Here is a 52,961-nt window from a genome sequence, read left to right as displayed (position 1 = left end):
GAAAAAGTTATCTCATCTCCGGCTGATCTTAATTCCGACAATTACGTTAATTCGCAGGACCTCGGAATGCTCATGAGCGCCTGGGGCAATACCACTAAACCCAAAGCTGATCTTAACCAGGATGGCATAGTTAATTCCGTTGATTTTGGAATTCTGTTGAGTAAGTGGGGGTAGAAATTGGAAATGACCCGCTTTCGCTAAGGCTTAAGCAGAGCAAGCAAATTTCCAACAACAAAAATAAATAATTATAACTAAAATACTGATTTAAAATGATATAACTCCCTGTGGTCTCTGCCGCAGGGAGATTCACAAAGATTGGCATTTTAAAGTAGGGGATAAGAATAAGTCAGTTTGATAATTAGTCTATTACTGGATTATCATTCCGGGTTATATGAATTTAGGGTATAATAAAATTAAATCATTGGATAATTAAATTTTAAATGTATGGCTAAAAAATTCAAGATAACAATCTTAAAAATAATCCTAGTAACAGCATTATTAGTATTCAGTGATGTCGGTACAGTATCAGCGGCAAAAGTCGATATTCCATGGAAACGATTAGTGACGCTTCAGGTGTGGGACACAACATTAGGAACAAGACTCGGACCTCCTCTGGGCGATCAATCCGGTTGGACTGAAGCGGAATTAAAAGCCAGGATTGGTTTTTTATTGGACGAGTTTGAGTACATGCATATTGATGCGTTTGCGGCTACCGTGAGGGCTGCGTATTTTGAGGCGGCTCGCGATCCTAACGGATACTACCTTTACAATAAATATGACACCAAGTCAGAAGTCGATACAAGGGCAAGCTGGGATATGTTTGGATATTTGATCAGCGAATCGCATAAGAGAGGCATAAAGGTAATTTGGTGGCACGATCCGATTTATTATGGTACGGCAAATATATATTTATGGGGGGATAAATACAATGAATGTACTAATCTAAATTTGAGCAATAGTGTCTGCGCTACTCGTCGTTCCAGGCTTGAGGTGGATGAACCGGTAGTGAAAGCATATAATTACGATTTGGTTAAATATGTTCTTGAAAATTATGATATTGACGGAATAGATTTGCATGAGCCGTTTTATGTAAACCCCTCGTATAATCCTGTTCTGATAAAACGCGTAAAAGATAAATATAACTGGGATATAACAGGTGCTATTTACACTGAATTTAGGAATTCGTTAGAGGTTAATGGAAAATGCCCCCCAAATTCAACGGCATCATTAGTGAATAATCCCTATTGTCCAAATCTTGGAAAATTATACGACGTAGAAGGCGACGTCTGGGAAGAATTATTCGCAGGATACCGGCAAATATTCAATATGACAAATAAGAAAAATCCGAATGTACTTTTGGGCGGGGGCGGACACCATGAGTTTAGCGTGGTGCACGGGATAAACATAGCCGATGTAATGAAAACTGGAAATTTGGATTATTATTCGTCGGAGGATTTGAGGATACCCAATATGGATTACTGGAAGAAGGTAATGACGAGCACTAAAGCATTTTTTGGCGAAGATCTTTCCTGGGCAATGGGATTGATTTTAAATTACAGCAAAACCGTCCCAACCGTCGGTTCGAATGATAATTTTGGCGTCCAAGGGCAATTATCCTGCCAATACGGATCTGCATACGAACATTTGTATCCGTTCAACAGAAGAAATCTTGCGTTTGGTACTACTAATAGTGATACCATGTATAAATGGGCGCATGCGAATCCTCCGTCTTCGTTTTGCGGTGCATCCGCCACTTCCGTTTCCGCCCCCACCTTCTCTCCTCCTTCCGGCTCCTATGCTTCCCCTCAATCTGTCTCCATCTCCACTTCCACCTCTGGCGCCACTACCCATTACACCACTGACAACTCTATTCCCACCGAATCTTCCCCAACCTATACCTCTCCCATCTCCGTTTCTTCCACTACCACTATCAAAGCCGGAGCCTGGAAAACCGGACTTACCCCCAGCGCTATTTCTACCGCTGTCTATACCATCACCGATCCTGACACCACCTCTCCCGTCATCTCAGCTGTCTCTTCTTCCGGGCTCACTTCTTCCAATGCTACCATCACTTGGACTACCGATGAATCCTCAGATTCCCAAGTGGAATACGGCACCACCACTAGCTATGGTTCATCCACTCCCATTAACACTAGCTTAACCACTTCTCATTCCCAGCTTCTGGTCAGTCTCGCTTCTTCCACCCTTTATCATTACAGGGTAAAGAGCAAAGATTCATCCGGTAATCTAGCCACTTCTCCCGACAACACCTTCACCACTTTAGCTTATGTACCTTCCGCCAATCTTCTCACCAATCCCGGTTTCGAACTCGGCACTTCTTCCTGGATTTTTTACACCGATGGAACCGGTTCCTACACCACCATCTCTCCCGGCTACGAGCTGACCAAAGCTGCTAAGATTACTCTGAACACAGTAGGCTCCAACATGCAGTTCTATCAATCGGGTATCTCCTTAGAACCCAACACTTCTTATCGCTTAACTTTTTCCGCCTATTCTTCCACCGGCCATGATGTGTCCATAAATCTCCTGAAAAATGTTTCTCCTTACACTAATTACGGTTTATCCCTTACCCCCAACCTTATCACTTCCTGGCAAGCCTTTACCCAGGATTTTACCACCGCAGGCTTTACTAATAACATCACCGACGGACGTCTCAGGTTCTATTTCCCGGGTCTGGCCTCAGCCGGAGACATCTATTATCTCGATGATTTGAAATTGGAGAAAGTTATCTCATCGATTGCCGATCTTAATTCCGATAATATCGTCAATTCCGTCGATCTTGGCATGCTCATGAGCTTCTGGAATTACACAACCAAACCCAAATCTGATCTTAACCAGGATGGTATAGTCAACTCCGTTGACTTTGGAATTCTGTTGAGTAAGTGGACAAGGTAATGTGCGCTTGAAGGGAATGTAAAAATAGCCTATTTTTATTAAAAATGTTATAATAGATATTATTTAATCCATAATAAAAAACACATCATGAAAGCGATAATTCAAGTTCTAAACCAAAAGATGAGCAATTTAAGGTTTTTTGTTTATTTATTGGTTGCATTTGCTCTTATACTCACTTCTACGGTTGTCGTATTGCTAAATTCGTTAAATTATTATGAACCAGCCGATACTTTTTATTCGAAAGCTCCGGGACAGCCGAAATCATTTTTGTATGTTTCGCCAAAAGAAGGCAGGTATAGCGTGGGAGATGAATTCACGGTTGATGTCTTGGTGAACACTGCGGGCAGCGACGTCGTGGCAACGGCGGCTTACTTAAGTTTTAATAAAAGCGCGATGCAGGCTGTATCGATCGATACTTCCGATTCCGCTTTTATCATGGATGCGGAAAAAGAAGTTAATAATGAACAGGGCAAGATCAAAATAACTATAGGTAAGCCGACTCCAGGAGTCAGGGATAATGCCGCAAAGGTGGCCACTATCCATTTCAAGGCGCTTGAAAAGACCAATCCTATTCTAGAAAATATTTCTTTCGATTTTACAAAGGGATCTTCTCTTTATTCCACTATCATTATCGATGATAAAAAAGGAACAAACATTTTAAGTACAACTCAGGGGTCAAAAATATTCATTAATTAAAATATTTATATGGCAAAAAAAACAAAAAATAAATTAATCATATTTTGTTTAATCACGCTTTTGATATTTCCGGCGGTTCCTTATATGAGTGAGGCAAGCCTGGTTGGCAATACAAATAATGCGACTTTGAGCCTTAGTTCCAATACGGGTACGTATAAGGTAGGCAGCACTTATTCGGTAGATATTTTAGTAAATACTCATGGCCAAAACGTAGTAGCTGTGGCTGCATATCTGAATTATAACCCCAGTTTATTTCAGGTAGTTTCAGTTGATACTTCCGGCTCGATCCTTACCTCAGAGGCAAGAAATGTTGTAGATAATGTGAATGGTAAAATAGAAATTGTTCGAGGTATTCCTACTCCGGGGATCAATACGACCAATGGAAAGGTTGCAACTTTGAACATGCAAGGTTTATCTGACTCCGCCCCATCGACGGATAATTTTAGTTTCGATTTTACTGCTGGTTCCACTAATGAGTCCAATATAATTTTAAACGATGGGCTAGGCACGGATATTATTTCCGGTGTTGATAATGGCAGGTATGCTTTGGATGGCACTCCTCCTATGAATGTTTCAAGCTTTACGGCAACTGCAGGCAATAGCCAGGTTTCTTTAAACTGGACCAACCCCGGAGCTGATTTTTCCGGTGTAACGATTTTAAGAAAGACGGGATCATATCCGGCTTCACCTACAGACGGTACTGTGGTTTACGATAATATTGGAACTAGTTATAATAATACAGGGTTAACCAATGGGGTCACATATTATTATAAAGCTTTTTCTCACGACGCTCTGTTGAATTATGCAAGTGGCTCCCAAGCTTCTGCTACGCCATCTGACTCAATTTCTCCCGCTCCCATTACTACTTTGTCGGCAGTTCCGATCAATGCCAGGTCGATGACTCTTAATTGGACTGCAGTAGGAGATAATGGCAATTCCGGAACAGCTGCCAGCTATGATGCAAGATATTCGACATCCGCAATAACTGCTGCTAATTTTTCTTTAGCCACTCAAGCAACCGGTGAGCCTTCGCCAAAAGCAAATGGTGGCGCAGAATCGATGACCCTAACCGGACTTACGGGGGCCACGACTTATTATTTTGCAATTAAGGCTATTGACGCAAGCGGTAATACCGGCGCTATTTCCAACTTGCCAAGCGCTAAAACTTATAAATCTGCCGATTTAAATAATGATAATTTGGTAAACTCTGTCGATTTCGGAATGCTAATGTCATTTTGGAATTATACAACCCGACCCATAGCCGATATTAATCAAGATGGTTATGTTAATTCTGTCGATTTCGGTATGATGATGAGTCAGTGGGGGTAGTAAACAATAATTAATTAATAATTTTAAAAATCTATGCGTAAAATGAAATTTATAATCGCTTCTGTGGCTTTTCTGGCTTTACTTTCCATTCCATTTTTCGGGAAAGCGAGTTTGGTGGGCAGCACGTCTCAAGCCACCCTAAGTGTGTCTCCGGCTACCGGATCTTATAATCCCAATGACACTTTTACGGTTAGTGTCTATATGAATACCAATGGACAAAATGCCGTAGTGTCCGCTGCGTATCTAAATTATGATCGAAATAGCTTTCAGGCAGTAAGTATAGATACAACAGGTTCCGTTTTCACTATGGCGATGGAAAAGACAATAGATGCTAACACTGGGATAATAAAGATAACGAGCGGAATGCCTACTCCGGGAGTTAAAACTGCCAGCGGCCTGGTGGCAAAGATTAATTTTAAAGCTCTTTATGGCACAACGCCTTCCGCTGACAATCTTACTTTCAGATTCACCGCCGGCGACAGCACTCAATCGACAGTTATCAAGGATGATGGCTTGGGTACAGACATTTTAAGTGGTGTTTATGGTGGTAAATATACGGTGAGCGGCCAGGCGAATCCTTCCCCAGTCCCCATCCCAACTCCTACTCCGACCCCGAACTCTGACACCACCCCTCCTGCTAAAGTTACGAATCTCGTTTCTACTTCCACTGAGACCCAGATCCTTCTTACCTGGACTAATCCGACCGATGGGGATTACCAAAAGACCAAGATTTTAAGAAAAACCGTTTCCTATCCTTCTTCGCTCTCAGATGGAACCGTGATCTTTGACGATAATAAAAATTCCTTTACTGACTCGAACCTCCTTACCGGCACAGCTTATTATTATAGTGTTTTCACGTATGATGCCAGCGGCAATTATTCCCAAGCATCCCAAACTACAATTGTCACCAAAGGAGAAAAAGCTGTTACTCCCTCTTCCTATCCCGATCTCACTCTTCTTAAAACCCCGGATTCTTTCAAGGTTTATGTAGTCATCGATCAAAAAAAGAAATGGATCTCCACCCCGGAAGTCTTTGAAACCCTGGGCTATGAGTGGACCAATATTACTATTGTAGATCAATCTGCTCTGGATTCTATCCCGGACTTCGAAGACAACCTTATTCGCGCCATAGGGGACTACAAGGTCTATCTTGTGGTAAATGGCATTAAACGCCACATTCCCAACCCGGAAATATTCCTGGACTATGGCTTTTCCTGGGACGATGTTAAAAATGTTTCTCAGACGGTTATCGATAAATACGGCAGGGGGTATCTGATCCGGGAATCCAGGCAGGGAACCATCTATTATCTCTCATCAGGCGGTATCAGGAAACACATTCCCACTCCCGAGATATTCTCCTCCTACAACGACAAATGGGAAGATGTCCAGGTCATTTCCAATAAAGAAATGGAATCATATCCCGAATCCAATCTCGTAAAGCTTCAGGGAACCAACAATGTCTATCTCGTCCAGTCCGACACCAAGCGTCTTATCCCTTCTGCCGCCATATTCAACAAAAACAAATATGACTGGAACAGGGTTATGGAGATCAACCGGGCTGAATTCGACTGGTTGAAGACGGGGGAGGATGTGAGATAGAAAAATCTTTCTTTTTGAAATACAAATTACGCAATAGAATTCGCCGTTTCATTATGGCGAATTTTATATTTGCCCAATGTAATGTTAAAAAGTATAATAATATTGTAATAATGTAGCATCTATCGATGAAAAAACTAAGGATCGCACAAGTAGTCTCGCTCCAGGAAAGCGTTCCGCCAAGGGGCAAGAACGGACTGGAATTCATGGTTCACTACCTCACCGAAGAATTGGTGAAGCGCGGGCATGAGGTGACGCTTTTTGCGACAAAGGATTCAAAAACGTCCGCAAGGCTGGTTCCCGTGGTCTCATATCCGGCTTCAAGGAAATATATCTATGGATGGAATTCAACGAATTATTCGATCGCCGGAATGGTGAAAGCATGCGAGATGAAAGAGGAATTCGATATTATCCATTCCCATATCGGCAATACCGCTTATTATTTTGCGGATCTGGCGGATGTTCCGATGGTGGAAACCATTCACAGTCCGATGCCGGGATGTAAAAAAACAAAGAAGAAGCGAGCGGCAGTTGATGTGTATTGGCAAGATGCGGCACGGCGTTTCGATAAAGTACATCATGTTTTTGTAAGCCATAGCCAGAAAAATAATTCCAAACTGAAGAAAAATGCCAGCGTGGTGCATAACGGGATCGATCTCGAAAGGTTCAGTTTTAAAAATGATCCCAGGGATTATTTCATATATTTGGGATATATAACCGAAGATAAGGGAGCGCATCTTGCGGCAAGGGCAGCAAGAAAAGCGAATGTAAAGCTGAAACTCGCGGGGAGCTGCAGCGGGTGCAAGGACTATTTCAAGGAAAAAGTTAAACCCTGCCTCAAAAAAGGGAAGATCGAATATGTGGGAGCCGTCAATCCGCAAGAAAGGAACAGGCTTCTTGGCGGGGCAAAGGGGATTCTGGTACCGCTTCAGTGGGAAGAGCCGTTCGGGCTGGTGATGATCGAGGCGATGGCATGCGGAACTCCGGTGATAGGCCTGGACCGTGCGGCTGTTCCCGAGATCGTAAAGAACGGCAAGACGGGATTTGTGGTCAAGGACGAAAAGGGAATGGCGCAAGCAATAAAAAATATTGAGAAGATTAGCAGAGCCGAGTGCCGGCGCCATGTCGAAAAATATTTCACGGTCCAAAAAATGGCGGATGAATATGAAAAGGTCTATGAAAAGGTTATAAATAATTTTACTAAATAAACATGCAAAACAAAAACAAAACATTGTTCCAGAACCTGCCGAAGACCATCCTTGCGCTGAGCCTTATTGTCGGGATTGGCGCCATTTTGGGGATCATGATGTATCTGATTGAATACAGGCCCTACATTAATCTGGAGCCGGAAAGCGGTTCTGGGTTGGATCAGAGCTTGGATGCAGGTGATGAGGTTGCAATTGCTTCCCCGGAGATCTCAGTAACAAAAGATTGGAAAATATATGAAAGCAAAAAATATGGATTTTCGGTTAAATATCCGCCAGATTGGAAGGTTTCTGAGAATACCCGCAATAGAATAGCTCTATTTAATTTAGACTATACTGATAATGAAGGAAATTACTCGAATATATCCATAGGGTCGATGCCATCTTTTGATCCGGACAGAAATAGAGAAATCACTTTTGAGGAAATGACCGAAGACCTCAAGAGATCATTTGTTGAAGGTGTGGTAGGATCGGATAACATTGAAGAAAGAAATATAGTTATCGGGAATATTACCGCATATAATCTTTCTAGCACAAAGGACGGAAAATATACGAACGGCAGTTTTGTACTAAGGGAAAATGACGTTTTCGCTGTTTTATGCGCAACGGAGAATATTGAAGATAACCCCTGCACGTCGGTTCTTAATGATATGATCTCCACTTTGAGATTCATGGAAAAAAGCAAACCTGCGTTTATCGGTGTTAACATCAAAGAAGTTTCGATCCTGACCGAAGATGACAGGGTAAAGGTGGGACTGCCGAAGGAACTGGATTACGGCGTTTTGATATTGAGCGATGATTTGGTCAATGATCTGGATTGGGTGCCTCAGTCTATCGGAGATGGTATCGTTGACGGTTCTCCGGCGGAAAGCGCGGGCCTTCAGGCCGGAGATGTCATATTGGAAGTCAACGGGGAGCAGGTTATGGAATTGGAAGGCATAATGGAAAAGTATTCGCCCGGGGATAAGATCGTTTTGAAAGTATTGAAGAACGGAGAGCAGATCGAAACGGAAGTTACATTGGCGGAATTTCCGGAATCGCTTAATCAATAGATAAAAATTATGGGTAAGCTATATTTTCTTTTCGGCATCCACAACCACCAGCCGGTGGGAAACGACCCTTATGTTTTCAGGGAGGCTTTTGACAAATGCTACAAGCCGTTTTTGGACGTTCTTGAAGAATTTCCGAAAGTAAAACTGACCATGCACTTCAGCGGTCCGCTTTTCGATTGGCTGATGGCAAACGAAAAGGAATTCATCGGAAGACTGAAACGGATGGCGGATAAAGATCAGATCGAGATGATAGGCGGGGGATATTATGAGCCCATACTGCAGACCATATCCGATAAGGATAAATTCTCCCAGATCGCTCTTATGAACGATTTCATAAAAGATAAATTTGGCAAAAAGCCTGAAGGTATGTGGCTTGCCGAAAGGATATGGGAACCCTATCTTGCCAGGATCATAAATGAATCGGGGCTCCGGTATACTTTTCTGGATGACACGCATTTCCGCAAGGCTGGCCTTGATGAGAAAGAATTCTTGGGACATTACGCTACTGAGGACTCTTCAAGGCCGATCGCCGTGTTTCCGATAAGCAAAACTCTCCGCTACAAGATACCTTTTTCCCGGCCGACGGAAGCGATCGCGATCCTGAAGAAATTTTCCGGAAAAAAAGAAGACATATTGATCACGCTTTTCGATGACGGTGAAAAGTTCGGCTTGTGGCCGACAACATACTATTGGGTGTATGAAAAGAATTGGCTAAGGGACTTTTTCAGGCTGCTGGTGAAGAACGAAAAATATATCGAAACAATAACGGCAAGCGAAGCGCTCAAGAAATTCCCTTCGAACGGCCTGGTTTATATTCCGAATTCCGCTTATGTGGAAATGGACGAGTGGGTCATGGAACCGCGGGACTTTTTCCGCTATAAGGAGCTGAAGGATTATCTGAAAGACAGGCCGGATTATGACGAGATTAGGTATTTTATAAATTCGGGATTCTTCAGGAATTTTTTTCTGAAATATCCCAGGTTGAACTATATGCATAAAAGGATGCTCGGCCTGAGCGATAAATTAAACGAGAATGCATCGCCGGAAAAAGACAAGGACATTTTCCAAAGTCTATGGAAAAGCCAGTGCAATTGCGGGTATTGGCATGGGGTATTCGGGGGATTCTATTTCGGGAATATCAGGTCCTCGATATATGAGAATCTGATCGAAGCAGAAAAGAAATATGACGAGAGATATGAGAAAAAATCCCTGATTATTAAAAGAGCGGATATAGATCTTGATGGAACAAGCGAGACGATGGTGAAGAATGGAAAAATGATCGCATGCTTTTCGGACAAGGGCGCAACGATGACCGAATTGAGCCTAAAAGAAAAAAATTTCAACATCATCAACACCATAACAAGAAGGGAAGAAACCTATCACAAAAAGATCAGAGGACGGGCGAGAAGGGATATTGTTTATGACAAGTGCGAACGTCTGTGTTTTTCTGACCATCTTGTTGCGAAGAAGATCGTTTTGAATGATTATCTGAAGCAGCGCAAGCTCAAAACGCTTTCGAATGATGCCTATATATCATCGCCGGATGAAAAAGAAGATCCTGCCGTCCTGAATTATGCATTTGAAAGCAAGGATCTTGATTTTTCCAAAAAAATAATGATCGGAAGCGGATCGGATGTGGAAGCGAGATATGATTTTGGAGTATCGAGTCTTCTGAGGAAATATAATTTTGCGGTTGAATTCAATTTTTTCATCCAGTCGGCAAAGGATGCAATGGTACGCTTTGAAGATAAAAGTTTTAATGTCGATGAAAAGATTTCAGTAAAAAGCATAAACAGTTTGAAGATCGAGGATAGGTTCAAAGGAATAACTACGGCGATAGAATTTGACCGCGCAGATGTCTTTATTGTTCCGGTCTACTCAATTACCAATTCTATAGACAGCGAAAGCCAGAGCATCGGGAAAATGTTCCAGGAAATATCGGTACTTGTGATCAAGAGGAGCAAGGATAAGGGGTTCAAGATAAGGCTGTCGGTTGATTATATATAAAAAAAGCGGATAAAAAAATGACCTTTCATTTGATCGGTCATTTATTGTCTATGTTTTTATCCAGCATTGCGGGTCTTTGGCAAAATAGTTGCCGGTCGTGCCATAAGTGACGGCACGGCATCCCCTGCAATGCTGCAGAAGTTTGCATTTATTGCATCCTTCTATTTCTGTCATGTTCCTGTATCTGCTCATCTTCTTTCCAAAGAATGCATTGAAGAATGAGTCATCTCTTGCGTTTCCAAGCGGACTTTCGAATCTCCTGCAGGCAAAAAATGTGCCTTCGGGAAGCAGTGTCAGATGGCTTGTTCCCAGGTGACATCCTCCGTGGATGCATTTTCTGTCAGTGTTGCTTTTGATATTCAGCAGGCCTTTTTCCCAGAGATAGGGGGTCCATAGGTGGTCCTTCAGGGTGAAAGACGTGCCGCTTTTCGAAAATCTTTGGAAGGTTTTCCAGACTTTGTCCAAGAATCTTCTGTATTCCTCCGGGCCGATGTTTTGCTTGGTATCCGATCTTGTCGGACAGTAACGCGCGAACGCATATGTGTTCACTTCGTTCTTTACGACAATCTCGATCAGTTCGGGGATCTCCCTGTAGTTTATTTTCGACACGGTGGACATTATTACAGTCCTGATGCCGTGCCTGTTCAATATCTTTAGGGCATCCATCGTTGCTTTCCAGCTTCCCGGCTTTCTCAGAGCGTCGTGAGTCTTCTCGAGTCCGTCCAGGGACATCTGGTAGTATGTGCATCCCAATTCATGCAGCTTTGTGCAGACTTCATCATTTACATGAAAGGGATTTCCGAGGATCGAGAAGGGTATATTCTTTTCATGAGCGATCTTTAGGAATTTCCATATATCAGGATAGAGAAGCGGATCTCCTCCGGTAAGCGACAGATTTGGAGTTCTGTTTATCCTTCTGCAAAAAAGAATAAAATCGTCCAAAATCGAAACGCACTGAACGAGTCCGAATTCTTCTTCTTCGGTTTTTTCTTTTCCGTTATGGACATAGCAGTGTTTGCACCTTTGATCGCACTTATTGGTCAGATGCCACTGCAATGAAAAGCTTTTACACTTTGCCATTCTTTCACCTCAAACTTGTTTGAGGGAGGGCTAAGGCGTTTTATTATCCGCCGCCGCATCCTCCTCCTCCGCATCCTCCGCTGCAGCCTCCGGAACATCCGCCGGTGCAACCTCCTGTGGTGTTTGTGTCTGTGCCATGAATCACATTGCTGTCGCCTCCATGACTGTCTCCACTGTGGCTTTTGGTGCTGTGTCCGCCTCCGCCATCTCCGGCTACTGCAGCTGTTGCCGCAGTGTTATCGGATGACGAAGATTTATCCTTGTTGTCATCGTCTTTTCCGGATCCCAAAGAAGCGCCATCAAACTTTGAAGCTTCTACGGATTGATGGAATGTCTCATATTTTCCGGGCTCGAAAGTCGGACTGGTCTCTGAAAGCTGTGCAGACAGCGAACCCTGATCCGCGCTGCTTGCCAGAGATGCTGCATCGTTTCCGGAGATCTCGTTTCCTCTGCTGTCGATGAAATTGGCATTGCTTCCTCCTGCGGGTTCTGTGATATAGTCGAATATCATCATCCACCACAGGATCTGGAAAGGATCGGAAAAGCCGTTATGGCTATAGTCCGGACTTGCTCCGCTCGATTTATAGAACGAAGGGGACAAAATGCTGTCCTGGTTGAAAAATCTGCGGTTATAGAATTTGCTTACCCTCATATCCTTTTTTGAAGGTACGATGACTGTCTTTTCCGGTTTCGACACCAAGGGGTCTATTGCAAAGACGCGCTTGAAATCACTTGCCATTTTATCCGTAAATTCCGCAAAAGTTTTTTCGCATTTTCCGAGATATCCTTCAGTCAACAGTTCGTTGACGTCATTTTTGAACGTCTCGGCTTTCACCGTCTTCGGTATCTGCACCATGCCGTAATTATCGATAGCCATGCTTGCGGACGTTTCTTCTCCGAGAAGCCTGGCATGAACCACAGATGTTATTTCCACATCGCCAACCTTTTTTCTTCCTACAAAATGGATCGTCAATATCCTTTTGCTGGATTTGTGCAATGCGCTTATGAGCTCATGCATATTGTCTCTGCCATACTTATTGGTGGAGATCGTAGTTCCGTTTATCTCCAGATGTATTGCGTCGGTGATGCCGGCAGAGTTGAAGAGCTGTTCGATCTTTTTCAAAACCGGCAGCATTTTGTTCTCTTTTTTTACGAGCGCCCATGCCAGGAACGGCAGGTATTTTTCGACAAATCCCTTGTCTTTTTTCTCCTCGTTTTCAAGAGGGATGTTTCTGTTCATTTTGTTTTCAAACTGCATACTATCCTCCTGTTTCTTTCAAACATTCAAAAGCCAGAGTCTGTTCTGACTTTCCGCAAATGGTAACATAAATTATGAAAATGTCAATGGTCGGCGGTTTGACCGAATCTGGCCAAAAAGAGAATAAAAAAATGACCTTTCATTTGGTCGGTCATTCGTTGTTTTATGGCATTTCTTTTAATATTTTTTGGAGATATTTTTCTCCTTCTCCGCCTTCCATTTTCCAGATCTCGATTATGATCTTTAATTCTCTCGAAAATTCCGGACTCATAAGTGTAAGCAATCTCATTCCGACGGATTCCATGAGTGGAGGCAGATTCTCATTTCGGATCTTTTCTTCAGGGAATTCTTTCCCGATAATACGATTTTGTCTGAATTCTGTCGCTGCACAACGTATGGCTTCTTCCATGTGATTGTTTTTATCATCTCCGGTATGTGATAAAAGCCAGATGAAGAATTCGTGGCCGGGAAAAGGCAGGGGATTGTATGCCTGAGACGCATTCGGGTATCTGTTTCCGAATCTCAGGTAGTGGCACATGTAGAGGCAGCCTTCGCTTATCTCTTTTTCCCATTTCTTATCCATATATTCGAGTAGATTAAATCTGAAACCGACTGCAATGCGAAGCACCTTCTTCTCAAATTCATCGGAGATCCTGCCTATAAGCTCGTTTTCCATTTTCGCTGTTTCTTTGTAATAGCCATTCTCCAGTGGCAATCCCATATTTCTGTTTTCCAGTCTTTCGATCAAATATTTTTCCGATCTATAGAGTTGAATTAGGTCCTCGGTGCTCTTCTTGCTGTATTCAAAGAGATCATTAATTTTTGGGGTCTTTTCTTTTTCTTCCTTTTTCTTCCATAGCCATGATAAATCCATGATATTCCCTCCTTTGCGAATATTAAGAACAACGGAATAGGATATCATAATATTTGAAATCTGTCAATTCTTAAACAATGCAGGGGCCTTCTGCAAATATGATCAAAAAAGACCCAATGTTACAGTTATATGACATTGAGCAGGGATTTGAACTTTTTCTGCTAGAAAACACTAAGCGGAAGTTGTTTTAGGTATTATTGACATATGTATAATAATAGTGTATAATAGCGTGTATTGCGTTATTATTTGGAATCTGAGTTTTGGCTATTTAAAGCAATAAATTAACATACAAGACTCATCTCCCAAGTACGGGATTTGATACTAAATACAAAAAATAAAAGGTGATATGGAATGTACGAAAATCCATTTGTAACGGCAATGTATGTCGGATTAGCTTTTGCGGCTATTGTCGCATTATTGGGGATTTCCTTTATACCAGGAAGCCCAAAAGAGATTAAGATCAAAATAAGCAGGGAGATCGAAGAAAAAATAAAAGGAGCCGGACTTGTTCTTTCAAAAAAGAAATTTTTAGAAAACAGGTTTACGGAATATAGGGGGTTTGGCGGTGCAGGAGGGCTTGGCACTGCAAGAGCGGGAGCGCTGGATATTGAGGATTTTGTCAAAACAGCGAAAGATCTTGGCGTAAAATGGATCTTTTATGCAATACGCAAAATTGACGGAAGGCTGGTAAAGAAATATTGGACTTCCACCTCAGAAGGGGTCATGATCGAGTATAAGGAAATATACTCCGTGCAGCGCGCAGAGAATATCTCAGCAGAGTATTCAATTGAAAAATTCGATGAAAATGAAGTCTTGTTCGAGAAGGACATTTCAGCTTCGATCGAAAATGCGATCCTTGGCGGCTTGCTCATCGGGCTCATAGCGTTTGTTATAGTGCTATTCGCCCTGGTAGTTATTTTCTGAATAGTCTGAGTCCTGAAAACGAAACAGATCATCTTTCGAACACGAGAGGTGGTCTATTTTTATTATGTCGCCAGAACCCGCCTACTCGCCTCGCTGTCAGCTTTCGGCGAAGCGGGCCGGACAGGCGGGCGGTGGAATTAGGTTTATTGGTAACCGGATATGTTTTCGCTATCCAGGGCGCGCACTTCGGATCAGATATTGTGATGAAGCGCAGAAAGGGATCAGTCTTGACTTATGAATAAGAAAGGCTAGGATATAATATAATAGGAGGTTGAAAAAATGTATGTATATATTGCCATATGGATGGCCGGTTTTCTGCTCTATGTAATAATGTCCGTAAGAAATTATAAAGAAGAGGTCAGGAACTATCTTCCCAAGGTGCTTCCGGAAAACAGGAAAGAAGCGAAAAAATATATGCTGATCGAGAGCCTATTATTCGTGCTCTCGCCTGAAATAGCCATGATCGGAATGGCGATAATGCCATTCTCGGGAATTGATATTACGGATCCGTGGATACTATTTGAAGTGGTTGCATCTTTTGCGGTTATCGCGTTCCTTTCCATAGGATTTTCCGGCATCTATGGAGAAAAAGTGCAGAATTTGATATCGAAAAAATCTCAGGAGATCGGCGCAGCATAACATGCCTGCGCTCTTTTAATATTTACTGCCGGGCGATTTGGGTATAGACTTGGGTATGGACAGATAATTTATTTTTAAACACATGATAATAAAAAACAGCAATCCTTTCGAGTTTCTCGCGGGAAAAAGATCCGATCCGATCATTGAAATCTATTTTCAGATCAATCACTTGAAGCATCTTCTGAGGCAAGGATGGCCCATGCGCGGAATTCCGGAAGACAAATGTGAAAGTGTCGGTGATCATTCGTTTGCCGTCGCGCTTTTGGGAATGCTGATCGCCAAAAAATATTTTCCCGGACTGGATATGGCAAAAGTGATAAAAATGTCCTTGATCCATGAACTTGGAGAGATTGATGGGGGAGATATAACGCCGTTTGACGGAATCGATAAAAATGAAAAACATGCCTTGGAAGAAAGGGGGGTTCGGAAGATATTCGCTGATTTTCCGGAAGGCAGGGAATATTTGGAATTATGGCTGGAGTTTGAAGAAAACAGGTCGCCGGAGGCGAGATTCGTAAAGCAGATCGATAAGCTGGAAATGGCTATGCAGGCGGCAGTCTATGCCAAACAATATGGCAAGAACTTGGATGAATTTATAGAAAGCGCAGAAGAGAAGATAGAAGATGAAAAATTAATGGATCTATTGAATAGACTCAAGGAGATATGATTTTTTCTGATCCCAAGGATACATCATCATCTGTTTAGGCATGGAACGCAGATCAGCAAAATGAGCTACAGGTCCGGTATCTGTTTGAATTGAAATAGACTCGGCTAGTGCGAGTTTTTTGTTTTGTCCGGAGAAAAATATATGCTGATTTTTATACAAATATGACAAAAAAATACCCAATATTACAGTTAAATAATATTGAGCAGAGATTGTTTTATGAGTTCCGGAATATCGTAGCCTGCTACAGTGAGCAGACTGTAATAATCCGCGAAGAACCACATTATGATCAGGTTTGACAAGCTGAACATGGATCTGTTTATTTCCTGCCGGATTGGAGCTCCCCATTTATCCGTTTCGGATGAATCCGTCCGTCCGAAAATATAGGCCAGAAATCTTCCCAGTGATGCCGCGCATAAAAACGCGGAAAATACGATTGCCGATAAGCTTGCGACATACATTCCGACACTGACGATCATTGCCATCTTTGACAGAAAAGATGCGACAAGCCATAGCAGTATAAGTATTGTGATGAGAGGGATCGGCTTTCCGTGATTTATGTATATATAGTTTGCTTCCTGCCTTATGATTTTGCTGCCCTTCATGAAATACAATAGTGCAAATATAATGCATAAAATTCCCAACACCTGAATGAACAATATCATACTATTTCCTCCTTTTTGCTGAACCGTTTGCCAGCCTATAAATATATCATATTTATGCGATATGTCAAGGTGTATGATATCGGAAGATCCCGCTATCTTTTATTGACCAAAAAACTGTTTAGACGTAATATATCGATACTATTCATGTAATAGAGGAGGAATAAATATAACGCTGAATCAGACGTTAAGAGCCGGGAAAAGCGGCAGAAATTATGCGGCCACGCTTGTGGAGGTGGGCTCAGAGAAAGTTTTGTATATCGCCTTGCCCTACATAGGATGCACGCAAAATCCTAAATGCATGTTTTGCGGAGTGCAGGGAAGACAGGACAGGTCCTTGAAATTGAATGAATCTTTCGGGAGTGAAATTCTTTCAATGGTCGCTGATCTCGTAAATGAGCATTCCCCGGATTCTCTGGTCCTTTATAACGGAGGAAATATCCTGAGACCCCAGGAAATGTATCAGCCCGTGATTCTCTCGGACATTCCCAAATTTCTGGCCAGTCACCCGACCTGCAATTTCTATGAGATCGAATCCCGGGTCGATGACATATTGCTTTATGGGAAAAGCATTGAAATGATAAAGGATAATCTTGGAAGAAAGAAACTGAGGATCCGTCTTGGAATAGAATATTATGACGATAATCTTCTATGGCGGCATCGGAAGGGGATAACCCAAGCGCAGATAAATAAAGCCGTGGGTTTCTTGAATGAGTCGGGTACGGAATGGAACGGATATGTTCTGCTGGGAGGACTCGATATGGACCAGCCGGAAGCCAGGACATCTGCAAAAAAAACCGCGAAGTTCATGGCAGACAAGGGGGCTTTCAGGATAAGTATAAATGCGATGTTTACGACCGGAGAACTTGAGCGGAATTTCGGCAGAAGGATATACGTTCCCGTCTATTCGGACTTGACCACGGTGCTGGGTGAACTTTTCTCCTATTGCAAAAGGCAGAAGAAGACGGTCATATTCAAGGTCGGGTTCGAAGAAGAGGATATAAGAAGCATGGTGAGAATGCCATTCGTATCGGGCGGCATGAGCGCTGAAGAGATCAGGAAAAGACTATCCCGTTTCAATCTGACACAGGACCTGGGAAGTCTAAAATAAGACCGGAGAAGCAATGCTTCTCTTTTTTTATATCTTGAATAAATTTAAAAAACCGACTTTGTCAGTCGGGTGTGTTCTTTGCCATCCAGGGCGCGCATTTATTGTCCATGCAGTCTTTTGCAAGTCTTGCGACGACGTCCGCAATGTGGCAATTATAGCGATTCTTCACCGTACCTTCCGGAGAATTATTGAAATAATATGCTATTTCATCTCTTAAAATGTAGTTTACCATTTCAACAAGGTCGGAAATTCTTTTGCTGTACTCCACGTCGGAATATTTCGGACCGTTGACATTCAACTCGTGTCCCCACAGATCAAAAGCTGCCATTATGGCGTGTTTTTCATAAAGCTGATGTTTCGGCAGGATCTTCAAACCGATTTTTTTGCTTTTCTTTATTTCAGCATTAATGACACGCACGATATAATCTATTTGTATCATCGACATGTGCCGGTATGGCCCGAGAAAAGCGTCTATCTCGTCGGGCTTTCTTTCGAAAAGCTTTGAAATACCATCAAGAATAACCTTTATCTTTTTCATGATCGCCTCCGCGTTAAGTGAATATCCGAATTCGGAAATTTTCAATAACAGATGATCCTACTCCAATATCTGGTTTTTGTCAATGTTCGCTGCTTGCGTGGGACGAAGAAACAGCACCTTTTTTATTTGTCAGGTTAAATGCTATAATGATATAAAGAATTAATATGATTAATATAAAAATATGCCGTCAAAAAACAGAAAATATCTTTCATTCGACGTAGGTGGAACAAAGATCTCCAGCGCCATCGTTGAGATCGGAAAAAGTGGATATGAGATCGTTGATTATCAGAAGACCGAAACGCCCGAGGGAAGGGATAATGTTATAAATAATATCATAGAAACCGCCGTAAACTTCGAAAAGAAAGGCGGATTCACGGAGCTTCGGATCGCGATCGCAGCGCAAGTCGATTGTGAAAAAGATATTGTGAGGTATGCGCCGAACATCCCGGGATTCGAGAATGTGAATTTGAAAAAGGTCATCAAAGAAAAGATCGGAAAGAACGTTGAAGTGGACAATGACGTCAAATGTTTTGCGCTTGCGGAGAATGCCTACGGAAAGGGAAAGGAATATGATCATGTCGTATATCTCACGATCGGAACAGGGATCGGAGGAGCGATCGAAATAAATAATAAGTTGTACAGGGGGGCAAATAATACCGCGGGAGAATTCGGACATATGGTAATCGTATATGGCGGAGAAAAATGCTCTTGCGGAGGGAACGGCTGCTGGGAAAGATATGTTTCGGGAAGGGCCATTGAAAGGATCTATCACGGTCAGACCGGGACGAGGAAAAAGGCGGTGGACATTGCCGCGGATTCTGCAAAGGGGATCGCGGAAGATAAAAAAGTTATAAAGGAAGCCAGTCTGTATCTTGCGGCCGGGCTGATCAACATCGTGAATACGGTCAATCCCGAGCTTATCGTGATCGGCGGAAGCATCGTGAAGAGCAGGGAGATATTTGATCTTGCGATCGAAGAATTGAAAGATCGGGCGCTCATTCCGGCAAAGAAGACAAAGATCAAAACTACGGATCTTGATGACTATGCATTTTTGGTCGGTGCGGCGCTGCTGTGATGCGATTGTTGCAACTCATGCGGTCTTATGATAGCCTTCAATCAGAGGGATATTCATGAAAAAACAAAATAAAGATAAATTGGAATTGCGTCCGATAGACAGCAAAGATCTGGAAAGGATAGAAAAGATCTGGAAGATAAACATAGCGGAATTGCGCGATGAAGGTTTGTCTGAACTCGATGACTATCCGAAGGTCATTGAAAAAATAGAAGCCTCCCTGCAAGTGGTCTTGGATGGGAGGAAAAAAACGAATAAGAAAAGCGATAAAATAAGCAGCAAAGAGCTTGCGGGGCCGGTTCTGGAGATATTTAAGTACGCGATGGTTGATATCTACCGGACGCATATAGAGAACGCCGAAAGCTGCAAAGGCATGTATGCATGAGGACATAGTCCTCTTTTTTTATGGTTATATCTGCTTTACTTTTACTGCGAAACCTGTTAAATTGCTTGCGTTGAACTATTTCAACAAAAGGAGGGATCAAATGAACAAATATATGGCCTTGCTTTTCCAGGACGGCAAGAAAACATTTTTTGCCACAACTTGGGGCGGAGGAGAGTATGCCGACAAAGGAGATTGTTTCGTAAGGGCAATAAAAGAAGGATCGGAGGTTCCCAAAAGAATATTAGGAGCTGAGATTCATTCAACGGAGCCAATGTTTCTTATAGAGATCAGAAAATATATCGAAACCAACGAACAACATATCGGTACGTGTGTTAAGAGGTGTGTCGGGCTTTCTCTTGAAGATGAGAAAGAAAGAAAAATACCTTTCTATCCGATTCCAATAGATCAATAAAACCATCCAGATCCGAAGGGGGGTGGTATTTTTTTGCGGCGATCGGATCTTCCTCAGTCTTTACTTTTTACGTGATATTTGCTAAATTATCTATGTTGAATTATTCGACGCAAGGAGGAATCAGATGGAAAGATACAAAATTCTGCTTCTCAGGGACGGCAGGCTGAAGTTTATTGCCATAACCTGGAGCAGGGAAAAAGATGCCCATACCGGAGATTGCTTCGTGAGAGCGATCAGTGAAAAGACGAAGGTTCAGGAGGGCAAGATCAGCATAGAAACGCATTCAGAGCCGATGACGCTCGATGAAATAATGAAGCACGTGGAAAGCCATATGCATTTGCTGGGATCCGATATCGGAAGATGCATGGGCTTGTCTCTTCAGGACAGGAAAGACGAAAAAATACATTTTGAAAAGCCTATAGCAATGAATTGAAACCGTCCGCAAAAAGGATGGTATTTTTTTACTTTACATTTATTCGGAAAATTGCTAATTTATATCTGTTGGCTAAAGGAGGTGACGGAATTGAAAAAATACAAATTGAGGTTTCTGAAAAACGGAATTCATCTTGACTTTGCCGTACGATGCGAAGAGCGGTTCAATGCCATAAACAAGAACTGTTTTATTCTGGCTATCGGTAGCGGAACGGATGATGTCTATCACATGAAGATATATCAGGAAGTGAGGATATATGGCGAACCGATGAACATGGCCGAGATTGCGGACTATGTCGCAGACAATCCGGATATGTTCTCGCCTGAAATAGCTTTTTGCAGGGGCATAGCTCTTGAAGATGACGGACAGGATACGATCAGATTTGAAAACAAAATAGATGTTAAAAGCACAAAAAAAACAAACGAAACCAAGGGTCCGCCGAACTGATACGGTGGATTTTTTATCCACCTTGAGGAAGCATTTAAAGTCGGATAACCTGCCGTAGCTTTTAGCGAAGGAGGGTGCATAATGTCTGAAAGTAGTTTACCTTAGTTCTGATGAAGAAAGGCGGTCGAAGGTTCTGGTTTGTTTAGCTTATTTCGTCGCTAACCCACTTTTCAAATTCATAATTTGCTTCGGCCTTGATCTTGATGATACAGGGGATATCATATGAGTGTATTTTTTCTATTTCAGATCTGACTTTTTTCCAATTTGATTCTTTGGTTTTCAGGATCATGACGATCTCTTTTCCATCTTTTATCTTTCCTTGCCATAGGTAGGAACTTTCCGCTCTGAAAAAATTGACGCAAGCGACGAGTTTATTGTTCAGCAAATGCCCCGAAAGCTTTTTTGCCTCTTTCATGTCAGATGCAGTGGTATAAATTAGGATAAATCTCATATTTATTATTTATCTATTTATTTTCGTATCGCTTTTCGATCTTTTTTATTTTGTTTTCAAGCGCCTTTTCAATGTCGATATTCATTTCGTCTGCAAGTATCAGGGTGGTCAGAAGAACATCCGCAAACTCTGAAGGAAGGTCATCTTTGTCGAATTTGTGCATTTTGTGCTTTCCCTGAAGCGATGTATGGAAAAGTACCTGTTCGCAAAGCTCGCCGAACTCTTCGCCGATCTTCACGGCCATGGCGAATATCTCCTTGTCTTTATCCGGAAATCTTCCGGTATACTCCGCGAGGCGCTTCCGTTCCATTGAAACGAATTTCAAAAGTTCTTTGAATTCCATAGTTATCGTATTTATTTGTTGAAAATCTCCCTGATGATGTCATCGACATCCTCTTCGTCTATGATTATGTCATCGACGGGGAGCTCCGAGGAGAGGATGGACTTTGCGGAATCTTTCACTTTTGCCCGGTCCACTCTGAGGATTGCATTGAAGCGGTCGAATTTGTGTATAGTTCCGAATCTTTCGACGTCTTTCCGTTCGATCCCATTTCCATTGAACGTAACGCTGAGGAGCTTGTATGGCGCATATTTTCTGATGAGGCTTTCCAGTTCGCCGTCATAGATTATCTCTCCGAGGTTGATGATTATTATCCTTTTGCAGAGCTGGCTTATATCTTCCATGTAGTGAGAGGTGAGTATGATCGTTGTTCTTTCCCTTTCATTCTGTCTTTTGATGAAGTCCCTGATATTTTTTTGCGCGACCACGTCGAGTCCGATCGTCGGCTCGTCCAGAAGCAGGACTTTGGGATTGTGCAGGAGCGCGGCGATCAGTTCGCATTTCATCCTCTGGCCCAGCGAGAGTTTTCTCACTTGCACATCAAGGCAGTCTTTCACGCCGAGCATTTCGACCAGTTCATCGAGTTTTTTGTCGAATTCCTTTTTCGGTATCTGGTATATGTCGCGGTTCAGAACGAAGCTTTCCATTGCGGGAAGATCGGTCCAGAGCTGATTTTTCTGGCCCATGACCAAGGCGAATTGTTTCTGATATTCACTCTGTCTTTTCCATGGGTCGAATCCCAGCACCCTGACGCTTCCTCCGGTCGGACATATTATTCCTGACAACATTTTCAGAATGGTCGTTTTCCCCGCGCCATTCGGCCCCAAAAATCCGACAAGCTCTCCTTCGTTTATGTTGAAACTGACATTCTTCACGGCTTTTGAAAACAGCCTTTTTCTTATAAAAAAACTCTTGACGGCCTCTCTCAATCCGGGAGGCTTCTTGTAGTATTCATAGGTTTTGCTCAGGTCCTTTATTTCGATTGCAGGCATATGTTTATATTATATTCCGACTCCTTCATATCGCTTCAAGCCTCTCTGCCACGCAAGTTTGATGATGAAGTTCAGCAGTATTATCCAGATTATTTGCACAAAAAGTCCTTTGATCCCCGTTTCAATCCCTATTTTTCCGAGATATAGCTGGGTGGGAACGAAAAAGGAATAGGCGAACGGAAGCGCAAAGCTCATGCTTACGAAAAGAGGCGGAAGAAGGCTCAGCGGGAAATATCCTCCCGCAAAGAATTTTCTTACCTGGGTGACTGTTGCATAGATGCCGTCCACTTCATCGGTCCAGAAAGCGATGAGCCCCACAAGATATGAGATCTGCCACTCGATTATGAATGCGAACAGGACCATCACAAGCAGAACGGCGGTGATCTGCAAATTAAAATTTATGATCACCTTGTCCAGGAAGAACAGGATTATCATTATCTGTGTTATGAATGAAAAAATGAACGCAAAGGAATTTCTCCCGGCTTCTTTGAAGAACATGTAGTACATATAGTTGATCGGTTTTGTGAGGAACGCGGAAAGAGTTCCGTTCTTAATGTCACTGGCGATGACATTCGGCATCCAGTTCCTTATCGCCACGTCTATCAAGTTTCCGATCAGGACATACGAGATCATTTCACTGAGAGTGTAGCCTTTGATCACAGGCTGGCTTTCATAGATAGCTGACCACATAAAAACAAGTATGATCACCTCAAGCATTTCCCCGATCCTGTATGCGAACACAGTGAAGCGATAGGTCAGGGCCCGCTGCCAAGTGACCTCGATGAGCGTCAGATATTTTTTCATTCCGTTCGCCATATGTATTTGATCGGTTATTATAACTTGCTATTTTGTCTTTGCATAAAGATATGCATCGCAATATTTGCCATCTGTTTCTATTGCTTTTTTCATGATGCCTTCTTTTTTATATCCGCACTTTATCGCGACTTTCTCGCTGGCTGGATGTCTTATGTCCATGACAATTTCGATCCGTTTCAGTTTCAGTTTAGTGAATCCTATTTTTTCAAGTTGTTTCACCGCAAGCGATGCTATTCCCTTACCCCAATATTCTTCATCAACGAAATATCCGATCTCTCCGGTGAACGGCCTGTGCTGGTTTATTTTCATTCCGATCGCGCCGACGATCTTGCCATCACAAAATATGGTGTAGTTATGTTCAAAATTATTTCTTCTCTTTTCGGCGTTTTTCTTCATGAAGGCAATTTCGTCCCTGAAGCCATTCATTCTGATCCTCAGAAAAATAAAATTCGGATTATTCAGGATTTGATAGAATCTTTTGGCTTCGGAAACTCTTTGAGGCTTAATTATTATTTTTGGCATAATTATTTTTTAAAGAAAATTTTCCTAAAATTTCTTTTTCCAGCTTGAATCACCATGCTGTCTCCATCTTTGGCCTCAAATTCCTTATTCCAATCCTTTTGAATAACGTCATTTATTTTGAACCCACCCTGTTGAATGATTATTTTAGCCGAACCTTTACTGTCAGCGAATCCCACTCCAAGCAAGAAATCTACAGCTTTGTATGTTCCGATCTTAAATTCTTGTTCTTTCATTTCCGTAGGCTTCTGCTTATCCCGGAAGATCTTGTTGAATTCACTTTCTGCTTTTTCAGCCTCATCTCTTCCGTGATATATCGCGATGATTTCCTTTGCCAGCCTCACTTTCAGGTCTCTTGGATTTTTGGCCTGGTCTTTGAGGTCGGCTTCGATCTTCCTCAGATCATCTTCCGGAATATCCGTCAGAAGTTTGAAATAGTAATAGATCATTCCGTCGGAAATGGACATGATCTTCCCGAACATTGAGTCCGGTTTTTCGGTGATACCGATATAGTTATCCAGGCTTTTGCTCATTTTTTCTTTTCCGTCCAGGCCGACAAGCAGGGGACAAGTGAGGACATTCTGTTCCGGTTTTTCCATTTTTCTCTGAAGGTCCCGTCCTGCGAGCATGTTGAACTTCTGGTCGGTGCCTCCGATCTCGACGTCCGCATCGATCGCGATGGAGTCATATGCCTGCATGATCGGATACATTATCTCATGAACCGCAATATCGGTGCCGCTTTTCAGCCTGTTCGAAAATTCATCCCGTTCCAGGATCCTTGCGACTGTGAATTTCGCTGTCAGTTTTAGGACATCCTCAAAGCTCATTTTTGAGAACCATTCGCTATTGAACCGGATTTCCGTTTTTTTTGTGTCGAGGATCTTCCCGACCTGCTCGAAATAGGATTTTGCGTTCTTCGATACCTCGCTTCTTGAGAGCGCAGGCCTTGTTTTTGATTTTCCGGAAGGATCTCCGATCATTCCAGTGTAATCTCCGATTATAAAAACGACCTGATGCCCCAGATCCTGGAATTCTTTGAGCTTCCGGAGCACGATCGAATGTCCGAGGTGCAGGTCCGGCCTTGAGGGGTCGCATCCGAGCTTGACGCGGAGTTTCTTGCCGGATACAAGCCTTTTTTCCAAATCATCTTTGATGATTACTTCTTCCGCGTTTTTTGAAAGAAGCTTTTCGATCTTTTCAGGATCTGTATTTATATTGCTCATGATTGTTGACATATGTTATTAAATTGATTATGGTGACTCAAAAGGAGGTTAATTGAATGGAATTTGGCGTACTGTACTGGGATATATACATGATTAGGTCATTGTATGTATATCCTCAAGAAACGGAATCTGAACAAAAATTTTGCCAATCATTGGCCGGTGAAGTGAACGCGGGCAAAGCCGTGATCGAGATCAAAAATGGATGTCTAGTATTGCAGCTTAGCGATAACGCGAAATACGAAATGGATCTCAAGGCTATTCACGATAACCGTGAAAAAGAAGAAAAAATTAAAACGCTGATAGATGCGATAGAAAAGTTCAAAAAGGGAAGATTCTCGATCAGCGCAAAAACTAATTATCGCGAATCGTGGTCGATAGTATCAGTTTCAATCAATTTCGAGGTTGATCTTGAAAGCAAGGGTGAAATAAAACCGGTGCCGGTACGGAACAAAAAAGAGGAAGGAAAAAGGAAAAGAAGCATCTGGAGATGCCCGACCAAGCCGAAAGATGCGAAAAAACTGGCAAATTGGGAAAGAATCTATACATAGGGACTAGTCCCTATTTTATTTGTTATGACAGTTTTAATCTAACATAGGAAGGTGTTTATGACAAGGAATTTGCCTTGTTTAAGACACTTTTGCCGGAGAAACGTTGACAGGATGCGCAAAATTCTTTTCAAAACGGGAAATAATCTGTATAATAACAAATGTACCTAATTGAAAAATGTAATCATGGGGAGGGATAGAACAAAGATAAAAATCTGAGATTGGAAAATCATCGGCATTATCGTACTCCCAATTTCATTTTTAAGAAATTCTTGTGCCTATAAGAAGAAAATACAGGGTGCAAACAATCCAAAAAAGCAGAAAAAAAGCTGGAATATTGAGCAAGCTTGTTTTTAGTTTGCCGAAAATCAGGGAAAAAAAGAAATTGATAACCAAGCGCATAAAGCCGGGGTTGCTCCGTGGGGCAATGAAGTACAGAAAGGTGAAGACTAGGGGGCTGAAAAAGATCTTTTATGTCTTCCTGAAGCTGGGTGTGCTTTTTTTGATCCTGGGGGCGATCGCAACGGCCGGAGCGTTCATATATTTTTCCAAAGATATTCCGAGTCCCGATAAGATCGTAAAAAGAAGCGTATGGGAGTCGACCAAGATCTATGACCGGACCGGGCAGCACCTTCTTTATGAGATCCATGGAGAAGAAAAGAGGACAATCGTAAACTTGGACCAAATCTCGAAAAATCTTATAAATTCAACTATCGCAACCGAGGACAAGAATTTCTATAAGCATCACGGCATTGATTTTGTCGGGATAATAAGAGCGATTTATACCGACGTGAGGAATATGAGAACGGAGCAGGGCGGATCGACCATCACTCAGCAGTTAATAAAAAATTCCCTTCTCACGTCAGAAAGGACGGTCACAAGAAAAATAAAAGAAATAATTCTGGCGATCGAGACGGAACAAAAATTTTCCAAGGATCAGATCCTTGAAATGTATATGAATCAGATACCCTATGGCTCGAATGCATATGGGGCCGAGGCTGCGGCGCAGACCTTTTTCGGAAAGTCCGCCAAGGACCTGGACATTCCGGAATCCGCTCTTCTTGCGGCTCTTCCGAAAGCTACGACATACTATTCCCCCTATGGCACTCATCAGGACCAACTGATCGCGAAATATAAGTTCATCATCGATCAGATGAAGGAACAGGGATATATAACCGAAGAGGAAGCCAAGAATGCCAAGGATGTGGAGATCATCAAGAGAGTAAGGGCTTTTGTGGAGAAAATCGAGGCTCCTCATTTCGTGATGTATGTGAAGCAGCAGCTTGTCGATGAGTTCGGGGAGGAAAAAGTTGAAAAAGGCGGGCTGAAGGTCTATACGACCCTGAATTACGATATGCAGATGATCGCCGAGGATGCGATAAAAAAAATGACGGAAGAAAATCTTGCAAAATATAACGCACGAGACGCCGCACTTATCGCCATGGATCCCAAGGACGGAGAGATCCTTTCTATGGTCGGGAGCAAAGACTATTTCAATATCAAAGAAGACGGGAATGTGAATGCGGCCATAGCCCCGCTTCAGCCAGGATCTTCATTCAAGCCTTTTGTTTATGCGACCGCTTTCAAAAAAGGATACACTCCCAACACGATCCTGTTCGACGTTGAAACGAATTTTGGAAAGGACGGCAGCGGAAAAGAATATATTCCGAATAATTACAATATGAAATATTCAGGTCCTGTGACAATGAGGCAGGCGCTGGCGCGGTCGCTCAACATACCGGCGGTCAAGGCTCTTTATCTTTCCGGAATAAAAGAGAGCATAGACACCGCTCACGATCTCGGGATAACGACGCTGAATAATCCCGGAAGATACGGCCTGTCCCTGGTTCTCGGAACGGGCGAGGTGAAGCTGATAGACATGGTTTCCGCTTATGGAGTTTTTGCGAACGACGGGGTCAGGAGCTTGCCAATCTCCGTTCTGAAGATCGAAGACGCGGATGGAAAGATCCTCAAGGAGGCTTCGCAAAGCGAGACGCGCGTCCTGGATGAAGAGATCGCGAGAAATATAAACAGCATCCTTTCCGACAATAATGCGAGAGCCGAAACTTTCGGCCCGGCGAGCAAGCTTTACATCAAAGACAGGCCTGTTGCGGCGAAATCAGGAACCACAAGCAGTTTCAAGGATGCATGGACGGTTGGATATACGCCCAGCCTTGTTTCAGGAGTTTGGACGGGAAACAGTAATGGTGATGAAATGAAGCGCGGAGCGGATGGCAGCAAGATCGCGGCTCCGATCTGGAATGACTTCATGACGCGGGTGCTGGCTCTGGATCCGGTCGAGAAGTTTCCTGTTCCGCAGGAGATCGAGGCCGGAAAGCCTATTCTGGACGGAAAGGCGGAGAATGAGGTCATTGTGAAAACAGACAAAGCTTGCACCGACAGGCTGGCGAGCGAACTTACTCCGGAAAGCCAGATCGAAGAGAAGACCTTTATCGAGATCCATGATATTTTGTATTATGTGAAAAAAGATGACCCGAGAGGGGATCCTCCTGAAAGTCCCGAGGATGACCCGCAGTTCAGAGCGTGGGAAGATGCGGTTCAGACATGGGCGAAGGAAAATATGGCGGATAAGATCGCGAACATCGCTCCGACTGAAGTCTGCAACGCGAGGAGTAAAGACGATCTGCCGTCCGTAAAGATCCTCAATCCTCAGAATGACGCTATTATCAACCAGAATAACATCAAGATCGAGGCAGAAGGTTTTGCGAACCTTGGCATCGAGCAGATCGAGTTCTATTTTGACAATGAACTTGTCGGGATAGACAAATTTCCTCCCTTTGAGGCATTTTATAATATCTCTCAGGAAACGAAAAAAGATATTCATGCCATAACCGCAAGGATCTATGACAAGATCTTCAATTCCTCGGAAGACAGGATCTCTGTCGTTACGGGAAATGACATTTCCATATATTTCATGCCGGTCACGAACGACTCTTTCCCATATGTTATGAGCGTCGTTACGGCGGGAGAAAAATTCACGAATATCAGTTTCTATTCCCAGCTCGAGAGCATATATGATACGAACGGAGAGCTTATTGAAAAACCGGGCAGCAGGCGCTTGATCCAGAAAGCCACGTCGCCGGTGCCCGGGGAGAATAACCTTTATCAGGCTCTCTGGGACGAGGATAGGGAATATGTCATACCGGGAAAGTATAAGCTTTTCGTGACGGCGGAAGATCAAGATGGGAATCTCTATGAAAGCAATTCAAGAGAGATGGAAATAAGTCCGGTTCAGCCGCAATGAGGCTGTGCGGTACGAAAAAGAAGGCCTGTTGGACGGAAGTTTCTTGCGTATAGCAAAATAATGTTGAAAATTTATCCCAAAGAGCATTTTTTGAACGATGCTTTTTTTGTGAAGATCATTATAACAGATAAAATAACATATGATAAAAGCGGTCATATTCGACATGGACGGGCTTCTCATCGACAGCGAGCCTTTTTGGCGCGAAGCGGAAAAAGGAGCTCTTGAAAAGATCGGAATTCCGGTGAAGAAGGAGATCACCAGCGAGACCATGGGGGTGAGGATCGATGCGCTTGTGGAATATTGGTTCAAACGCTATCCTTGGAGCGGTCCCAGCAAGAAAGAAGTTGAGTTGGATATCATCAGGAGAGTTATATTGATGATAAAAAGGGAAGGAGAACTGATGCCGGGTGCCAGGGAAGTTCTTGAGACGTTCAGGAAAATGGATATGCCGATGGCCATTGCTTCATCTTCGCCGATAGACATAATAAATTCGGTTTTGGAAAGGACTCTGATAGCGCCGTACATAAGAGTGGTCCATTCGGCGCAAGACGAACTTTTCGGAAAGCCGGATCCTGCGGTCTATATCGGAGCGTCAAAAAAACTCGGGATATCGGCTGGAAGCTGCGTTGCGTTTGAAGATTCTCCTAATGGCGTGATCTCTGCAAAATCGGCAGGCATGAGATGCGTTGCAGTACCGTCGGCAGGAGTTGAAGGGGATAGTGCCATGGAAAAAGCGGATCTTGTCATCGATTCTCTTTTGGACTTTGACGAAAGATCGATTATGAATTTTAATTAGAGTGTTACAATAATCACTTGATATGTCACTTGAAAGCGAACAATTTGAAAAGATGGCAAGGCAGGCTGTCATGTCCGAAAAGGGATACGAAAAGCTCAAGGAAGGAATTCCCGGTTTTTGGAGCGGACGGGATATTCCGATGAGGGAAAAGCAGCTGGTCGAGCCAAAGAGCCTGATCTTCTCGGAGGTTATTCTGACTAAGGAGAACTTTCCTCCCGTTGAAGCGGATTGGGGCGTGCTCCGGAGATTGAGCCTTTCCACAAGGAGCCGGCTGGCGCAGTCGGGAATCGAGATCAGGATAGATTATGACAGGGTTACTCAGGATGACATTGAGAGGATAAATAAGGGTGAGGAAGTGCCGTTCCCTGTTATGATCGAAAATCATGGAGATCGTGCGATCGAGTTTGAAGGGGAGGCGACGCGTTTTTTCTGGACGAACGAAAAGAACAGGCTCAGGGGAAAGGAATTGCGGGATGCGGTTTTGAGCGATATTAAGATTGAAGGGGAGGAGGGAAAGGATTGGTTCATCGCCGGTGCTGATTATGATTCCGAAAATGATGAATTGATCCAGTTGAACATGAAGAACGAAAAGTTCCGGGAGAGCATGAAGGACATAATGATAGTTTTCCCCATGAAAAAGAAACTGCATATTCCGAAGGATGATAAGCCGCTTAACATAGGAAGCAGGAAAGACCTTGAGGACGCCCTGAAACCTGTGCCGGAAGAAGATGACTCCGATTTCTATCTAGGGGAAACTCCAAGGGTGGAGCTTGGGGAAAATGTCTGCGGTGTCATTAACACAGGTTCTTATGACGGTGGGAAAAGGCACTTGATCTCGCCGCTCATCGATCCTGGTTTTAAGGGAAAGATAAGAACGGAACTTTTGGATAACCTCGGATATATCGAACTTTTTATTTTTAAGAGATAGCAGTCCTGGGAAGGGTGCTGAGGTTTTTGAAATATTAAAAAAAGGCCTTCTCGAAAGGCCGGCCTTATTAACTGATATGTTATTATGGATCTGTTTTATTCTCTTGCGCTAATCGTGCTTTCTTTTGTATAGACATATTCAATTGCCCACTTTAGAGCTGAAAGTTCTCCTCTGCCATAGCGCAAACTGTTTTCGCTTCCTCTATTATGCTCTATCTTTAGCTCCAAGTATTTCGCCCTTCTCTTAAGCCGCTTAAGTCTCTTTCCCTTTTTTGTTCCCATTTCTTCCGCATCAAGTACGTTCTCTTTGATGAGAATATATCCTATTACCCACCTGAGAGCCACGAGTTCTCCTTCGTAATAGCCCAAACTGCCTGCGCTTCCATGGCCAAACTTGATCATTTGTTTCAGATGCCTTGCTCTTTCTATAAGCCGCTTAAGCCTTCTGGTTTTTTTTGTTCCCAAAGTTGGAATGCAAGTTGGAATTTCCAATTCTTCTATGTTCTCCATTAATTTCTGCCTCCCTGACGATAACCACAAGAATAGTATATATAAATTAAAATGTCAATTATCTTCGTTAGATCGATATGACTGAAAGATCAAGGCGGTGATATTCCGAACAATCGGCATCCGGCCGTTTTTTTTGTAGTTGTATGGAAATGGGTCCATTGATATTAACAGCCGGCAAAATATCGATTATACTATAAACAAAAAAAGGAAGTGATTATTGATGAGAAAGAAGATCGATCCGGTGAACGAAGCGTATAATGCGGCGAGTATAAAACTTGCTGACGCCTATCACAGAATGTCCGAAATATATGAAGAATGGTCCGGAAAAGAAAGGTTCGAGAATATGGAGCTGAGCGATCTCGATCTGGCCTTGAAGTGGGAAAAGATGTCCCTCGAAAGCCGGAGAAGACATTCGGATACGTCCGAAAATATAAAAGCGGGGGAAAATAATATCCGGAGGATAAGAGCCAAGATAAAAGAATATAAAGAAAACAGACGCGGAGATAATAAATTCGGGAACACCTGAAAGATTATCTCTTTTTTTATTGACAATGTCTTTGGTTCTGCTAGATTTATATAAAGAATCGGAAACAGAAAGGAGGCATTGGAATTGAGACTCAGACAGATCGAAAAAAGATATAACAAAATGAAAGACAAAAACCCCAAGAAAGCAGCTGAATTGGCCTATGTGATCGCCATGAAGTCCAAGAGAAATGGAAACAGCATCAAGGCAGTCGAGTTTGGAAAAGAATGCCTGAGGCTTCTGGACCTTACAAATCCGCAGACTATGGATGAATGCGCGACGATCTTCACCGTGGTCAACGGTGTCGCGCTTCCCGAGTTCCTGCATCAGGATGTCGTGAGGGACAGGCTTTCTCCACTGGTATTATAAAACAATCAAAAACCGCGAAATCAAGGCGGTATTTTTTTATAGATGAGGTCTGCTGATTTTTATCTAATTTTAAAAAGTCTCCTCTTGAGAGGAGATTTAGAGGTGTGTTGGATTAGCGTAATTTTGTATTATACATTTCTTATCCCCTGCATATCGGCCCGCTTCGCCTAAGGCTGACAGCGAGGCGAGCAGGCAGGCTCTCAAGAGGGGAATATTTGGATAAAATCATCGGCTCCTGAATATCTTTTATAAAAACGAACGATCAGTGGTATAATAAAGATGAAAAATCCTAAGCATAGATATGGGTTATATATAAAGGTCGAAGATGTTTTTATTAAAATTTAAATATATTAAATGAATAGTCCGATACTTGATCTTATAATGATCGCAGGCGGCCTGACCTCGATCGTCGGTTCGTATGGCCTGATGAAAAAGACAAAAGTCAAATTGCAAGCTGGGCAGGTGTCGCAAGACCCACTGACGAGCGATGAAAAAAAGAAAGCCTATGCATTTGCGATAATGAATCCTCTGTGGGCGGGAATTATTTTCTATTATGGCTGGAAAAAAAGTTTTCCGGTCAAAGCCAAAAATGCCAATGATATCTCCCTGATCGCATTCGGGCTCTGGCTGTTATCAAGCTTTATGTTCGGTTGGCCATTGAGTCTTTTCGCCTAGACAAACCTCTGCAGAGACTCTTTAAAAACGTAAGATTCTTCGAAGAATTAAGCGCAGAATTTTGAGTACAAGGAGCTTAGCTTCCTGAAGGAAGCTAAGCTCCTTATAAAAAAGCGTCAATGCGATGGATTTATCAAACTGTTTGGATTAAGATATAATATTAATATAAGAATATTCTGAATATATATGATAATCAAGCCAAACATTGAAAAGAAGATCCTGTCCGGAAGCTGGAATGACAACACTTCCTGGGAGTTTTATTTATCTGAAAATATGCCGCCGGCAGAGCTTTGTCCCGCAGCATGCTGTATTGCGATGTATAAAGGCAAGATCGTGCTTACAAGAAATCATAGGGGCTGGGAAATTCTCGGAGGCCACATTGAGAAAGGTGAGACCATTGAGGAAACGTTTAAGCGGGAAGCTCTTGAGGAGGGGGGATTCACGGCGGACCGATACAAGCTTTTCGGATACAGAAAGATCACATCGAAGAAAAAAGTTAAAAATGACAGGAACTTTGAGTATCCGTTTCCAATCAGCTATAATCCTCATTTCATTGCGATATCCGACAGCGAGCCTTGCGAATGTTCCGCCGAGGAGTGTTTTGAGCGGGGATTGTTCACGATCGACCAGATCGAAAAATTATCGATAGTGAGCTATCCATTGATAAAAGCGAGTCTGCCGTTTTTTAAAGGTCTGGAGTAATTCAAGAATATGAAAAAATACTTGAACACCATCGTTAAAGTTGTTATAGGCAGACCGTTGGACAGTTTGCATCCGAAGCATGGTTTCAGATATGAGTTGAATTATGGATTTATTCCGGATACGATAAGTGGAGATGGAGAAGAACTGGATGTTTATGTCATTGGGGTTGATGAACCTGTGAAAGAATTCGAAGGAAAATGCATAGCGATAATTCACCGTCTCAACGATGATGACGATAAGCTGATCGTTATACCGGAAGAACTGGAAAATATTACAGACGGAGAAATAATTTCAAAAACCAGATTTCAGGAGCAGTATATTAAAATTGAAATAATCAGATAAGCGGTAAAAAAATTTGATAAAGCCATCTATGAAAAAATACCCAAATGTTACGGTGAAGATCATATTTAAATGCAAAGATGAAATATTGATGCTGAAGCATGGCGACGGAGTGTTTGATTTTCCGGGAGGAAGGATGGAGTGGGGAGAATCGATCTTCGAGGCATTGAAAAGGGAGCTCGAGGAAGAGCTTGCTTATTCTCCCGAGGGAGAACCCGAATTGTTCAGTGTCTGGAACTATATATCAAAAAATAAAAAGCGCCACAGCGTTTTTCTTAATTACATCCAAGGATTGGACGAAAAACCAGTTATTTCTTCGCCAGAAAAGCACGAGATACACTGGTTTTCAAAAGAGGACATAAAGTCCAAAAAAATAATCAAAGATGAGAAGTTTATAGATAAAATATTTGGATATGGAAAAACATAAAACCATATTGATCGCGACAAGGAATAGGGATAAATTCGAAATCGTGTCGGGAATATTAACTCGGCTCGGATTGAATAAATATAAATATTCTAGTCTATATGATCTTAATGTCATCGAAGATGTGAAGGAGAAGGGGACGATCGTCAATAGGGCAAAACAGAAAGCGGACTTTTTTGAAAAGATCGTCATAAAAAAGAAAATCCCAAATATAATTGCGGTTCTTGGAATTGATGACGGATTGATTCTTCCCGGAAAGAAAAGGGCGAGCAGTCATTCCAAGGAACTGACAGGCTCGATCCTTTCGGGAAAATTGATTTCGGTCGGGGATACCGTTCAACTTGCCAGGGCATTCGCTTTGAATGTTCTGAGTCCTAAAAAAAGCAGAACTTGTATAACCAAGATACCATTCAGGTTTCTTGGCAGTTCACAGGCTGTAAAAAGGATTGAAGGGAAGTATCCGCTGAATGATATATTCGGATTATGCGGGAATGCGAAACCGGTAAATTCGACAAGCGAGGAGGAATGTTTCGAATACTATCTAAGATATTCAGAGAAAGAGCTTAATGGGTTATTCAAGAACTTATCATAGTATCTATCACGAAACTGCTTGATCGAGCGGTTTTTATCTTTTGAAGGGTGGAATTAAAATTATCTCTTTTTTCTCCCCCTTTGATTACAAAAGGGGAGAGAAAGGCAGGTGTGCATTTACTCAAATTCATCAATCACTAAATAACAGCTATGGGCATAAAAGTTGAATTTAATCCTGATCTTGTTTTAAGGATGTGCGGCAATAACTTTTTGCGTTGTTTGTGTTCGGACACCCAGAGCAGTTGACTGCGATTTGTACACTACCTAGCCTCCAGTAAATAGGAAGGAGTTAAATATTTCACGCTACTCAAAAAAGAATTTATTTAGCCACCTTTTGTCTCAAAATCCGTTCCAATTTCGCAAAATCCTTTTTCGTTCCGAAGAATCTCCAATCTACTTTTTCCGTGAGCATATCGCAATAGTCGTAATATGCTTTCTTTGTCTTTATTATCTTAAGCCCGAGTCCACCGGCAACTTTCATGAGTTCCAGTTTAACTTTCTTTTCATTTTTTCTGTCCGTCATTTTTTCGATCTCGATATAGGAATAATCGCTGACCGTCACGAGCGAAACCGTGATATTTCCCGGAAACCGATAGTTATATGTGGTCCTTTCGAACACTTTTCCATAGAAATCAAGCTGAGAGAATATCCTGACCATTTCAATGAATCTGCCATTTGGGATCTTTTGGGAATATTCTGTGCGGTTGTGAGTGTGGAAGTCTCCCTTTTTTATGACCACTTCCGATTTTCCGTCAGTGACCCTGATGCTTATGGCAAAATTATTTTTTTCGCATGTTCCATAAAAGGCGACTGTCAGCCTGTTCGTCTTGGAAGCCAGTTTTCCTCGGCCTTTAAGTTTTTTCAGCCTCTCGCCGAAATCTTTCTTTTCGACAATGGCCCTGATCTCAAGTTCTATATTCTTTGGCATGAATTCTTATATTAAGAATTATCTGAGACGTTGATACAGTGTCCACATAAATAATTTAACATATTATATCTAAATATCAAAAATTATGATCCGGATAGTCGTTCCATGGAAAAAATATCAAAGTTTTGTCCACATTGAAAACTTATCAATTCAGGGGATTTATTGTATAATAAATATATATAAACACCCTAAAATAAACATATGAACATTGATTTGTTCGCAGGTTTTAAAAGTTTTTTATCAGGAAAAAATAAAAGCAGGAAAAGGGCTTTTGCGATCCTGATGGCGCTGTTTGTCATCACGATCGCCGGAGCGCTTTTTTTGTTGCGCGGAAAACCGGAATCGGGTTATTCTATTCCCAAAGTGGAGTATGCCAATATATTCGCTTTGACCAGCGACAAGATATCCCAGAGCGCGAATATTGCCATTAACCTTCCGCCGAATCTGAAAGTTACGAAGGAAGAGGCGCAAAAAAGCGTCGAAATATTTCCGGCGGTGAAAGGAATTTGGATCGAGAGCGGAAGCCCCGATAAGATCGTATTCAGTCCGGAAAGATCCGAAATGAGGCTCGGGAGGTATTATTCGGTTCTGATGAAGATAGACGGAAAAACGATAGGAAGCGATTTCCTGGTCGTGGATGATCCGAAGGTTTTGACCGTATTCCCCAAAAAAGATTCCGAGACCAATGAAGAGTCGGAAATTACCGTGATGTTCAACAGACCAATGGTTCCGATCACAACACTCGATGTTCTTGAAAGTTTCGATATTCCGATCGAGATAACTCCGAAGACCGAAGGAAAGTTCAAATGGATCGGGACAAGGACGTTGCAATTCATTCCGACGGAGAGGCTCGTTCGCTCATCAAATTATGATGTAAAGGTCAGGCCGGAATTTTATTCGCTGGACGGTTTAAACATCGAAGGCTTTGAGAGTCAGTTCAAGACCAGAGTATTGAGGTATAACGGGATCTCCGAGGGGATTACGGTCTATAGCGATCCCGTGTCCATAGATTTCAATCAGCCGGTCGATCTCGCGAGGACGGCAGCGGAAATAAAGGTCATGGATCTAACCGACAACAAAGAGGCGGAATTCATCGCTGAATACGGATATGACAATGTCTATAATAAAGAGACGAAAAAATACGATCGCGTGATCAATCAATCGAGGGTATTCGTGTACAACAAGTTTGACCAGTTCGGACGCGAAAAGCTTTGGGATTTCAAAAATTCCTATCGGGTGTCGATCGCGCGCGCCTATCCCCAGGAAGGAGATATAAATCTTGAAGAGCCGAGGGAAGCTGTCATCCAGGTCACGGATATAATAAGCGGCATCAGCGCCACATCCGACAGGTCAAGTTTCACAACCCCGACATTTTTCGATTCGCAGGGAAAGCTCTGGATCGAGTTCTATGAAGATATCGACCTGACCAACAGCGTCATCGATGCCGACAAAAAGATCAGTATGAATTATGGCGAAAAGTGCAAAGAGGACGCTGATCAGGCGCTTGCTGATTCCGGCCAGGATTGCGAAAAAGAGACAGACCTGAAAAAAATATATTTCACTTTCGATTCTGCGAATATAAAGAATTATGATGTGTTGAAAATATATCTGAACGCAGTGAAGAACACAAGCGGCCTTGTTCTGAATAATTCTCCGATCATCGAAGACATAAATGTCATTCCTGATCTCAGGGTCCTGAGCACGGTGCCCGGTGATTGGGCCAATGGAACAAGCCTTAACGAATTTGTGATCTGCGCCAACAGTCCCATCAATTCCGTAAGCGCCGCAGATGCGGCTTCATATCTGAATATCTCTCCTGAATATGAATTCCGGAATTGGCAGAATCCTGTTCTTGTTCCTGAGCAGAATTGGGGTTATTACATCTGCAAGGCGGGGGAGTTTGAAACGAGGATCGGATATCGCCTCATGCCGGAAACCGATTATTCGGTCGAGATCAAGGCAGTTGATAATTTCTCGCGCGAAACGGTCGTGAAAAGAAATTTCAAAACAGGACCGATTCCCGAAGATTATCTGAATTTTTTCCATTATCAGCAGAATCACAATGTGACAACTCCCGACAAAACGAAGCTCACATATGCCGTTGAGAATATGGACTATGTGGATATGAATATCTGCGAAATAAGCGCGGAAACCATTCTTGATCATATGTCCGGACATGGTCTAAATTACACGAGCCCCACTCCAGGATCCATCTGCGATGACAGCATAAACAAGAAGATAACCCTGCCCAAAAAATATTGGATAAAGAACTATTTCAAGATCGACCTTGGCGATTATGTCTCAGATCCTATGGGACATTATATCCTGACCTTCTCAAATCCGAAATACAGGGAAAGATGGGGAGAGAACAGGATGGTCTATGAAAGAACATACCTCTCCGTCACCAATATGGGCATAGTGGAAAAGAAGGTTGAGGTTGATTCCGGAAACTATTACAGCAACAGCGATCTTACGGACGATCAGAAGAAGGGGCTCAAGAATGTCTATTGGGTGACTGATATGAAAACGCTTGGAGCGATCGAGGGCGCAAATATCCAGTTGTATTCTCAGATCAATAATTTGGCCCTGAAGAAAGAAAGTTCATTTGTGACGAACGGCCAGGGAATTGCGGAAATGGGAGCTGTAAGCAACCTCAGTGGAGCCATTGTGACAAAGGGAAGTGACAGTACTGTCATAACCGGAACGAGCTCCTATGACAAATTCCAATATGGTTCGACCGCCATGCAGTCGCAGAAAATATATATGTATACCGATCGGCCCATCTATAAACCGCTGGACGAGGTGAACATCAAAGGGCTTTACAGGCTGGGTTATGACGCGAATTATGAGATAATCAAAGACAGCAAGATGCCTTTCAAGATCTATAACAGCAAAGGCGAGGAAATATTCAACCAGGACCTGGATGTAAATGATTTTGGAACGTTCAATACGAAGATCATACTTGATGAAAAATCTCCGCTCGGAACTTATAGGATGGACGCCAAGGGGAGCAGCGCCTTTTTCGACGTGGAGGAATATGTTCCGGCTCCGTTCAAAGTTGACGTGATAAGCGACAAAGAGGAATATGTCTCTAAGGATACGATGAATCTGAACATTGATGCCAGTTATTATTTTGGCGCTCCCCTTGAAGGAGGGGAGGTTGAATATGAGCTTGCCAGCCAAGATTACTATTTCGACAGATATCAGGATGAATATTTCAACTTCGGCATGCCCTGGTATTATTGCTACTGGGATTGCAGTTATGGCAACAAATTCATCCTTCGAAGCAAGGCCAGCTTGGATCAGGCCGGAAAAGCGAAGATATCCTACAATCTGGACCTTGAGAAGATCTTCAAGGACGAAAAAAATACGAAAAGCAAAATAATCGTTGCGTATATCACGGTGAAGAACAGGAACGGCCAGTCCGTTTCGAGCCAGAAATCTTTCATTGTGCATAAAGGGGACTTCTATCTCGGAATAAGTGCGAGCGACTATTTTGTGGGAAAGAATCAGAGATTCGATGTGAAAGTGAAATCGGTGGATACCATGGGAAAGAATGTCCAGATCGGCGGCGTGAAATTGAAAGTGAGCAAAGTGGAATGGGTGCAGAACAAGAGGCAGGAAGTCGATGGAGGATATTATAACAATTGGGAAAGGAAACTTACTTCCGTGAGCGAACAGGAGATCGGTACGGATCAGAACGGAAACTGGAAGGATTCGCTGTCGCTTGCCGAGGAAGGGGAATATGAGCTTACGGTTTCGGGCCAGGATGCCAAGGGCAATTCGATCGAGAGCAATTACAACATGTATGTTTATGGGGAGGCGCAAGTCGATGTTAGGGTTTCGAATGACAATGCGCTCGAAATGATCACAGCAAAGAACAGTCTGAAGGTGGGCGACCAGGGCGAGATCGTCATCAAATCTCCTTATGAAAGGGCAAAGGTGCTTATAAGCATCGAAAGAGGAAAAATATTCGATTACAAAATAATCGATGTGAATCAGAACCTTTTCGACTATAAGTTCGACATTCTTCCGGAATATATTCCCAACTTCTTCGTGACCGCGATCCTCATTTCACCGGATCCGGAGGTAAGGTTCGCCAAGCTTGATTTTCAGGTGGACACCGAAAAGAAAGAATTGGATATATCGGCCAAGACCAACAAGACCGAATATCTTCCGGGCGAAGAAGTGACCATAGATTTTGAATCCAAGGACTTTGAGGGCAGGCCGGCTGAAACCGAATTTTCGGTTTCCGTTGCGGACCTCAGCGTTCTTGCTTTGAAGGGCAATCCGAAGAAGAATCCGGTAGTGTTCTTTTATGGAGGATTTCCGCTCACGATCTCAACCTCAAGCAGCATGAAAGATATATTGTATGAAGTGAATGTGCCGGGCGAGACCAAGGGCGGAGGCGGAGGAGAGCCGGAGGATCTTGCAAAGAAAAAAAGAGGCGAATTCAAAGATACGGCATTCTGGCAGGCAGTCGTTGTTACGGACGCCGATGGAAAGGCTCAGGTTAAGTTCAAATTACCGGACAATCTCACTTCGTGGCAGGTTGAATCCATCGGTATAACCAAAGATACGAAGCTTGGAGTGGGTTACAGCGAATTCACGAGCCGCAAAGACCTAATGGTGGTGCCTCTCAAGCCCCGTTTTGCGATCCCAGGAGATGAATTTATGATCGGCGCAAAGATCTTCAATCAGACGAATAATGCGCTGGATCTTTCTGTCAGCTTTTCCAGCGAAACGCTTGCGCTTAAAAATGATCAAAGTGTAAAGGATATAACGCTTGCCGCTAAAGAATCCAATACGATATATTTCAATGTAGCGGCATCTTCCGATAAACAGGATGGAACTCACACATTTACGCTGGCCGCCAAGAGTAAGGACTATGAGGATACCGTTGAGAATACGATCAAGGTGGCGAGAAACGAGACGTATGAAGCCACGGCTACGAGCGGATACTCCAAGGATCCGGAAGTCTTCGAGTTCTCATATCTCCCGGATAATGTGGTCAAGGACAGGGGAGAGATGACGATAAAGACGAGCGCGACCCTTGCAGTCTTCATTTCTGATGCCCTTAATTATCTTCTCGGCTATCCCTATGGATGCAGCGAGCAGGTTGCCAGCAAACTCGATTCTATCGCAGTGGTGAAGCGCGGGCTGAATCTCAAGAACATCGGGGACAAATTCAATCTCAAGAATATAGAATTCGATCAGAGGGAATATACGGTCGATGAAGTTGTTGATATTGGACTTTCAAGGCTCTATCTGAATCAGAAAGGCGACGGAAGCTTCGGCTATTATCCGGACAGCTTGCCTAATGTTTATCTGACTTTGCATGTTGCAAGTACCATAAAAAGTCTGAAGGATGCCGGCTATGCGGTAAACGAGGATAGTTTGAGGCGGTCCTTTAATTACATCAACAACAAGGTCAGCTATGATACGGATCTCCAGAAAGACAGAGATTTTATGATACTTGCCTTCGGCACTCTGACAAAACTTAGTGATTACGGGAAGATAAGCGACAATCTGACGAGTTATATCAAGGCGATAAATAACGATGACAAATATCTGAACGAAGAGATAAGCAACACTTCGCTTGTGACCCTGGCTTCCATTCTCGTTGAGAATGAGGCGGCATTCGGAAAAAATTATAAAGCGAAGGTCTTCAATATCCTGGAGAACAGGATCGATATCGATTCAAGGGGCGCTTTCCTTCCGCCTGCGAAGAATGTGACCTGGCAATATTATGCAACGCCGATCAAGGATACGGCGATGCTTCTCAAGGTCCTGGTCGAGGATAAGAAAGATAATGAGATCCTGGACCGTCTGATGAGATGGCTCCTCCGCTCGAGGAGCAAAGATGGAGCGTGGGGATCGACGAACAACACGCTTTCGGTGATCGATGCGTTTACGGATTATATAAATTGGCAGAAGGAGAATGAGTCCAATTTCGATCTTACGATCCTTCTGGATGGAGTTGAGAAGCAGTCATTCGGTTATACGCCTGAAACCGTTCTCAGCCAAAACAGCCTTGAAGTGCCTGTCGGTGAAATGAAATTCGGTTCGATCGGCAGCATATTGTTCCGGAAAAAGGACAACAATGAGTTGAATAATAATTTCTATTATGACATCTCGCTGAAATATTTTCTCCCCATCAATCAGATACCTCCTCGGGACGAGGGCTTCACGATCGAAAGGGATTTCTTTGCGATCGATGACAAGAAGAATGAGAATCCGATAAAAGAAGCGAAGGTCGGAGACGTTCTCAGGGGACATATAAAGCTCCTTGTTCCGGCACAAAGGAATTTTGTCTCTGTCGAGGATTTCATACCGGCAGGAACAGAGCTTGTCAATTTCAATCTGGCTACCGAGGATCAGTCTTTGATCGCAGAGGACGGGAACAATAACAGGGACAACTATTGGTGGGATTACTATAATGACGGCAAACTCCATCCGGATATGGTTGAATACAGGAATGACCGGCTATTCCTTTTCACTGAAGGATTAAGCGAGGGTGAATATGAGTACGACTATTATGTCAGGGTTCTGGTTCCCGGAAAGTTCCATCACCTCCCGGCCGTAGTTTCCGAAATGTATTTTCCGGAAAATTTCGGGCGTACAAGGGGAGATTACTTTGAAATAAAGTAGTGATCCGCAAAAAAAAACGTCAGGAACAGCTCCTGGCGTTTTTCGATGTTTACAAAATGTCCAAATAGTTCTATATTGTTATTCATAGCATAATAATTATCCAAAAAGATGAAAAATTATAAGAAGTTCTGGAAATTCGGAAAGAAAGAGTTCAATACCGAAATTTTCGATATCAACAAATCAGGAGAACTGATTATCAGGGAAGGGAACTACCAATATAACGCAATGGACCTTATAAAGCGTTTCGGAAGTCCGCTTGAGGTGACCTTTCCGTTTGTGATCGAGAGAAGGCTGAATAATCTGTTCGATGAGTTCAACCGGTACATAAAGTTCTATAACTATCATGGCCGGTTTCTTTATCACTATCCGATGAAAGTCAATCAGAACAAGGAGTTTGTTCTGCCGATCATCAGCGAAGGGGGAAATCTCGAAGTAAGCTCTGCGAATGAATTGTGGCTTGTGAAAAAATTGTGGGAACAGGATCAGTTCAGCTCCAAGATCAGGGTCATATGCAACGGTCCGAAAACGAAGGCATATCTGGGATTGATCTCCGATCTCAAATCGCGGGGACTTCACATCATTCCAATAATCGAAGACGAAGATGAATTGGCCTATTTTACTGATCCGAAGTGCGCGAAACTGGTGGGCGACCTTGGGATCAGGATAGACGTAGATGTGAAAGTGAAATCGAGATGGGATAAAAAATTCAATCGGTTCGGTTTTTCCGAATCGGAAATAACGAATGTCGGAAGGATAAAGAATCTGAAGATACTGCATTGCCATATCGGTTCGCAGATCGAAGAATCAAAGGATCTCGTGCTTCTCCTCAAAGGTATGATGGATCTGTATGTCAAGCTGAAAAAAGTCAACCCATCGCTTGATGCGGTTGATATCGGAGGAGGATTCGCAGTGCCTTATGAGAAAAAGAAAATGTATCCGACGGAGGGGGTCGTCAAGAATATAATCAAAACCTTGAGCGAGATATCCGCAAAGGAAAACATCGAGCCTCCGGATATTATCGTCGAGTGGGGGAGGTTCCTTGTCGCTCCGGCGCAGATCACCATCTTCAAAGTGATCCACCAGAAGAACATCGAAAAAGGGCCCGCGAAGAAATGGTATATAATAGACGGAAGTTTCATTAATGATCTTTCGGATACGTGGGCGATACATCAGAAGTGGCACGTGACTCCGGTCAATAACATGAACGCGAAAAAATTCAACAGAGTCTGGCTTGCGGGATCAAGCTGTGATTCCGATGACAAATATACTGCAGGCGGGCATTATGTCCTGCTTCCTGGTCTGGAAGAGGGTGATCCAAAAGAGCCGCAATATCTGGCTGTTTTCGATACGGGAGCCTATCAGGATGCGCTGAGTTCGCATCATTGTCTGCTCTCTTCTCCGGCCAAGGTCATTGCTCAGAACGGGATCCTGACGATGGCTCGAAAAAGAGAAACTCCGGAAGAGGTCGGGAGACAATTCGGATGGTAGTTTCCATGGACTGGATAATCAGAACATTCCGGATGTTTTTGACGATATGAAGCAGTTTAATTCATTGTTATTCTCAGGATTATATTTTAGCATATCGGCGCAAATTTCATTATCATTGTCCGGATATGAGTATTTTCAGGCATAATTCCAATGTTCGGAAAAATAAAACGATGATAGGACATCGGGATTTTATTTTAACTATAGCGGTTTTGCTGATATTGGCGGCAGTGGCGCTGACGATGATAGACCGCACTGATTTTTCTCCGGAACTACTCCCTCCTGAAGCCAATGCAATTTATCGTCAGGCCGGGCTGCCTATCGAAGACAGGGTAAATGATCTTCTCAGGAGAATGAGTCTGAGGGAAAAGATCGGACAGATGGCTTTGATGGAGAAGAATAGTGTAAAAGATAGCAATGATGTAACACAGTATGGCCTGGGCGCAATGCTGAGCGGCGGCGGAGGGAAACCAAAAGAAAACACGCCGGAAGGATGGCTTGAAATGGTGACTGAGCTGGAAAATGCGGCATTACAGACGCGCCTCGGCATACCGCTTTTATATGGCATTGACGCAAATCACGGCCATGGAAATGTTCCGGGCGCCGTAATATATCCTCACTTCATAGGTCTTGGCGCCGCTTCAGACCCGAAGCTGGTGAGCGAGATAGCCGGAGCGACAGCAGAGGAAGTTGGAGCTACGGGAGTGAATTGGATCTTTTCTCCCACTCTGGATATGCCGAAAGATTTCCGGTGGGGCAGAACCTATGAGGCTTTTTCAGACGATCCGTTATTGGTTGAAAATTTAAGCTCGGCGTTCATTACCGGATTGCAGACAAACCGCCAGGACGGTCTGATGATCCTGGCCACACCCAAGCACTATCTGGGAACAGGCGCGGCGCTTTGGGGCACTTCAACGAATAAAAAATTTAAGATAGATCAGGGAGCGACTCCTGCCGATGAAAATGCGCTACGGAAGGAGTATTTGCCTCCGTTCGCCTCAGCTGTGAACTCGGGTGCGCTGACGGTTATGGTCGGGCTGAACAGCTGGGGAGGTGAAAAGCTGGCGGCGAATGAATACTTGATCACAGACGTTCTGAAAAAAGAACTTGGCTTCAAGGGATTTGTCGTTTCCGACTGGTATGGCGTTTATGAGATTGTAAAAAATGACGATTATCGTTCGGCTGTTAGGGCGATAAATGCCGGAGTTGACATGGTTATGCTTCCCTTGGAATATAAGCCTTTCATCAGGAACGTGAACAAGGCGGTGGCAAGAGGCGAGATCAGTGAGGAGAGGATCAATGACGCCGTGAGCAGGATCTTGCGCGTAAAATTCGCGGCCGGACTGTTCGATCAAAAAGATGCTAAGCATGATCTGTCCGTTATCGGATCTGATGCTCATCGGGCGTTGGCAAGGACAGCCGTAAGTAAGTCGCTGGTTCTCCTGAAGAATGAAAACGGCTTATTGCCCCTCTCAAAAAATATCAATAAGATCCTTGTGTCCGGAAGCGGCGCCGATAATGTGGGACGGCAATGCGGCGGATGGACGGTGGAATGGCAGGGAATTGACGGCAATTGGCTTCCCGGATCAACTTCGATCCTGAAAGGAATAAAGGAGTCGGTGGCTTCGTCGACCGAGGTGGTTTTTGATGCTTCCGGGAATTTTGCGGGGGAGACGGGACAGGCTGAAATCGGCATTGCCGTGGTCAGTGAAAAACCTTATACGGAAGGCTGGGGAGATAATGCTAATCCGACCTTGGACAGATCCGATATCGACGCTATTAACAATCTTAGAAAGAAGAGCAAACGGGTGGTTGTGATCATCGTTTCGGGGCGCCCGCTCATTATTTCGGATCTGATAAGCGACTGGGATGCGCTGGTTGCCGCCTGGTTGCCCGGAAGCGAAGGAAGAGGCGTGGCTGATGTTATTTTTGGCGATGTGCCGTTCACGGGGAAGCTGCCCTTGCCATGGCCGAAAAATATTTCACAGGTCCCGATAGATTCCGATGGCAAAACATCGGATCAAGCGGCGCCTTTGTTTGTGAGAGGGTTCGGGCTTGGAGGGTAGTGTCGTCCGGGCTCGGATTCAACTTCGATCATCGTTGAAACATACTACAGGCGTGGTATTTTTTTTGAGACGAATACGTTCATTATTTATTATTGTGGAAAGCAAAAAGATCATGAGATGGAGAAATATGCAATTTGGACTTGAATATACTGGCCCGATTATGGGCGGAAAAAAGACAGAAAGGGTCTTTGAAGGAGACGGGGGTATTGCTTTGGATGGCTGTTGCGTATTACGATATGCTGTATTTTCTGAGCAATAACCCGTGTTTAAAGGCGAGAAAACAAAAAAAATGTCGTGTAGCATTTTCTTTTTTCAATGGCGGGGATGTGTTAGCGGATGGTTAACGAGGAAGCATTATCGGTCTTTTTCGAGGCGTATTGAAATGGATTCTTTTTTTTCACTTTCAGTGGATGCTGCCTCTATTTTGTATATTCCGTAATTTTGGGGAACAAATATGATTTCTTTCCCCGAACCGAGAAGCTCGTCATTTATATACCATTTGCTTTCCTCTTTCGACTTCAAGGGGATCTGCGTGTTATTTTCAAAAAGGAAAGTATCGTTATCGTGAGGGCTTGCGATCAATTTATATTTCATGAGCATCATCTTCTGCTTTTCATAGTCATCTCCGGCAAGTCCATATTCAATGAAATCGTTCTCGTAATAATCTTTGATGTATCTGAAATTAAAGGAAGTTTTTTTGTTATATGCGGAATTCATCATAAGCGACATGACCTCGTTCCAGACCGAACCCGCGCCGCTTTGTCCGGAAACATTATCCATGGGCGTGTTGTCGCTGTTTCCGACCCAGACGCCCACCAGAAAATCAGGAGTATAACCGATCGTCCAGCTGTCGTGAAACTCTCTTGATGTTCCGGTCTTGACCGCGTAATTATCATATGGAAGATTGAGGCTGCTTTTTATCCCGAACTGTTCTACGCCTGTTTTTCTGTCGCTGAGAACCTTGTTGATCAGCTGGACATAGCTCTCTTTGGAAATTGTTTTATTCAGGGAAAAATCGGTTTTGAGATTGTATTTGAAGTCGTTCTTATCTTTATATATTTTAAGCGGGTGCAATTGTCCTCCGCTTGGGAAGATCGTGAAATAGTAGGAGAGGCTAAGAAGGTCTGTTTCCAATTCTCCGAGGGCGATCCCAAGCTGATAATTCTCCATGTCCTGAACCGGTTTGAGCTGCAGATCGTCGAGCATGAATTTATAGAAATTATCCAGGCCCACGTCCTCCAGTACGATAACGGACGGGACATTCAAGCTGTTGGAAAGGGCATAGTGAAGGTTTACGATGCCGTGATATTGATAGTCATAGTTCTTGGGATAAAGGGGAAATCCCGACCCGATCATATACTTATATTCTTTGTCTTCGACCAGAGTGTAGGGCCTCAGTCCTTTTTCAAAAGCCTTCAGATAGATAAACGGTTTTATCGTTGATCCGATCGGCCTGGGCTCTTTTGCCATATTTATCTGATAGCCGTAATCTCCAAATCTTGGATCCGGAGAACCGATGACCGAAAGAAGTTCGTTTTCAGGAAGTTTTATGACGACCACTGCGCCGTTCGTAACTTTTTTGTCGCTGGAGGAGAGAAGATTTCTCTTCAGGATCTCCCTGACCTTGTCGCTTAGGCTGCCGTCGATCGTAAGGTTGCAGCTGTCGGCGCAATCGACCCCCAAAGATTCCATTTCGAAGCGATTCGTCCCGTTCACGTAATCATTGAACTGTTTTCGCTTTGCTGCGATTTCTTCCGTTGTCAGCGGCTCGATGTTTTGAGTTTCTATTTTCAGATATCCCGCCAGATCATTGGAGGAAGATGCGTTTTCAACCAGGAACGGATTATTGATGGATGGCCCGCTTATCGTCGAGATCAGCTGAAGGGTCTGTTCCTTGCTAAGCATGCCGGGGGAAAGGCCGAAATAGAGCCTGCTGGCCTCGTTTATGCCCTGGGCTTTGTTTCCAAAATAGACGGTATTTGCATACATTTCCAATATGTCATCCTTGCTGAGGTTGATCTCCATGCTGAGAGCATATATGGATTCCGTGATCTTATTCTTCAGACTGCGGTCATTTTCGTTTTTGAGAAGTATTTTTGCAAGCTGCTGGGTGAGCGTGCTGGAGGCAAGATTTTTCTTTCCCGACAAATAATTGAAAGCGGCCCTGAAGCTGCTGATGGGGTTTATTCCCCGGTGATAATAGAAATATTTATCTTCTTTTCCGATAAGGTATCCCTTGAAATTATCCGGAACATCTTCGGAATATTCGGCGAAATAACCGGACGGGTTCTCTTTTATCAGGATCTTTCCCGAATTTCTATCCGCCATTATCTCCGATTGTCCATTTTTGTATATTGAAACGATATTATCGCTGAGTTTCCGGCTCGATATGAAAAAGATCGCCATGGAAAGCAAAGCTGGCAGTAGCAGGATCATTATGAATTTTTTGATCATTGACATATTTCGGTGTGGCTATATAATATCTCAAAGGATCGGATTATGTCGGATGCGATAGTATGAAAGATGAAAATTCGGAAAATACAAATGACACAAAAGACAGTGATAAAGGCAAAAAAAATAAAAAGAAGGAGGAGATAAATAAAAAAAGAGAATTATTCGATTTTTTGGATCGAAGATAAAATAAAGGCGTTAAGCCTTTTTATTTTTTTCAGAACCTGTCTTTCGGACAGGCCGGACGGCGGGATGAGCAAGCTTTTTGTGTTGTGGAAATTTTCCGCGCATCAATGCTTCAAAAATAAATACCGGGATGCGATATCGGCAAGCCGCAATTTACGTCGGATATTTATTCGTCCCTGTCTTTAAAGATAAATCTGTCCTTCTCTCTCGCCGCTTCATAAAGATCAACGATGGCCCTTCTCGTGATTACGGGGTGAGGGATAGACGTGAGGTCGAATTTTGTATGTTCCGATGCTGTTTGTATATGAACATCTCCGAATCCGAACATCGTTTGGGGCATTCCCTTCACTTCGCTTGTAATATCCTGAATCCTTTTCAAGTCCAATTCAGAGACCACTCTCGAGAAGAACCCTACCTGTTCGATGTCGATAAGTCTTTGGTCTGTTATTATCCATATATCAAGATAATAGTCGGTCCAGATGACAAAGGCTACGATCCAGATGAATCCGTAATATATAAGACAGAGCAGGACGAACATCCTGTCATAGGGATATTCATAAAAGGCCGGCAGCATGTTCGGGACCGCCAACAGATAGAAAATAATCGGCATTGCGGCCATGACGAAAAGATAGGCAAAATAAGAAACTAAAATGAGAACATGCCTTCTTATGATAAGCTTTATCGTTTCTCCGTTTCTTTGTCCCGGGAAGGAATAGCCTTCAAACGATTCTGCTTTGTTGCTATTGCTCATAATTTTCTCCATTTAAAATTTTACTTGATCTTGAAAAAAAATCCTCGGCGCTTCCGGCATTCCAGTCTATCGAAAGGAACACGATAACTATCATAATTGTGATCAGAATAAGGACGGCGGTGAATTTATAAGCAGTATTTTTTGTTTGATCTCCCGTTAATCCATAGGCCCGCAGATGGTAGAATACAAGGTAGCCCAGGATGAAATATATCCCTAGCGGCATAAGGACAAATACAATTCCGTTGATAATAAAATTTGTCATGCTGTTTTGTGAGCTGGATTAAAGCAGAGCATTTTGTTTGTCTTCCGGCATCTCTATTCCCAGATGTTCATATGCCAGTTTGGTAACTCTTCTTCCCCTGGGCGTTCTCATGATAAAACCGAGTTTCAGCAGATACGGTTCGTAGACATTTTCTATGGTGTCTTCATTTTCCGAGATGCTGGCCGCAAGCGTGGACAGGCCTACGGGGCTGTTATCGAATTTGTTGATTATTATTTCAAGTATTTTTCTGTCTGTCGGGTCTAGTCCGTAACGGTCTATCTCCAGATGCTTCAATGTTTCGACCGTGGACTTTTCATCTATGATCCCGTCTCCTTTGACTTGGGCATAATCCCTGACTCTTCGCAGGAGCCTGTTGGCGATCCTTGGTGTCTGTCTTGAACTCGATGCAATGATCTCAGCTGAAATGTCGTCGATCTCAATGTCCAGGATCTTGCATGAGCGGGTGATTATCTTTTTTATCTCATTGTTCTCATAATAATCCAGTCTATGGGTCAGTCCGAAACGATTCAGGAGGGGAGAAGAGATGAGGTCGATTCTGGTTGTTGCGCCGATCAGCGTGAATTTCGGAAGATCCAGTCTGATAGTTCTTGCTGAAGGTCCTTTGCCGATTATTATGTCCAGCGCGTAATCTTCCATTGCAGGATAGAGCACCTCCTCGATCAATTTGTTGAGGCGATGGATCTCGTCTATGAAAAGAATGTCACCGTCCTCCATGTTGGTCAGGATCGCTCCTATATCACCGACTTTTTCGACTGACGGGCCGGATGTGATCTTTATGTTCTTTCCCATTTCGTTCGCGACAAGGTGGGAAAGCGTTGTTTTTCCAAGGCCGCTCGGTCCGTGGAATAGGATATGATCGATCGGCTCGTTCCTTTTCTTGGCCGCCCTTATCGAGATGTCGATGTTATCCTTGATCTTCTGCTGGCCGATAAATTCGTCCAATTTCGAAGGCCTAAGCGTATATTCGAATTTTTTGTCATCATCTTTTTCGATTGGATCTGTAATTTCCATGTATTTATAACGTTTATATATAATAGAGCCGGAGCTTTTTAAAAGGGCTCTTTTAGCATCACCGCATATAGCCATTATAGCCAAAATACAGGGTATTGACAACTATTCGAATGTCTGCTAATATTCAATGTTAACTCGAATAGTGCTTTATTTTACAAAAAGTTCGGTAACTTGTAGGTAGTCGGGGCAATTGTCCCAGATTTGGGTAGTCTGGTTTTTGCTGGTCTATTCCTCGGTAATTTCTCCAGTCTTAATTTTATTTTAAATTGAGAACCTAGCTGCCTACAAATTATTGAGCTTTTTTGTTTTGTTTGACCGTTTTAATCAATCTGTTATGATTCCTTCCAGAGGTGAGGCACATTGAAAGAAGGTGAAAATAAGTTCAGTCATATCCGGGACAGCGGCTTGAAGTGGGCATTGGAAAGGACAGATCGTCAGCTTGAGTTCGAAAAAACAGTTATTTTCAAGCTCTGCGCCATTGTTTTTATCGTCGCCATATTGTGTGCGCTTTCCACGATCTTTATCGGAAGGACCCGGTTGGGATTCGGCGTCGGATTTATTTCGATCCTGCTTCTTGGAGCGGTTTCGATCATATGGCTGGCATATGTGGATCTGGTGCCATTTATAAGGAGGACATACGCTTCTTGTCGCAGGAGATATTTATCAAAAAAAGTTAAATAGCCCGGCGATTTTTTTTATGTCTTCGATATGCTATACTGATATCAGTTAAAAAATATCATGATATCGGCAAAAGAACTTAAATACAAGATAAATAAGAGATTATTTTTGGCGGCATTGCTGGTTTTTTTGCTATTGGCCGTATTCCAAAGATGGACGGAAGGATTTGCAAACGGCTATATCAATGAAGGCAACTCGAAGCTGGCAGGTTCGGATTACAACGGAGCTCTTAGGGACTATTATTACGCCGACAAGCTTGATGATGGCAGAGAAATTTCCTATCTTTCAAAGATCAGAAGAGGGGAGATATTTTTTAAATTTGGAAAATTAGATGAGGCTGAAAAAGAATTTACGCAGGCCATAATAGAAGAAAAGAGAAGATATGAAGCATATGGGCTTTTGGGAAGCCTGTATTATAAGAAAAAAGATCTTGATAGGGCTATAAGTTTTTATAATAATGCCATTCAATATAATGATGGTCCGAAAACTAAATTGGATCTTGGCATAAAGAGGTCCAAGGTTTTCATGGCCAAGGGGGAAATGGATATTGCCGGAAACATCCTGAGAAGTCTCTATTCGGAAATTCCGGAGGGCAAGGGCAACGAGGAATTGTTGTATAATGTTGGTCTTCTTGAGTTCGATAGGAACATATCCCCAAACTCATATTTGGATGAGATCAGGTCTTCCGATGAATACGGGTGGAAGGTCAGGGAGATAGACAATTTTATCGGAAAATATAACAGCAAATATAATAACGGTTTTAGCGATATTATGGCGGCTTCTCTTTACAACTCTTTGCAGGAACCTTACCTCGCTATAAACAGGGCCCAAAAAGCGGTCACTTCCGACGAGTCATACAGAGACGCATGGATCATGCTCGGAAAATCGCATTTTATGACCGAAGATTACGCATCCTCGCTGGATGATCTGGCGAGAGCACTTAAGCTTGACGGTCATAATGGAGAAACGTTTTTCTGGCTGGGCAGCGTATTCAGGAAAATAGGCAACGAGAGAATGGCAAGCGAATATTTCGGGAAGTACGAAGCTTTTAAGTAATCATATATAATAGCACAAAAAACCCCCGCTGTGGCGGGGTATTTTTGATAGGGGATATTATAATTCTTTATTCATCAGTTCCTTTTTGCTGAAAATTTCTCCGGTGAC

At 43.1% G+C, this 52,961-nt stretch carries 51 protein-coding genes (1 of these 51 cut by a window edge); 33 read left to right on the top strand and 18 right to left on the bottom strand.

Annotated elements, in window-relative coordinates; all coding sequences use genetic code 11:
- The first annotated feature begins 573 nt into the window (after window positions 1–573).
- From WC788_01475 to WC788_01445, 7 genes are all read left to right on the top strand, one after another.
- Window positions 574–2,916, top strand: a complete 2,343-nt coding sequence (locus tag WC788_01475; GenBank protein ID MFA6096281.1) for a chitobiase/beta-hexosaminidase C-terminal domain-containing protein — start codon at window positions 574–576, stop codon at window positions 2,914–2,916.
- An 87-nt stretch (window positions 2,917–3,003) separates the two neighbouring features.
- Complete coding sequence (locus tag WC788_01470) at window positions 3,004–3,612, top strand: cohesin domain-containing protein (GenBank protein ID MFA6096280.1); 609 nt, start codon at window positions 3,004–3,006, stop codon at window positions 3,610–3,612.
- A 9-nt stretch (window positions 3,613–3,621) separates the two neighbouring features.
- Window positions 3,622–4,941, top strand: coding sequence for a cohesin domain-containing protein (locus WC788_01465; protein ID MFA6096279.1), 1,320 nt, complete (start codon window positions 3,622–3,624; stop codon window positions 4,939–4,941).
- 33 nt (window positions 4,942–4,974) lie between these two features.
- Window positions 4,975–6,540, top strand: a complete 1,566-nt coding sequence (locus WC788_01460) for a hypothetical protein (protein MFA6096278.1) — start codon at window positions 4,975–4,977, stop codon at window positions 6,538–6,540.
- A 125-nt stretch (window positions 6,541–6,665) separates the two neighbouring features.
- Entirely contained in the window at window positions 6,666–7,745 is a 1,080-nt protein-coding gene (locus tag WC788_01455) for a glycosyltransferase family 4 protein (protein ID MFA6096277.1), read from the top strand.
- A 2-nt stretch (window positions 7,746–7,747) separates the two neighbouring features.
- A complete protein-coding gene (locus WC788_01450) occupies window positions 7,748–8,794 on the top strand; it encodes a PDZ domain-containing protein (GenBank protein ID MFA6096276.1) in 1,047 nt (348 codons plus the stop codon).
- Between the two features lie 9 nt (window positions 8,795–8,803).
- On the top strand, window positions 8,804–10,801 hold the full coding sequence (locus WC788_01445) for an alpha-amylase/4-alpha-glucanotransferase domain-containing protein (protein MFA6096275.1): 1,998 nt from the start codon (window positions 8,804–8,806) through the stop codon (window positions 10,799–10,801).
- 48 nt (window positions 10,802–10,849) lie between these two features.
- On the opposite strand, the gene acgM is transcribed toward WC788_01445, so the two are convergent.
- From acgM to WC788_01430, 3 genes are all read right to left on the bottom strand, one after another.
- Window positions 10,850–11,881 carry a radical SAM/SPASM domain protein, ACGX system gene (acgM, locus tag WC788_01440; GenBank protein ID MFA6096274.1) on the bottom strand — a complete coding sequence of 344 codons (1,032 nt, stop codon included), beginning with the start codon at window positions 11,879–11,881 and terminating at the stop codon, window positions 10,850–10,852.
- 43 nt (window positions 11,882–11,924) lie between these two features.
- Window positions 11,925–13,139: a hypothetical protein gene (locus tag WC788_01435; GenBank protein ID MFA6096273.1), complete on the bottom strand. Its 1,215-nt coding sequence runs from the start codon at window positions 13,137–13,139 to the stop codon at window positions 11,925–11,927.
- Between the two features lie 163 nt (window positions 13,140–13,302).
- Window positions 13,303–14,013, bottom strand: a complete 711-nt coding sequence (locus WC788_01430; protein ID MFA6096272.1) for a hypothetical protein — start codon at window positions 14,011–14,013, stop codon at window positions 13,303–13,305.
- A gap of 351 nt (window positions 14,014–14,364) precedes the next feature.
- On the opposite strand from WC788_01430, the gene WC788_01425 reads away from it, so the two are divergent.
- From WC788_01425 to WC788_01415, 3 genes are all read left to right on the top strand, one after another.
- Window positions 14,365–14,937: a hypothetical protein gene (locus WC788_01425; GenBank protein MFA6096271.1), complete on the top strand. Its 573-nt coding sequence runs from the start codon at window positions 14,365–14,367 to the stop codon at window positions 14,935–14,937.
- Window positions 14,938–15,216: 279 nt separating this feature from the next.
- Window positions 15,217–15,576, top strand: coding sequence for a hypothetical protein (locus WC788_01420; GenBank protein MFA6096270.1), 360 nt, complete (start codon window positions 15,217–15,219; stop codon window positions 15,574–15,576).
- 82 nt (window positions 15,577–15,658) lie between these two features.
- Window positions 15,659–16,243, top strand: a complete 585-nt coding sequence (locus WC788_01415; GenBank protein ID MFA6096269.1) for an HD domain-containing protein — start codon at window positions 15,659–15,661, stop codon at window positions 16,241–16,243.
- A 188-nt stretch (window positions 16,244–16,431) separates the two neighbouring features.
- Here WC788_01415 and WC788_01410 read toward each other — a convergent pair whose 3' ends face one another.
- Window positions 16,432–16,905, bottom strand: coding sequence for a hypothetical protein (locus WC788_01410; GenBank protein MFA6096268.1), 474 nt, complete (start codon window positions 16,903–16,905; stop codon window positions 16,432–16,434).
- A gap of 298 nt (window positions 16,906–17,203) precedes the next feature.
- On the opposite strand from WC788_01410, the gene WC788_01405 reads away from it, so the two are divergent.
- Complete coding sequence (locus tag WC788_01405; protein ID MFA6096267.1) at window positions 17,204–18,013, top strand: hypothetical protein; 810 nt, start codon at window positions 17,204–17,206, stop codon at window positions 18,011–18,013.
- Between the two features lie 61 nt (window positions 18,014–18,074).
- Here WC788_01405 and WC788_01400 read toward each other — a convergent pair whose 3' ends face one another.
- Window positions 18,075–18,551 (bottom strand): hypothetical protein, encoded by a 477-nt coding sequence (locus WC788_01400; protein ID MFA6096266.1) that lies wholly within the window; start codon window positions 18,549–18,551, stop codon window positions 18,075–18,077.
- Between the two features lie 181 nt (window positions 18,552–18,732).
- Here WC788_01400 and WC788_01395 point away from each other — a divergent pair, with 181 nt between their 5' ends.
- The 5 genes from WC788_01395 to WC788_01375 all read left to right on the top strand — a co-directional run bounded on the left by WC788_01395 (window position 18,733) and on the right by WC788_01375 (window position 21,300).
- Entirely contained in the window at window positions 18,733–19,626 is an 894-nt protein-coding gene (locus WC788_01395; protein MFA6096265.1) for an ROK family protein, read from the top strand.
- A gap of 55 nt (window positions 19,627–19,681) precedes the next feature.
- Entirely contained in the window at window positions 19,682–20,008 is a 327-nt protein-coding gene (locus WC788_01390) for a hypothetical protein (GenBank protein MFA6096264.1), read from the top strand.
- A 100-nt stretch (window positions 20,009–20,108) separates the two neighbouring features.
- The gene (locus WC788_01385) at window positions 20,109–20,420 is read left to right on the top strand and encodes a hypothetical protein (protein MFA6096263.1); all 312 of its coding nucleotides are present in this window, start codon (window positions 20,109–20,111) and stop codon (window positions 20,418–20,420) included.
- A 124-nt stretch (window positions 20,421–20,544) separates the two neighbouring features.
- On the top strand, window positions 20,545–20,853 hold the full coding sequence (locus WC788_01380; GenBank protein ID MFA6096262.1) for a hypothetical protein: 309 nt from the start codon (window positions 20,545–20,547) through the stop codon (window positions 20,851–20,853).
- 90 nt (window positions 20,854–20,943) lie between these two features.
- On the top strand, window positions 20,944–21,300 hold the full coding sequence (locus tag WC788_01375) for a hypothetical protein (GenBank protein MFA6096261.1): 357 nt from the start codon (window positions 20,944–20,946) through the stop codon (window positions 21,298–21,300).
- Window positions 21,301–21,442: 142 nt separating this feature from the next.
- On the opposite strand, the gene cutA is transcribed toward WC788_01375, so the two are convergent.
- Genes cutA through tyrS form a run of 6 tightly spaced genes read right to left on the bottom strand, consistent with a single transcriptional unit; the run spans window position 21,443 to window position 25,653 of the window.
- Window positions 21,443–21,751: a divalent-cation tolerance protein CutA gene (gene cutA / locus WC788_01370; protein MFA6096260.1), complete on the bottom strand. Its 309-nt coding sequence runs from the start codon at window positions 21,749–21,751 to the stop codon at window positions 21,443–21,445.
- A gap of 13 nt (window positions 21,752–21,764) precedes the next feature.
- Complete coding sequence (locus tag WC788_01365; GenBank protein ID MFA6096259.1) at window positions 21,765–22,094, bottom strand: MazG nucleotide pyrophosphohydrolase domain-containing protein; 330 nt, start codon at window positions 22,092–22,094, stop codon at window positions 21,765–21,767.
- Between the two features lie 11 nt (window positions 22,095–22,105).
- Window positions 22,106–23,083, bottom strand: a complete 978-nt coding sequence (locus tag WC788_01360) for an ATP-binding cassette domain-containing protein (GenBank protein ID MFA6096258.1) — start codon at window positions 23,081–23,083, stop codon at window positions 22,106–22,108.
- Between the two features lie 9 nt (window positions 23,084–23,092).
- The gene (locus WC788_01355; protein ID MFA6096257.1) at window positions 23,093–23,899 is read right to left on the bottom strand and encodes an ABC-2 family transporter protein; all 807 of its coding nucleotides are present in this window, start codon (window positions 23,897–23,899) and stop codon (window positions 23,093–23,095) included.
- Between the two features lie 27 nt (window positions 23,900–23,926).
- Complete coding sequence (locus WC788_01350; GenBank protein ID MFA6096256.1) at window positions 23,927–24,421, bottom strand: GNAT family N-acetyltransferase; 495 nt, start codon at window positions 24,419–24,421, stop codon at window positions 23,927–23,929.
- A gap of 2 nt (window positions 24,422–24,423) precedes the next feature.
- Window positions 24,424–25,653, bottom strand: coding sequence for a tyrosine--tRNA ligase (gene tyrS / locus WC788_01345; protein ID MFA6096255.1), 1,230 nt, complete (start codon window positions 25,651–25,653; stop codon window positions 24,424–24,426).
- A 44-nt stretch (window positions 25,654–25,697) separates the two neighbouring features.
- Here tyrS and WC788_01340 point away from each other — a divergent pair, with 44 nt between their 5' ends.
- The 4 genes from WC788_01340 (at window position 25,698) to WC788_01325 (ending at window position 31,175) form a co-directional block, all read left to right on the top strand.
- Entirely contained in the window at window positions 25,698–26,189 is a 492-nt protein-coding gene (locus WC788_01340; GenBank protein ID MFA6096254.1) for a hypothetical protein, read from the top strand.
- 271 nt (window positions 26,190–26,460) lie between these two features.
- The gene (locus WC788_01335) at window positions 26,461–29,451 is read left to right on the top strand and encodes a PBP1A family penicillin-binding protein (protein ID MFA6096253.1); all 2,991 of its coding nucleotides are present in this window, start codon (window positions 26,461–26,463) and stop codon (window positions 29,449–29,451) included.
- A gap of 139 nt (window positions 29,452–29,590) precedes the next feature.
- A complete protein-coding gene (gene hxpB / locus WC788_01330) occupies window positions 29,591–30,247 on the top strand; it encodes a hexitol phosphatase HxpB (protein MFA6096252.1) in 657 nt (218 codons plus the stop codon).
- Between the two features lie 22 nt (window positions 30,248–30,269).
- A complete protein-coding gene (locus WC788_01325) occupies window positions 30,270–31,175 on the top strand; it encodes a hypothetical protein (GenBank protein MFA6096251.1) in 906 nt (301 codons plus the stop codon).
- 95 nt (window positions 31,176–31,270) lie between these two features.
- On the opposite strand, the gene WC788_01320 is transcribed toward WC788_01325, so the two are convergent.
- Window positions 31,271–31,684 carry a hypothetical protein gene (locus WC788_01320; protein MFA6096250.1) on the bottom strand — a complete coding sequence of 138 codons (414 nt, stop codon included), beginning with the start codon at window positions 31,682–31,684 and terminating at the stop codon, window positions 31,271–31,273.
- A gap of 220 nt (window positions 31,685–31,904) precedes the next feature.
- Between WC788_01320 and WC788_01315 the strand changes: the two genes are divergently transcribed.
- From WC788_01315 to WC788_01285, 7 genes are all read left to right on the top strand, one after another.
- Window positions 31,905–32,210: a hypothetical protein gene (locus tag WC788_01315; GenBank protein ID MFA6096249.1), complete on the top strand. Its 306-nt coding sequence runs from the start codon at window positions 31,905–31,907 to the stop codon at window positions 32,208–32,210.
- A 120-nt stretch (window positions 32,211–32,330) separates the two neighbouring features.
- Window positions 32,331–32,576 carry a hypothetical protein gene (locus tag WC788_01310; GenBank protein ID MFA6096248.1) on the top strand — a complete coding sequence of 82 codons (246 nt, stop codon included), beginning with the start codon at window positions 32,331–32,333 and terminating at the stop codon, window positions 32,574–32,576.
- 354 nt (window positions 32,577–32,930) lie between these two features.
- Window positions 32,931–33,251, top strand: coding sequence for a hypothetical protein (locus WC788_01305; protein ID MFA6096247.1), 321 nt, complete (start codon window positions 32,931–32,933; stop codon window positions 33,249–33,251).
- A 186-nt stretch (window positions 33,252–33,437) separates the two neighbouring features.
- Entirely contained in the window at window positions 33,438–33,953 is a 516-nt protein-coding gene (locus tag WC788_01300; GenBank protein ID MFA6096246.1) for an NUDIX domain-containing protein, read from the top strand.
- Window positions 33,954–33,962: 9 nt separating this feature from the next.
- Complete coding sequence (locus tag WC788_01295; GenBank protein ID MFA6096245.1) at window positions 33,963–34,295, top strand: inorganic diphosphatase; 333 nt, start codon at window positions 33,963–33,965, stop codon at window positions 34,293–34,295.
- 28 nt (window positions 34,296–34,323) lie between these two features.
- Window positions 34,324–34,719, top strand: coding sequence for an NUDIX hydrolase (locus WC788_01290; protein MFA6096244.1), 396 nt, complete (start codon window positions 34,324–34,326; stop codon window positions 34,717–34,719).
- Window positions 34,706–35,308, top strand: coding sequence for a hypothetical protein (locus tag WC788_01285; protein MFA6096243.1), 603 nt, complete (start codon window positions 34,706–34,708; stop codon window positions 35,306–35,308). The genes WC788_01290 and WC788_01285 overlap by 14 nt, the downstream gene beginning before the upstream one ends.
- Window positions 35,309–35,626: 318 nt before the next feature.
- Here the strand turns inward: WC788_01285 and WC788_01280 are convergent, their stop codons facing one another.
- A complete protein-coding gene (locus tag WC788_01280; protein ID MFA6096242.1) occupies window positions 35,627–36,235 on the bottom strand; it encodes a CYTH domain-containing protein in 609 nt (202 codons plus the stop codon).
- A 201-nt stretch (window positions 36,236–36,436) separates the two neighbouring features.
- On the opposite strand from WC788_01280, the gene WC788_01275 reads away from it, so the two are divergent.
- The 3 genes from WC788_01275 to WC788_01265 all read left to right on the top strand — a co-directional run bounded on the left by WC788_01275 (window position 36,437) and on the right by WC788_01265 (window position 46,437).
- A complete protein-coding gene (locus WC788_01275) occupies window positions 36,437–42,886 on the top strand; it encodes an alpha-2-macroglobulin family protein (GenBank protein ID MFA6096241.1) in 6,450 nt (2,149 codons plus the stop codon).
- Window positions 42,887–42,994: 108 nt separating this feature from the next.
- Window positions 42,995–44,374 (top strand): hypothetical protein, encoded by a 1,380-nt coding sequence (locus WC788_01270; protein ID MFA6096240.1) that lies wholly within the window; start codon window positions 42,995–42,997, stop codon window positions 44,372–44,374.
- 170 nt (window positions 44,375–44,544) lie between these two features.
- Window positions 44,545–46,437: a glycoside hydrolase family 3 protein gene (locus tag WC788_01265; protein MFA6096239.1), complete on the top strand. Its 1,893-nt coding sequence runs from the start codon at window positions 44,545–44,547 to the stop codon at window positions 46,435–46,437.
- Between the two features lie 354 nt (window positions 46,438–46,791).
- Here WC788_01265 and WC788_01260 read toward each other — a convergent pair whose 3' ends face one another.
- A complete protein-coding gene (locus WC788_01260; protein MFA6096238.1) occupies window positions 46,792–48,897 on the bottom strand; it encodes a transglycosylase domain-containing protein in 2,106 nt (701 codons plus the stop codon).
- Between the two features lie 56 nt (window positions 48,898–48,953).
- Here WC788_01260 and WC788_01255 point away from each other — a divergent pair, with 56 nt between their 5' ends.
- Window positions 48,954–49,076, top strand: a complete 123-nt coding sequence (locus tag WC788_01255) for a hypothetical protein (GenBank protein MFA6096237.1) — start codon at window positions 48,954–48,956, stop codon at window positions 49,074–49,076.
- Between the two features lie 164 nt (window positions 49,077–49,240).
- Here WC788_01255 and WC788_01250 read toward each other — a convergent pair whose 3' ends face one another.
- The 3 genes from WC788_01250 to ruvB are packed head-to-tail and all read right to left on the bottom strand — an operon-like array spanning window position 49,241 to window position 51,119.
- On the bottom strand, window positions 49,241–49,825 hold the full coding sequence (locus tag WC788_01250; protein MFA6096236.1) for a PH domain-containing protein: 585 nt from the start codon (window positions 49,823–49,825) through the stop codon (window positions 49,241–49,243).
- A complete protein-coding gene (locus WC788_01245) occupies window positions 49,815–50,087 on the bottom strand; it encodes a hypothetical protein (GenBank protein ID MFA6096235.1) in 273 nt (90 codons plus the stop codon). The genes WC788_01250 and WC788_01245 overlap by 11 nt, the downstream gene beginning before the upstream one ends.
- A gap of 18 nt (window positions 50,088–50,105) precedes the next feature.
- A complete protein-coding gene (gene ruvB, locus WC788_01240; GenBank protein MFA6096234.1) occupies window positions 50,106–51,119 on the bottom strand; it encodes a Holliday junction branch migration DNA helicase RuvB in 1,014 nt (337 codons plus the stop codon).
- 360 nt (window positions 51,120–51,479) lie between these two features.
- Between ruvB and WC788_01235 the strand changes: the two genes are divergently transcribed.
- Both WC788_01235 and WC788_01230 read left to right on the top strand, forming a co-directional pair.
- A complete protein-coding gene (locus WC788_01235) occupies window positions 51,480–51,800 on the top strand; it encodes a hypothetical protein (GenBank protein ID MFA6096233.1) in 321 nt (106 codons plus the stop codon).
- 57 nt (window positions 51,801–51,857) lie between these two features.
- Window positions 51,858–52,853, top strand: coding sequence for a tetratricopeptide repeat protein (locus WC788_01230; GenBank protein MFA6096232.1), 996 nt, complete (start codon window positions 51,858–51,860; stop codon window positions 52,851–52,853).
- Between the two features lie 57 nt (window positions 52,854–52,910).
- On the opposite strand, the gene WC788_01225 is transcribed toward WC788_01230, so the two are convergent.
- Window positions 52,911–52,961, bottom strand: the end of a protein-coding gene (locus tag WC788_01225; GenBank protein ID MFA6096231.1) for a GspE/PulE family protein. It continues 1,713 nt past the right edge of the window; 51 of the gene's 1,764 nt are visible here — the last part of the coding sequence; its start codon lies off the right edge, out of view; the stop codon is at window positions 52,911–52,913.

It is taken from the genome of Candidatus Paceibacterota bacterium, assembly GCA_041661265.1.
Classification (GTDB): Bacteria; Patescibacteriota; Minisyncoccia; order JAHIHE01; family JAGLIN01; genus JBAZUT01.
The sequence above is the reverse complement of the archived record's forward strand: the minus strand, read 5'-3'. Positions and strand labels throughout refer to the sequence as shown.

Excerpts from the sequence above, each read along its gene's own strand:
- WC788_01420 (MFA6096270.1), top strand. The coding sequence starts at position 15,217 with ATGTATGTATATATTGCCATATGGATGGCCGGTTTTCTGCTCTATGTA.
- WC788_01265 (MFA6096239.1), top strand. The coding sequence starts at position 44,545 with ATGATAGGACATCGGGATTTTATTTTAACTATAGCGGTTTTGCTGATA.
- WC788_01380 (MFA6096262.1), top strand. The coding sequence starts at position 20,545 with ATGGAAAGATACAAAATTCTGCTTCTCAGGGACGGCAGGCTGAAGTTT.
- WC788_01305 (MFA6096247.1), top strand. The coding sequence starts at position 32,931 with ATGAATAGTCCGATACTTGATCTTATAATGATCGCAGGCGGCCTGACC.
- WC788_01250 (MFA6096236.1), bottom strand. The coding sequence starts at position 49,825 with ATGAGCAATAGCAACAAAGCAGAATCGTTTGAAGGCTATTCCTTCCCG.
- cutA (MFA6096260.1), bottom strand. The coding sequence starts at position 21,751 with ATGAGATTTATCCTAATTTATACCACTGCATCTGACATGAAAGAGGCA.
- WC788_01245 (MFA6096235.1), bottom strand. The coding sequence starts at position 50,087 with ATGACAAATTTTATTATCAACGGAATTGTATTTGTCCTTATGCCGCTA.
- WC788_01315 (MFA6096249.1), top strand. The coding sequence starts at position 31,905 with ATGAGAAAGAAGATCGATCCGGTGAACGAAGCGTATAATGCGGCGAGT.
- WC788_01260 (MFA6096238.1), bottom strand. The coding sequence starts at position 48,897 with ATGTCAATGATCAAAAAATTCATAATGATCCTGCTACTGCCAGCTTTG.
- WC788_01465 (MFA6096279.1), top strand. The coding sequence starts at position 3,622 with ATGGCAAAAAAAACAAAAAATAAATTAATCATATTTTGTTTAATCACG.
- WC788_01445 (MFA6096275.1), top strand. The coding sequence starts at position 8,804 with ATGGGTAAGCTATATTTTCTTTTCGGCATCCACAACCACCAGCCGGTG.
- WC788_01460 (MFA6096278.1), top strand. The coding sequence starts at position 4,975 with ATGCGTAAAATGAAATTTATAATCGCTTCTGTGGCTTTTCTGGCTTTA.
- WC788_01385 (MFA6096263.1), top strand. The coding sequence starts at position 20,109 with ATGAACAAATATATGGCCTTGCTTTTCCAGGACGGCAAGAAAACATTT.
- WC788_01350 (MFA6096256.1), bottom strand. The coding sequence starts at position 24,421 with ATGCCAAAAATAATAATTAAGCCTCAAAGAGTTTCCGAAGCCAAAAGA.
- WC788_01455 (MFA6096277.1), top strand. The coding sequence starts at position 6,666 with ATGAAAAAACTAAGGATCGCACAAGTAGTCTCGCTCCAGGAAAGCGTT.
- WC788_01280 (MFA6096242.1), bottom strand. The coding sequence starts at position 36,235 with ATGCCAAAGAATATAGAACTTGAGATCAGGGCCATTGTCGAAAAGAAA.
- acgM (MFA6096274.1), bottom strand. The coding sequence starts at position 11,881 with ATGGCAAAGTGTAAAAGCTTTTCATTGCAGTGGCATCTGACCAATAAG.
- WC788_01415 (MFA6096269.1), top strand. The coding sequence starts at position 15,659 with ATGATAATAAAAAACAGCAATCCTTTCGAGTTTCTCGCGGGAAAAAGA.
- WC788_01395 (MFA6096265.1), top strand. The coding sequence starts at position 18,733 with ATGCCGTCAAAAAACAGAAAATATCTTTCATTCGACGTAGGTGGAACA.
- hxpB (MFA6096252.1), top strand. The coding sequence starts at position 29,591 with ATGATAAAAGCGGTCATATTCGACATGGACGGGCTTCTCATCGACAGC.
- WC788_01320 (MFA6096250.1), bottom strand. The coding sequence starts at position 31,684 with ATGGAGAACATAGAAGAATTGGAAATTCCAACTTGCATTCCAACTTTG.
- WC788_01275 (MFA6096241.1), top strand. The coding sequence starts at position 36,437 with ATGAACATTGATTTGTTCGCAGGTTTTAAAAGTTTTTTATCAGGAAAA.
- tyrS (MFA6096255.1), bottom strand. The coding sequence starts at position 25,653 with ATGTCAACAATCATGAGCAATATAAATACAGATCCTGAAAAGATCGAA.
- WC788_01325 (MFA6096251.1), top strand. The coding sequence starts at position 30,270 with ATGTCACTTGAAAGCGAACAATTTGAAAAGATGGCAAGGCAGGCTGTC.
- ruvB (MFA6096234.1), bottom strand. The coding sequence starts at position 51,119 with ATGGAAATTACAGATCCAATCGAAAAAGATGATGACAAAAAATTCGAA.
- WC788_01230 (MFA6096232.1), top strand. The coding sequence starts at position 51,858 with ATGATATCGGCAAAAGAACTTAAATACAAGATAAATAAGAGATTATTT.
- WC788_01300 (MFA6096246.1), top strand. The coding sequence starts at position 33,438 with ATGATAATCAAGCCAAACATTGAAAAGAAGATCCTGTCCGGAAGCTGG.
- WC788_01355 (MFA6096257.1), bottom strand. The coding sequence starts at position 23,899 with ATGGCGAACGGAATGAAAAAATATCTGACGCTCATCGAGGTCACTTGG.
- WC788_01425 (MFA6096271.1), top strand. The coding sequence starts at position 14,365 with ATGTACGAAAATCCATTTGTAACGGCAATGTATGTCGGATTAGCTTTT.
- WC788_01290 (MFA6096244.1), top strand. The coding sequence starts at position 34,324 with ATGAAAAAATACCCAAATGTTACGGTGAAGATCATATTTAAATGCAAA.
- WC788_01400 (MFA6096266.1), bottom strand. The coding sequence starts at position 18,551 with ATGAAAAAGATAAAGGTTATTCTTGATGGTATTTCAAAGCTTTTCGAA.
- WC788_01340 (MFA6096254.1), top strand. The coding sequence starts at position 25,698 with ATGGAATTTGGCGTACTGTACTGGGATATATACATGATTAGGTCATTG.
- WC788_01295 (MFA6096245.1), top strand. The coding sequence starts at position 33,963 with ATGAAAAAATACTTGAACACCATCGTTAAAGTTGTTATAGGCAGACCG.
- WC788_01310 (MFA6096248.1), top strand. The coding sequence starts at position 32,331 with ATGAAAGACAAAAACCCCAAGAAAGCAGCTGAATTGGCCTATGTGATC.
- WC788_01390 (MFA6096264.1), top strand. The coding sequence starts at position 19,682 with ATGAAAAAACAAAATAAAGATAAATTGGAATTGCGTCCGATAGACAGC.
- WC788_01470 (MFA6096280.1), top strand. The coding sequence starts at position 3,004 with ATGAAAGCGATAATTCAAGTTCTAAACCAAAAGATGAGCAATTTAAGG.
- WC788_01430 (MFA6096272.1), bottom strand. The coding sequence starts at position 14,013 with ATGGATTTATCATGGCTATGGAAGAAAAAGGAAGAAAAAGAAAAGACC.
- WC788_01270 (MFA6096240.1), top strand. The coding sequence starts at position 42,995 with ATGAAAAATTATAAGAAGTTCTGGAAATTCGGAAAGAAAGAGTTCAAT.
- WC788_01360 (MFA6096258.1), bottom strand. The coding sequence starts at position 23,083 with ATGCCTGCAATCGAAATAAAGGACCTGAGCAAAACCTATGAATACTAC.
- WC788_01365 (MFA6096259.1), bottom strand. The coding sequence starts at position 22,094 with ATGGAATTCAAAGAACTTTTGAAATTCGTTTCAATGGAACGGAAGCGC.
- WC788_01410 (MFA6096268.1), bottom strand. The coding sequence starts at position 16,905 with ATGATATTGTTCATTCAGGTGTTGGGAATTTTATGCATTATATTTGCA.
- WC788_01405 (MFA6096267.1), top strand. The coding sequence starts at position 17,204 with ATGTTTTGCGGAGTGCAGGGAAGACAGGACAGGTCCTTGAAATTGAAT.
- WC788_01450 (MFA6096276.1), top strand. The coding sequence starts at position 7,748 with ATGCAAAACAAAAACAAAACATTGTTCCAGAACCTGCCGAAGACCATC.
- WC788_01435 (MFA6096273.1), bottom strand. The coding sequence starts at position 13,139 with ATGCAGTTTGAAAACAAAATGAACAGAAACATCCCTCTTGAAAACGAG.
- WC788_01255 (MFA6096237.1), top strand. The coding sequence starts at position 48,954 with ATGAAAGATGAAAATTCGGAAAATACAAATGACACAAAAGACAGTGAT.
- WC788_01285 (MFA6096243.1), top strand. The coding sequence starts at position 34,706 with ATGGAAAAACATAAAACCATATTGATCGCGACAAGGAATAGGGATAAA.